Origin of the sequence: Kocuria sp. CCUG 69068 (assembly GCF_020833785.1) — a bacterium.
GTDB classification, from domain to species: domain Bacteria; phylum Actinomycetota; class Actinomycetes; order Actinomycetales; family Micrococcaceae; genus Kocuria; species Kocuria rosea.
Map to the genome: position 1 here is coordinate 1 of NZ_PDDL01000007.1, position 56,528 is coordinate 56,528.

54 protein-coding genes, 1 pseudogene and 1 riboswitch (1 of these 56 running past the window's edge) are annotated in these 56,528 nt (G+C 67.7%); of the genes and pseudogenes, 30 read left to right on the plus strand and 25 right to left on the minus strand.

Annotated elements, in window-relative coordinates; translation table 11 throughout:
• Positions 1-900: thermonuclease family protein (locus CRM73_RS02380; protein ID WP_229586693.1), on the minus strand; the 900-nt coding region annotated here is incomplete at its 3' end.
• A 309-nt stretch (positions 901-1,209) separates the two neighbouring features.
• Positions 1,210-1,692, minus strand: coding sequence for a hypothetical protein (locus tag CRM73_RS02385; protein ID WP_144835686.1), 483 nt, complete (start codon positions 1,690-1,692; stop codon positions 1,210-1,212).
• 586 nt (positions 1,693-2,278) lie between these two features.
• On the opposite strand from CRM73_RS02385, the gene CRM73_RS02390 reads away from it, so the two are divergent.
• Positions 2,279-3,034: a nuclease-related domain-containing protein gene (locus tag CRM73_RS02390; RefSeq protein WP_017834928.1), complete on the plus strand. Its 756-nt coding sequence runs from the start codon at positions 2,279-2,281 to the stop codon at positions 3,032-3,034.
• Between the two features lie 23 nt (positions 3,035-3,057).
• Here the strand turns inward: CRM73_RS02390 and CRM73_RS02395 are convergent, their stop codons facing one another.
• Positions 3,058-4,467: a plasmid pRiA4b ORF-3 family protein gene (locus tag CRM73_RS02395; protein ID WP_017834927.1), complete on the minus strand. Its 1,410-nt coding sequence runs from the start codon at positions 4,465-4,467 to the stop codon at positions 3,058-3,060.
• 161 nt (positions 4,468-4,628) lie between these two features.
• Here CRM73_RS02395 and CRM73_RS02400 point away from each other — a divergent pair, with 161 nt between their 5' ends.
• Positions 4,629-4,898: a hypothetical protein gene (locus CRM73_RS02400; RefSeq protein WP_144835689.1), complete on the plus strand. Its 270-nt coding sequence runs from the start codon at positions 4,629-4,631 to the stop codon at positions 4,896-4,898.
• Positions 4,899-4,924: 26 nt separating this feature from the next.
• Here the strand turns inward: CRM73_RS02400 and CRM73_RS02405 are convergent, their stop codons facing one another.
• The 6 genes from CRM73_RS02405 to CRM73_RS02430 form a co-directional block, all read right to left on the minus strand.
• Entirely contained in the window at positions 4,925-5,830 is a 906-nt protein-coding gene (locus CRM73_RS02405; protein WP_109221525.1) for an endonuclease/exonuclease/phosphatase family protein, read from the minus strand.
• A 485-nt stretch (positions 5,831-6,315) separates the two neighbouring features.
• Positions 6,316-7,260: an NAD(P)-dependent oxidoreductase gene (locus CRM73_RS02410; protein WP_229586695.1), complete on the minus strand. Its 945-nt coding sequence runs from the start codon at positions 7,258-7,260 to the stop codon at positions 6,316-6,318.
• Positions 7,261-7,353: 93 nt separating this feature from the next.
• Positions 7,354-8,319: a sugar kinase gene (locus CRM73_RS02415; protein WP_109221523.1), complete on the minus strand. Its 966-nt coding sequence runs from the start codon at positions 8,317-8,319 to the stop codon at positions 7,354-7,356.
• Complete coding sequence (locus tag CRM73_RS02420; RefSeq protein WP_109221522.1) at positions 8,316-8,990, minus strand: bifunctional 4-hydroxy-2-oxoglutarate aldolase/2-dehydro-3-deoxy-phosphogluconate aldolase; 675 nt, start codon at positions 8,988-8,990, stop codon at positions 8,316-8,318. The genes CRM73_RS02415 and CRM73_RS02420 overlap by 4 nt, the downstream gene beginning before the upstream one ends.
• 60 nt (positions 8,991-9,050) lie before the next feature.
• The gene (locus tag CRM73_RS02425) at positions 9,051-9,818 is read right to left on the minus strand and encodes an SDR family NAD(P)-dependent oxidoreductase (protein WP_109221521.1); all 768 of its coding nucleotides are present in this window, start codon (positions 9,816-9,818) and stop codon (positions 9,051-9,053) included.
• Positions 9,815-10,840 carry a zinc-binding dehydrogenase gene (locus CRM73_RS02430; RefSeq protein WP_109221653.1) on the minus strand — a complete coding sequence of 342 codons (1,026 nt, stop codon included), beginning with the start codon at positions 10,838-10,840 and terminating at the stop codon, positions 9,815-9,817. The genes CRM73_RS02425 and CRM73_RS02430 overlap by 4 nt, the downstream gene beginning before the upstream one ends.
• Positions 10,841-11,072: 232 nt before the next feature.
• Here CRM73_RS02430 and CRM73_RS02435 point away from each other — a divergent pair, with 232 nt between their 5' ends.
• Genes CRM73_RS02435 through CRM73_RS02480 form a run of 10 tightly spaced genes read left to right on the plus strand, consistent with a single transcriptional unit; the run spans position 11,073 to position 21,650 of the window.
• Positions 11,073-12,161 (plus strand): Ldh family oxidoreductase, encoded by a 1,089-nt coding sequence (locus tag CRM73_RS02435; protein WP_109221520.1) that lies wholly within the window; start codon positions 11,073-11,075, stop codon positions 12,159-12,161.
• Entirely contained in the window at positions 12,158-13,204 is a 1,047-nt protein-coding gene (locus tag CRM73_RS02440) for a DctP family TRAP transporter solute-binding subunit (RefSeq protein ID WP_109221519.1), read from the plus strand. Before CRM73_RS02435 ends, CRM73_RS02440 begins: the two co-directional genes overlap by 4 nt.
• On the plus strand, positions 13,201-13,815 hold the full coding sequence (locus CRM73_RS02445; RefSeq protein WP_109221518.1) for a TRAP transporter small permease: 615 nt from the start codon (positions 13,201-13,203) through the stop codon (positions 13,813-13,815). Before CRM73_RS02440 ends, CRM73_RS02445 begins: the two co-directional genes overlap by 4 nt.
• Before the next feature lie 5 nt (positions 13,816-13,820).
• Positions 13,821-15,101 carry a TRAP transporter large permease gene (locus tag CRM73_RS02450; protein WP_109221517.1) on the plus strand — a complete coding sequence of 427 codons (1,281 nt, stop codon included), beginning with the start codon at positions 13,821-13,823 and terminating at the stop codon, positions 15,099-15,101.
• Positions 15,102-15,139: 38 nt separating this feature from the next.
• Complete coding sequence (locus CRM73_RS02455; RefSeq protein ID WP_109221516.1) at positions 15,140-16,444, plus strand: enolase C-terminal domain-like protein; 1,305 nt, start codon at positions 15,140-15,142, stop codon at positions 16,442-16,444.
• Positions 16,445-16,450: 6 nt separating this feature from the next.
• A complete protein-coding gene (locus tag CRM73_RS02460) occupies positions 16,451-17,980 on the plus strand; it encodes an aldehyde dehydrogenase (NADP(+)) (protein WP_260987090.1) in 1,530 nt (509 codons plus the stop codon).
• The gene (locus tag CRM73_RS02465; RefSeq protein WP_109221514.1) at positions 17,977-19,236 is read left to right on the plus strand and encodes a fumarylacetoacetate hydrolase family protein; all 1,260 of its coding nucleotides are present in this window, start codon (positions 17,977-17,979) and stop codon (positions 19,234-19,236) included. The genes CRM73_RS02460 and CRM73_RS02465 overlap by 4 nt, the downstream gene beginning before the upstream one ends.
• Positions 19,233-19,937 carry a GntR family transcriptional regulator gene (locus tag CRM73_RS02470; RefSeq protein WP_229586697.1) on the plus strand — a complete coding sequence of 235 codons (705 nt, stop codon included), beginning with the start codon at positions 19,233-19,235 and terminating at the stop codon, positions 19,935-19,937. Before CRM73_RS02465 ends, CRM73_RS02470 begins: the two co-directional genes overlap by 4 nt.
• A gap of 29 nt (positions 19,938-19,966) precedes the next feature.
• Positions 19,967-20,719, plus strand: coding sequence for an SDR family NAD(P)-dependent oxidoreductase (locus tag CRM73_RS02475; RefSeq protein WP_109221512.1), 753 nt, complete (start codon positions 19,967-19,969; stop codon positions 20,717-20,719).
• A 52-nt stretch (positions 20,720-20,771) separates the two neighbouring features.
• Entirely contained in the window at positions 20,772-21,650 is an 879-nt protein-coding gene (locus CRM73_RS02480; protein ID WP_229586699.1) for a fumarylacetoacetate hydrolase family protein, read from the plus strand.
• Here CRM73_RS02480 and CRM73_RS02485 read toward each other — a convergent pair.
• Positions 21,636-21,911, minus strand: a complete 276-nt coding sequence (locus CRM73_RS02485; protein WP_229586700.1) for a hypothetical protein — start codon at positions 21,909-21,911, stop codon at positions 21,636-21,638. The two genes, CRM73_RS02480 and CRM73_RS02485, sit on opposite strands and share 15 nt — an antisense overlap.
• 99 nt (positions 21,912-22,010) lie before the next feature.
• Positions 22,011-22,961, minus strand: coding sequence for a helix-turn-helix domain-containing protein (locus tag CRM73_RS02490; RefSeq protein ID WP_229586701.1), 951 nt, complete (start codon positions 22,959-22,961; stop codon positions 22,011-22,013).
• Positions 22,962-23,095: 134 nt separating this feature from the next.
• On the opposite strand from CRM73_RS02490, the gene CRM73_RS02495 reads away from it, so the two are divergent.
• Entirely contained in the window at positions 23,096-23,878 is a 783-nt protein-coding gene (locus tag CRM73_RS02495; protein ID WP_229586702.1) for an NAD(P)H-binding protein, read from the plus strand.
• Between the two features lie 19 nt (positions 23,879-23,897).
• Here the strand turns inward: CRM73_RS02495 and CRM73_RS02500 are convergent, their stop codons facing one another.
• Positions 23,898-24,857, minus strand: coding sequence for a D-glycerate dehydrogenase (locus CRM73_RS02500; RefSeq protein ID WP_229586703.1), 960 nt, complete (start codon positions 24,855-24,857; stop codon positions 23,898-23,900).
• Positions 24,854-26,053 (minus strand): aminotransferase class I/II-fold pyridoxal phosphate-dependent enzyme, encoded by a 1,200-nt coding sequence (locus CRM73_RS02505; protein ID WP_229586704.1) that lies wholly within the window; start codon positions 26,051-26,053, stop codon positions 24,854-24,856. The genes CRM73_RS02500 and CRM73_RS02505 overlap by 4 nt, the downstream gene beginning before the upstream one ends.
• A gap of 228 nt (positions 26,054-26,281) precedes the next feature.
• On the opposite strand from CRM73_RS02505, the gene CRM73_RS19870 reads away from it, so the two are divergent.
• Positions 26,282-28,078, plus strand: a complete 1,797-nt coding sequence (locus CRM73_RS19870) for an ATP-binding protein (RefSeq protein WP_229586705.1) — start codon at positions 26,282-26,284, stop codon at positions 28,076-28,078.
• A 75-nt stretch (positions 28,079-28,153) separates the two neighbouring features.
• Here CRM73_RS19870 and CRM73_RS02515 read toward each other — a convergent pair whose 3' ends face one another.
• From CRM73_RS02515 to CRM73_RS02530, 5 genes and pseudogenes are all read right to left on the minus strand, one after another.
• Positions 28,154-28,654, minus strand: coding sequence for an NlpC/P60 family protein (locus CRM73_RS02515; protein WP_370658513.1), 501 nt, complete (start codon positions 28,652-28,654; stop codon positions 28,154-28,156).
• Positions 28,655-28,659: 5 nt separating this feature from the next.
• Positions 28,660-28,846: riboswitch (cyclic di-AMP (ydaO/yuaA leader) on the minus strand.
• 554 nt (positions 28,847-29,400) lie between these two features.
• A complete protein-coding gene (locus CRM73_RS02520) occupies positions 29,401-30,186 on the minus strand; it encodes a TIGR03084 family metal-binding protein (RefSeq protein ID WP_229586706.1) in 786 nt (261 codons plus the stop codon).
• A 73-nt stretch (positions 30,187-30,259) separates the two neighbouring features.
• Positions 30,260-30,382: pseudogene (locus tag CRM73_RS19650) on the minus strand (hypothetical protein); the annotation flags it as partial.
• 15 nt (positions 30,383-30,397) lie between these two features.
• A complete protein-coding gene (locus CRM73_RS02525) occupies positions 30,398-30,565 on the minus strand; it encodes a hypothetical protein (RefSeq protein ID WP_229586708.1) in 168 nt (55 codons plus the stop codon).
• A gap of 16 nt (positions 30,566-30,581) precedes the next feature.
• Complete coding sequence (locus tag CRM73_RS02530) at positions 30,582-31,367, minus strand: hypothetical protein (protein ID WP_229586710.1); 786 nt, start codon at positions 31,365-31,367, stop codon at positions 30,582-30,584.
• 517 nt (positions 31,368-31,884) lie between these two features.
• On the opposite strand from CRM73_RS02530, the gene CRM73_RS02535 reads away from it, so the two are divergent.
• Positions 31,885-33,132, plus strand: a complete 1,248-nt coding sequence (locus CRM73_RS02535; RefSeq protein WP_229586712.1) for a hypothetical protein — start codon at positions 31,885-31,887, stop codon at positions 33,130-33,132.
• Here CRM73_RS02535 and CRM73_RS02540 read toward each other — a convergent pair.
• Together CRM73_RS02540 and CRM73_RS02545 are read right to left on the minus strand one after the other, a co-directional pair.
• Positions 33,077-33,256 carry a Fic family protein gene (locus CRM73_RS02540; protein ID WP_229586714.1) on the minus strand — a complete coding sequence of 60 codons (180 nt, stop codon included), beginning with the start codon at positions 33,254-33,256 and terminating at the stop codon, positions 33,077-33,079. The two genes, CRM73_RS02535 and CRM73_RS02540, sit on opposite strands and share 56 nt — an antisense overlap.
• A gap of 49 nt (positions 33,257-33,305) precedes the next feature.
• Complete coding sequence (locus CRM73_RS02545; protein WP_229586716.1) at positions 33,306-34,898, minus strand: exonuclease domain-containing protein; 1,593 nt, start codon at positions 34,896-34,898, stop codon at positions 33,306-33,308.
• Between the two features lie 266 nt (positions 34,899-35,164).
• On the opposite strand from CRM73_RS02545, the gene CRM73_RS02550 reads away from it, so the two are divergent.
• The 9 genes from CRM73_RS02550 (at position 35,165) to CRM73_RS02590 (ending at position 42,337) form a co-directional block, all read left to right on the plus strand.
• Entirely contained in the window at positions 35,165-36,130 is a 966-nt protein-coding gene (locus tag CRM73_RS02550; RefSeq protein WP_229586718.1) for a restriction endonuclease, read from the plus strand.
• A complete protein-coding gene (locus CRM73_RS02555) occupies positions 36,127-36,582 on the plus strand; it encodes a hypothetical protein (protein ID WP_229586719.1) in 456 nt (151 codons plus the stop codon). The genes CRM73_RS02550 and CRM73_RS02555 overlap by 4 nt, the downstream gene beginning before the upstream one ends.
• Positions 36,492-37,424 (plus strand): AAA family ATPase, encoded by a 933-nt coding sequence (locus CRM73_RS19875; RefSeq protein WP_229586720.1) that lies wholly within the window; start codon positions 36,492-36,494, stop codon positions 37,422-37,424. The genes CRM73_RS02555 and CRM73_RS19875 overlap by 91 nt, the downstream gene beginning before the upstream one ends.
• Positions 37,421-37,891, plus strand: coding sequence for a hypothetical protein (locus CRM73_RS02565; protein ID WP_229586721.1), 471 nt, complete (start codon positions 37,421-37,423; stop codon positions 37,889-37,891). Before CRM73_RS19875 ends, CRM73_RS02565 begins: the two co-directional genes overlap by 4 nt.
• 2 nt (positions 37,892-37,893) lie before the next feature.
• On the plus strand, positions 37,894-38,115 hold the full coding sequence (locus tag CRM73_RS02570) for a hypothetical protein (protein WP_229586753.1): 222 nt from the start codon (positions 37,894-37,896) through the stop codon (positions 38,113-38,115).
• Positions 38,073-39,050 carry a hypothetical protein gene (locus tag CRM73_RS02575; protein WP_229586751.1) on the plus strand — a complete coding sequence of 326 codons (978 nt, stop codon included), beginning with the start codon at positions 38,073-38,075 and terminating at the stop codon, positions 39,048-39,050. The genes CRM73_RS02570 and CRM73_RS02575 overlap by 43 nt, the downstream gene beginning before the upstream one ends.
• Positions 39,051-39,410: 360 nt before the next feature.
• A complete protein-coding gene (locus CRM73_RS02580; RefSeq protein WP_229586722.1) occupies positions 39,411-40,655 on the plus strand; it encodes an exonuclease domain-containing protein in 1,245 nt (414 codons plus the stop codon).
• 50 nt (positions 40,656-40,705) lie between these two features.
• Entirely contained in the window at positions 40,706-41,398 is a 693-nt protein-coding gene (locus CRM73_RS02585) for a hypothetical protein (RefSeq protein ID WP_229586723.1), read from the plus strand.
• Positions 41,399-41,470: 72 nt separating this feature from the next.
• Positions 41,471-42,337 carry a nuclease-related domain-containing protein gene (locus CRM73_RS02590; protein WP_229586724.1) on the plus strand — a complete coding sequence of 289 codons (867 nt, stop codon included), beginning with the start codon at positions 41,471-41,473 and terminating at the stop codon, positions 42,335-42,337.
• Positions 42,338-42,414: 77 nt separating this feature from the next.
• Here the strand turns inward: CRM73_RS02590 and CRM73_RS02595 are convergent, their stop codons facing one another.
• Positions 42,415-42,795, minus strand: a complete 381-nt coding sequence (locus tag CRM73_RS02595) for a hypothetical protein (protein WP_229586725.1) — start codon at positions 42,793-42,795, stop codon at positions 42,415-42,417.
• 758 nt (positions 42,796-43,553) lie between these two features.
• Here CRM73_RS02595 and CRM73_RS02600 point away from each other — a divergent pair.
• Positions 43,554-45,647: an AAA family ATPase gene (locus tag CRM73_RS02600; protein WP_229586726.1), complete on the plus strand. Its 2,094-nt coding sequence runs from the start codon at positions 43,554-43,556 to the stop codon at positions 45,645-45,647.
• Complete coding sequence (locus CRM73_RS02605; RefSeq protein ID WP_229586727.1) at positions 45,644-47,557, plus strand: UvrD-helicase domain-containing protein; 1,914 nt, start codon at positions 45,644-45,646, stop codon at positions 47,555-47,557. Before CRM73_RS02600 ends, CRM73_RS02605 begins: the two co-directional genes overlap by 4 nt.
• A gap of 271 nt (positions 47,558-47,828) precedes the next feature.
• Here the strand turns inward: CRM73_RS02605 and CRM73_RS02610 are convergent, their stop codons facing one another.
• Both CRM73_RS02610 and CRM73_RS02615 read right to left on the minus strand, forming a co-directional pair.
• Entirely contained in the window at positions 47,829-48,158 is a 330-nt protein-coding gene (locus CRM73_RS02610) for an Lsr2 family protein (protein ID WP_229586728.1), read from the minus strand.
• Between the two features lie 39 nt (positions 48,159-48,197).
• On the minus strand, positions 48,198-48,620 hold the full coding sequence (locus tag CRM73_RS02615; RefSeq protein WP_229586729.1) for a hypothetical protein: 423 nt from the start codon (positions 48,618-48,620) through the stop codon (positions 48,198-48,200).
• Between the two features lie 524 nt (positions 48,621-49,144).
• Here CRM73_RS02615 and CRM73_RS02625 point away from each other — a divergent pair.
• From CRM73_RS02625 to CRM73_RS02635, 3 genes are all read left to right on the plus strand, one after another.
• A complete protein-coding gene (locus CRM73_RS02625; protein WP_229586730.1) occupies positions 49,145-49,816 on the plus strand; it encodes a DNA alkylation repair protein in 672 nt (223 codons plus the stop codon).
• Between the two features lie 236 nt (positions 49,817-50,052).
• Positions 50,053-51,342 carry a Glu/Leu/Phe/Val dehydrogenase gene (locus CRM73_RS02630; protein ID WP_229586731.1) on the plus strand — a complete coding sequence of 430 codons (1,290 nt, stop codon included), beginning with the start codon at positions 50,053-50,055 and terminating at the stop codon, positions 51,340-51,342.
• A gap of 147 nt (positions 51,343-51,489) precedes the next feature.
• Positions 51,490-52,707, plus strand: a complete 1,218-nt coding sequence (locus CRM73_RS02635) for an MFS transporter (RefSeq protein WP_229586732.1) — start codon at positions 51,490-51,492, stop codon at positions 52,705-52,707.
• Here the strand turns inward: CRM73_RS02635 and CRM73_RS02640 are convergent.
• Positions 52,702-53,250: a hypothetical protein gene (locus CRM73_RS02640; RefSeq protein ID WP_229586733.1), complete on the minus strand. Its 549-nt coding sequence runs from the start codon at positions 53,248-53,250 to the stop codon at positions 52,702-52,704. The two genes, CRM73_RS02635 and CRM73_RS02640, sit on opposite strands and share 6 nt — an antisense overlap.
• Positions 53,251-53,414: 164 nt before the next feature.
• Between CRM73_RS02640 and CRM73_RS02645 the strand changes: the two genes are divergently transcribed.
• Positions 53,415-53,984: a dihydrofolate reductase family protein gene (locus CRM73_RS02645; RefSeq protein WP_229586735.1), complete on the plus strand. Its 570-nt coding sequence runs from the start codon at positions 53,415-53,417 to the stop codon at positions 53,982-53,984.
• Between the two features lie 12 nt (positions 53,985-53,996).
• On the opposite strand, the gene CRM73_RS02650 is transcribed toward CRM73_RS02645, so the two are convergent.
• Positions 53,997-56,528 carry the 3' portion of an AAA family ATPase gene (locus tag CRM73_RS02650; RefSeq protein WP_229586736.1) on the minus strand. It continues 105 nt past the right edge of the window, so 2,532 of the gene's 2,637 nt are visible here — the last part of the coding sequence; its start codon lies off the right edge, out of view; the stop codon is at positions 53,997-53,999.

The window sequence follows — 56,528 nt, forward strand, 5'->3', positions numbered from 1 at the left end:
CTGGCGGTCGAGCTCGGCCTGCCGGGCGGACTCCGCCTGACGGGCCGCGTCCGCCTCCGCCTGTCGGCGCTGGTCCTCGGCCGCTCTGCGCTCCGCAGCCTTGGCCTCCGCCGCGCGGCGCTGCTCGGCGGCGCGCTCCTGGAGGGCCGCGACGTCCTGGCGGACGCCCGAGATCCCGCTCGTGAGCGATGGCAGCCCGGCCAGATGGCGGACGTGCGGGTGCGCGTCGCCGTCGACCGCGTCGAGCGCCGCCAGGAACGCGACGGCGGCCGCGATCTCCCCGGCCGCATCGGCCAGATCCGCCGGTGCGGCGTCGGCGAGCGCGCTCGTCGCCTGCTGCACCTGCGCCGGGATCGTGCAGCCGTGGGTGGGGTCGAGCAGGCCGGCCTGCTGCTGCTCCGCCTCGGCGAAGGCCTCCTCGACCGGCGGCAGGAACCGGCCGTTGGGCGCGATGTAGAGCGGCGTGCCCAGGCCCTGGCGGGCGATCTCGGCGTTGACCAGCGTGCCGTCCTCCAGGAAGACCCCGGCCAGGGTGCGGTCGTAGCGGTCGGTGCGCTCCTGGTCGTACTCCAGGCCCACCACGGTGCCCGGCGGCAGGAGCTCCTCCAGCAGCGCGGTCGCCTCCGGGCCGAGGCACTCGACGACCTCGTTCGGGTCCTTGGTCTCCGGGGTGTCGATGTTGAGCAGCCGCACGCGCACCACCTCACCGTCCCGCCGGACGTCGACGGTGTCGCCGTCGATCACCCGCTCCACCACGGCGCGCTCGCCGCGCAGTTCCGGGGCGGCGGAGGTCTCGGGGGAGGCGGCGTTCGACGACGACGTCGTGTCGCTGGAGGCCGCCGACCCGCCGCAGCCGGTCAGGAGCGCGAGGACGAGCGCGGAGGCGCCCAGTCGGAGCAAGGTGGGAGAGGAGGGGGCCACGGAAGTCCTGTCAGGAAAGCGTCAGTTCCCCTCCAGCCTATGGATGCATCTGCAATCACCCGGGAAGCTGGTGTCCCCAGTTCTGCGGCCGCGGGCTCAGGCGCGGCTCTCTGCATCTCGGATGGTCTCCGGCACGACCTGGCCGGTGGCGTGCTCCGACGCGAGTGTTTCGAGGGCTGCCAAGGTGCCGGTGAGCGCCGGGAGCGCCAGGCAGACCATGCCGCCAGGCCGCTGGACCCAGCAGTCACCGGCAGGGAGCAGAGCCGACACCGGCAACGAGGCCCGGTCTTAGCGCAGGGGTTCCGGTGCCGCGGCGAACGCGGCGGCGATGTCGACCGTCACCGCGGCCGGCGGCTCCCCGCTGTCCAGGGGCACTCCATGGGTGAACTGCCGAGTGCTGTTGGCGACCTGGATCCGCGCGGTTGCCCCGTCCCGGTGCACGGAGACCAGCCGCAGATCGGGGTCGGCGTGGGAAAGGTCAGGGAGGTAAGCACCCAGGTCGTCCAGGAGCTCGCTCCACAGCTGCTGGGGGTCCGGGGTGTCCGGGTAGGTGTCGGGATCCTGTGCGGCCGGCGGGGTGATGGGTCCGGCAACCTTGCTCAGCAGCTGTGCGATGCGCCTCCGCCCGGCTGTCAGCGGCACGGACACCGGCGGCCCCGTCACGCACTGCACGTCGGCGGTCTCCTGGGCCAGCGTGACGCCGGTGATGAGGCTGTGCGGTTGGGCGCGTTCGACCATGGACAGCTCGTGCAGGAAGGTTCCGCCGGTCACGGTCACGTCCATCAACCCCCCAGATGTTCAGAGCGTTCTTCACGAAGTCAGGGCACGCTCCTGCGTATCCCTGACAGTACGTCGTCGTCACTCCGAAGGGGCGGCCGTCACTGGTGTTGGTGCGAAAATCCACCCCCGCGATCACCGTGACCGTTCGCAACATGTTGGCCCGCGCCGAGGTGCTGTCCTGGACACTGCCCAGGCGGGGTCTGTGCCGGCGGGAATCACAGCTCGCACTGAACGGAGAGATCACCTGAACTCCACCAGGAAGCATCGCCGGCCGTTGACACGGGCCCGGTGTGAGGGCCGGGTGACCAGGCGCTGATGGCGTCACACAACGGAACGAAGGCGCTGCCACTTGATGTGTACTAATGCAAAGACGTGTGATGCAGGAAAACCTTCACGCCCTGTCCGAAAGCTGACGACCATGCCGCCCTCCGCCGACTCTGCATCCCCGCCACCCATCCGCTCCACGGGGTTCGCCGCCTTCCGGCTGCTCGGGCCGCCCGCGGGGAACAGTGCACCGGTACCGGTACCGGCACCGGTACCGGTACCGAGCCTGGCCGTTCGAGGCGCGGGTCAGGAGGTGATTGCCGCGACGCTGCGGCTGCAGGAGGGCCAGCCGCCCCGCACGTGGTGGGGCCGGCTCGCGGGCGCCAGTCCGCTGAGCGCCGAGAGCCGCTCCTGGTACCGGGGGGCGCTGGGAGAGATCGCCGTCGGGCAGATCTTGGGTCGTCTGGGCCCGGAATGGACGGTGCTGCACGCCGTGCCGGTCGGTGCCGGGGCCTCGGACATCGACCACGTGCTGATCGGTCCCGCCGGGGTGTTCACGCTGAACACCAAGAACCATGCAGGCAGGACAGTGTGGGTCGCGGACCGCGCCGTCATGATCGACGGGCACAAACAGCACTACCTCTCGCACTCACGCCACGAGGCGGCGCGGGCCGGCAGGCGGTTGAGCGCCGCGGTGGGCGAGCCGGTCCCGGTCACCCCGGTGCTGGTGCTGATCGAGCCGAAAAACCTGACGATCAGGCGCCGGCCCGCGGGGGTCGAGGTCGTCACGAACCGGCAGCTGCTGCGCTGGTTGCGGCGCCGGCGCCCCGTGCTGACGGACCAGGAGGTCGCCCGGATCTCGGCTGCCGCGGTGGTCCCCAGCACCTGGCACAACAGTCCTGCGCCGCCCGAGGACCCGGTTGCGCTGCAGGAGCGCTTCGCGGAGCTCCGGCATACCGTGCGGAGCGCGCGACGGCGGCGCGAGCTGTGGCGGTTCGGCGGTCCCGCCGCCGTACTGCTCTTTTTCTTCGTGGGTGAGCCGCTCCGGGCGGTGCTCAACGCACTCTGAGCCGCGCGGCGGAGGAGTCGCAGTCAGGAGCGCAGCACGGCGCGGGCGAAGGAGCGCCCTTCCGGAAGTACGGGTGCGTCCGGTGCGTCCAGCGCGGACAGTCTGCCGATCGCACCCAGCTGGGTGAACACGTCCCAGCCGCCCCGGACCTGGTCGCGCACCATGTCGGGGGTCAGTCCCCATCCGTCGGCGGCCTGCCACCCGAGGACCTCCAGGCCGAAGCCGATCCGCCGCAGCACCTCGTCTTGGGACTCGGCGCGACCTGTCGCGAGCTCGAGGGCCAGCAGAAGCGTGGCATCGCGCTTGACGTCGTGCCGGTGCCGGTGGGCCATGGACCGGGCCACGAAGAACCACAGACCCACGGGGTCGTCCCCGAGCCTCCGGACTGCCACGGGCAGGACCAATCGACCCTTGTGCTTGCGCACCAGACCGAGCCTGTGGGCCTGCTCCCGCAGCTGCCTGACCGGCTGGGTCCACTCCTCCCGATTGCCTTTCCCGATCCAGCGCTCATCCCAGCCGAACTCGTCCATGGCTTCGGCCACCACGGCCGGCGGCAACCACCCGGCAGCAGTCAGATCCAAGCCATCGGCACCGACCCTGCGGATCAGCCAGCGGTACGGGGCCACCATCCGCTCCGCTATGGCCGCGTCGACCAGCACGGAAGTCTCCGGCTCAGCCGACTGCAGATAGGTGCGAAATTCCGGGCGCAGACCGGGCGGAACCCGCTCCACCAGCTCGGCGACGAGGGGAGGTGTGTCCGGGGGCGGGGCGGAGCGTCCGTCGTCGTCGGGGGCGGGAAAGCGGAGGGCCAGCTCGTGGTTGACGGCGTCGACGTCGAACCGGTCAGGATCGAACGGCTGCCACGGACCGACGGTGTCGGCGAGCCACTCCGTCAGCTCTCGGTGACGCTCGTGGCGGGGATCGGCGAGGGCGTCCAGCAGCTCGGCGTAGCCGGGAGTGCTGCCGCAGTCCTCCGGGGGCGCTCGCCGTTCGCCGCGATCCACGTGCGCAGCCGGTTCCGTCGCGGGGACTGTGAGCTGCTCGACGAGCTCGAGGCGGTGGATCCAGCGGTCACCGAAGTCGTACTCGTAGTACAACGGACTGCTCTCTTCGGTCAGCACCTGGCCGAGGGTCCACTCGGTCTCGGGCAGGCCGTCCAGCTCCTCCAGGTCCTCGTGGGTCATCCAGCGCCGGGGGTCCCGGACCTCGCCCTCCACCGGGTGCAGGCGCTCGTCGGGGTCCGTGTCCTCGAACAGGTGCAGGTGGCTGTCCCGCCAGCCCATGGCGACCTGCAGGGCCTCGTGCACCCGGTCCAGCGTGAGATCTGCGTCCAGCTCGAGAAGCCGCCAGATCTCGGGGTCGGTGTCCATCAGAACGATCTTGAGGCGGATCAGATCCCGCGTCTGCCGGCCGGTTCCCGCGCGTGCTGCCATGGGGTCATCCTCTCAACCTGGATGCCCTCACGTCAGGTGTCCACGGCCCGGACGTCCGGGACCCTTGCGAGGACCGGCGACCAGGCGCGGCGGTCCTTGGACCGCCGCGGGCAGCCGGGTGGACCCTTGCGGGTTCCGCCATGTGAGCGCACAGTTCCTATATGAGAACGACGACGCTGTTGTTCGTGGTGGCCGTGGTGATCGCGGCCCTGGCCCAGCTGGTGGTCGGATTCTTCTACATGGCCAGCGGGCTGATGGCTCCGCTGTGGGCGATCGTGCTCCTGGGCGTGTGGTGGTTGCTCCTCACCTACATCGGGGTGCGGCTGGTGCAGCGCCGGTCCTACCTGGTGCTGCTGGTCCCCGTGGTGGCCGTCGCGACGTGGTTCGGCGTCATGACCTTCGGGGAAGCGGTCCTCGGCTGGACCCCCTGAGGCTCCGGGGATGTGGTGCGTTGCCGCTACTTGACCTTGCCGTTGGGGGTCTTCGTGATCGACAGCTCGGCCACGATGGGCAGGTGGTCGGACGCCGTGGTCTGGACGACCCTCGCCGAGGTGGCCGTGGCTCCGCGTGCGGTCAGGATGTAGTCGATGCGCAGGCTGGGGTTCTCCACGGAACCGCTGCCGGGGAGTCCTTCCAGGTCGGGGCCGAAGGTGTAGTCGTCGTCCTGCCCGAGGGCGGCGAAGGAGTCCGTGAACACCGAGAAGAGGGGCTGCAGCTCCGGGGCGTCCGGCTCGGCGTTGAGGTCTCCCACGATGACCGCGGGTCGCTCGCTGTTACCGGTGATGTCGAGGATCTCCTCGACCTGCAGTGCGCGCTGCTCCTCGCGCTGGAAGTCCAGGTGCGTGCTGTAGAAGGCGACGTGATTGCCGCGGACGTTCACCACGGCTTCGAGCAGGCCTCGCTGCTCGGTGGGCCGCTCCTCGTACTCGATGTTCGTCAGGAGGTGGTTCTCCGAGGAGATGATCGGGTACTCGCTGAGAACGGCGTTGCCGTACTGGCGGTTGTCCACGTCGCCGGGCAGCGGTGGTTCGTCCAGATTGGCGCCGTACACGACGTGCATGTCGAGCCGCTCGGCGAGCCACTCCGCCTCGTCCAGGAACTCACTGCGTGACCCCCAGCGGTTGTCCACCTCCTGCAGGCCGATGATCTCGGCGCCGGAGTCCTCGATCACCGAGGCTGTGCGCTCGAGGTCGAACTGGTTGTCGCCGTCCGCGCCGTAGTGGATGTTGAAGGACATCACGGTCACGTCGGTGCTCTTCCCGCCGGCCTTCGAGGGTGCGGCGAGGGCCGGTCCGGCCCCGAGCAGGGTGCCGCCGGCGATCAGGGCTGCAACAGAACCGGTGGTCAGCAGTTTCTTCAGCATGGTGCGTACTCCTCGTGGTGGGGCGGCACGATCTCGGGGTCGAAGGGCAGAGCTGCGGCATGCCGGGGCTTCCCGATGTGAGCATCACGAGGGTCCCCCTTGAACTCCAAGAGTGATCCATGCCACTGCCTCAGTTTGGACTAGACCAATTTACGAAGTCAATGGATTGGTCCAGACCAAAACAGTGCGGTAGCAGGGGCAGAAGAACGACCCGGTCTCGCCCGTGCCCTTCTGCTCGTGGGCAGGAGGGCATGGACCCCTGGTGCTTGAGCTGTCGGCCACCCGGAGCGAAGCGGTCGAGCTGATGGAGGTGCTCACGGTCGCAGAGCCGGTTGGCCCGCTCGTGCGGTGGCCTGGATGGGCAACCGCGGTATGTGCATGAGGAGGACGATGCCGTTGTTCGTGGTGGCCGTCGCGATGTGCTTCGACGTCATGTCCTTGGGGGAGGCGCTCCTCGGCTGGCCCCCTGAGGTCTCGGATTCAGCTCATGATCGATCGACCCGATTGGTGAACTCGCCACCCTGCGTCAGCGCCTCCAGGTTCTTGCGCAGCAGGTGGGCGGCCCCGATGGGCCGGCCGCCGGCCATGTGCGGGGTGATGACGAGGTGCGGCGCCGACCACAGCGGGGACTCTGCCGGAAGTGGCTCCTGAGCGGCGACGTCGATGGCCGCACCGGCGATGGACCCGGTGGCGAGGGCCTCTACGAGAGCGTCTTCGTCTACGGTCGACCCTCTCCCCACATTGACCACGTAGGCGCTCCGCGGAAGAGCGTCCAGCCTCTCGCGGTTCAGTGCGCGCTCCGTCGCCGGGGCGTGGGGCAGGACGAGCACGAGCACGTCCGTCCCGGGCAGGTGCTCCGGCAGCTGCTCCGGAGTGATGACCGGGTACCCGCCGCGCACACCGGCGCTCCGGGCAACGCCGATGACCTGACTGCCCAGGGCCGCACAGAGACTAGCCAGGTGCTGTCCGATGGCACCGAAGCCCCAGATGAGGACGCGGGCGTCCAGGAGCGTCGTGACCCGTTTCCCCGGGTGGAGCGGTTGCAGGCCGCCGAGCTCCGGGTCCCAGGAGAGTTCGGCCTGGCGGTTGGCGGCGGCCGGCAACCGACGCACCAGATCCAGGATGAGCGCCAGTGCGTGCTCGGTCACCGGCTTCGTGTGCAGGCCGACGCCGGAGCAGATGACCGCCTCCTCGCGGAATCCGGCGGCCAGCACACTGTCCGGTCCGGCGGCGAGCGCCTGGACGAGCTCCACGCGCGAGAGTCGGTGAGCCGTTTCCTGCAGGACGTCGAGAGAGGTGCCCCAGACGACGATGGCCTCCGCGTCGGTGTGCTCCGGCGGTACGGGGGCTTCGGCGTCGTAGCGAACCACCTCGTGACCGGTGAGGTCGTCCGGGTTGATGTCGGTGGTGTCGGGGATCAAGATCTTCATCGGTCGGGCTCTCCTGGTCGGGGTGGGTGTCGGGCGGACCTTCTCGCGGCGACATGCCCGGCAGGCGACGGGCGGCACGGTACGGGTTTCGGGTCAGCGGATGACGGTCTCCTGGATGTCGAGAATTCCCAGTTCGTGCCGGCGAGGGAATCCCTCCCAGTCGCCGGGGACGAGGCAGGCGAACGCTCCCGTCTTCGCGGCCGTCTCGAGCCTCTCGCCGGGGCTGTGGCCCAGGATCAGCTCGGCGAGGTATCCGGCCACGAAGGCATCGCCGGCGCCGACCGTGTCCAGGGCGTCGATGGGCACAGCTGTTCGGTGGTACTGCTCCCCGTCGATCAGTGCCACGGCGCCCTCGCCGCCCAGCTTGATGACGACCTGCCGGGGGCCGTAGGCGGCGATCTTGTGGGCGAGATCGGTCGGGTCGGATCCCGCTCCGACGGCGATGGCTGCTTCGTCGTCACCGGCGAAGACGAGGTCGGCCTGGGCGAGAATGTCCCGGTAGAACTCCCCGGCGGTGTCCCGGTCCCACAGGTTGCCCCGGTAGTTGAAGTCGAAGGAGACGAGCGTTCCGGCCCCGCGCGCCACAGCGACGGCGTGGCGAAGAGTGTCCTGGCACCCGGCGGACAGGGCGGCGGTGATGCCGCTGACGTGCAGGAGTCCTGCTCCCGTGATGAGTTCCTCGTCGATGTCCTGCGCCGTCAGCCGGGAACCGGCGCTGCCGCTGCGGTAGTAGGTGACGCGCTGGACCGAGGGTGTGCGGCTCTCCTTGATCATCAGGCCTGTGGGCGCGTCCGGGTCGACGATGACGCGGGCGTCCACCCCCTCGGCGCGGATCTCCCGCTCCACGAGGATCCCGAGGGAGTCGTCACCGACGCGTCCGCACCACGCGACGGGAACACCCAGGCGGCAGAGACCGATGGCCACGTTGGACTCGGACCCTCCGATGCTCAGGCTCAGACCAGAGGCATGCGCCAGGGGGCCGGGCCGGTCGGCGCGCATCAGGGCCATGGTCTCGCCGAAGGTGAGGACGTACGGCACGGTCGTCGCGGGGGCGCTCATCGCTCTTCCCCCACCTGGTCGACGAGAGCGCGCACCCGCCGGGCCCGAGCGGTCAGCTCCGACAGGTCCCCACCGGCGAAGGCGTCACCGAGCAGCGGACCGCCCAGGCTCACGGCCAGGGCGCCGGCGGCGATCCACGCGGGGGCGTCGTCGATGCTCACCCCGCCGGAGGGCACGATCTCCAAGTCGGGGAAGGGGCCGCGCAGCTGGGCGAGGTATCCGGGACCGACGACGGAGGCGGGGAAGACCTTCACGGCGGTCGCTCCGGCCTGCCAGCCGGTGTGCAGCTCGGTGGGGGTGAGTCCGCCGGGATAGACCGGCACCTTACGGCGGGTGCACGCCGTGACCACGGCCGGGTCGGTGGTGGGCGTGACGACGAACGCCGAGCCCCGGTCCAGGGCGGCTTCGGCCTCCCGGGCCGAGGTGACGGTGCCGACCCCGATCTCCACCGCGGACCCGAACCGCTCCAGCAGCACGGGCAGTTCCTCGAAGACCCCCGCGGTGCTGAGGGTGAGCTCGATGCTGCGCACGCCACCGCGTTCGAGGGCCTCGATGACCGGGGCGTACTCGCGGGCGTGGGCGGCGCGCAGCACGGCGACCACCCGGGTGGTCGCCAGAAGGGTGGAGGGTGCCGAGCGGGGCGTGCCTCCGTCGTCGTGCACGGGAATCATGGACTGTCCTTTCGCTGGTGCTTCGGGAGGGGAGGGGGCCAGGCGCGCCGCCCGGGCGGATCAGCGCCCCAGCCAGCCTCCGTCCACGGGCAGGACCACGCCGGAGACGTAGTCCGAGGCCGCGCTGGCGAGAAAGACCGTGGCCCCCGCGAGGTCTCCCGCAGCACCCCAACGCCCCGCAGGAATGCGGTCGAGGATGGCGCGAGACCGGTCCGGGTCGTCGCGCAGGGCCTGGGTGTTGTCCGTGGCGATGTAGCCCGGGGCGATGGCATTGACCGTGACTCCGTGGGCGGCCCACTCGTTGGACAGGGCCTGGGTCAGTCCGGCGATCCCTGACTTCGACGCGGTGTAGCCAGGGACGTTGATGCCGCCCTGGAAGCTCAGCAGGGAGGCCGTGAAGATCACCTTGCCGGCGCCCCGGGTGAGCATCGCCCTGCCCACCTCCCTGGTGAGCACGAACTGCGAGGAGAGGTTCACTTGCAGGACCTCGTCCCACAGCTCGTCAGGGTGCTCCGCGGCGGGAGCTCTTCTGATGGTCCCGGCGTTGTTCACCAGGATGTCGACGGGCCGGTCCGCCGCCGCCAGTTCCCGGCCCAGCGCCGTGACGGCCGCTCGGTCGGTGAAGTCCACGGTGCGGGCGGTGAAGGACCGGCCCAGGGCCTCCACGGCCCGGGAGACCTCGCTCCCCTCCCGCTCCAGGGTGGCGCTGACACCGAGGATGTCCGCCCCGGCGGCGGCCAGCGCCTCGGCCATGGCCCTGCCGATGCCGCGCTTGGCCCCGGTCACCACGGCGAGCTTTCCGGTCAGATCGAACAGGGCAGGACTCATGCCGCGCCCGCCTGGCAGTCGATGAGCACCTTCATGGCCTCGCCGGAGGCCAGCGTGTCGAAGGCGCCGGCGGTGTCCGCCAGCGGGACGATCGCGGTGATCAGCTGCTCCGCCGGGACCACGCCCTCGGTGAGCAGCTCCACGGCGGCCTCGAAGTCGGCCCGTTCGTAGACGCGGGCTCCCACCACCGACAGCTCACGCCAGAAGACCCGCTGGAGGTCCAGGAGGCGGGGCTGGGGGTGGATGGCGACGATCACCAGCCGCCCTCGGACCTTCGCCAGAGCGGTGGCGCCGAGCACGGCGGCGGCCGCGCCGGAGACCTCGAACACCACGTCGGCCCCGGCGCCCCCGGTCCACTCCTCGACCCAGGCGACCTGGTCCTGGACCGTGGGATCCAGCACCTCGAAGCCCAGGTCCTGGATCATCCGGCGCCGGCTCGGATCGAGCTCGATGACCACGACCTCCGCGCCCACGTGCCGGGCAGTGGTGGCGATGAGCACGCCGATGGGCCCGCCGCCGATGACCACCGCCTTCTCGCCCGGCTGCAGATCGGCGCGCCGCACATCGTGGACGGACACCGCCACCGGCTCCACCAGCGCGGCGTGGTCCAGGCGAAGGGACTCGGGCAGCCGGACCAGCACGTGGGCGGGGACGTTCCACCGCCCTTGCAGGGAGCCCGGGGAGTCGATGCCGATGAAGTCGAGGTTCTGGCAGATGTGCTGATGTCCCGCCCGGCAGGCGGGACACTGCCCGCACCAGTCCAGGGGCATGACGGTCACGGGATCGCCGACCGACCAGCCGTCGACCTCTGGGCCGATCGCCGCGATCCGCCCGGACATCTCGTGGCCGATGACCGCCGGCAGGGCGACCCGTGCGTCCATGCTGCCGTGCAGCACGTGGAGGTCGGTGCCGCAGATCCCGGTGTAGGCGACCTCGATCTGCACCTCTCCGGTTGCGGGGGCGTGGGGATCGCGGGTGCTGATCTCGATGGTGCTGTTGCCGATGTAGGTGGCTGCCTGCATGCTGCGTGCCTCTCGGGGATCGATGGGCTCGGGTATCTCGGTCACATGCTTGTGATCTGCGGCACATGTCCTGTAGGAATGTTCCGAATCCTATATAGGTGACGAACGGCGGTCAATGGGCCCTTTGCCCATGGCCGCCAGGATGCCGAGGCGGTCGTCCCGGATCAGCCATTGCTTATGAGCCAACTCACATATAGGATTCAAACATTCCATATATTCAAGGAGGGTGACGATGTCCGCATCTGCGGTGTTCGACGTTCACGAACTCACGCGCCTGGCGTCCCAGGTCCTCGTGGCGCACGACGTCCCGGAGGCCGATGCCCTGCTGACCGCACGCTCGCTCGTGCAAGCGGACCAGCGGGGGATCTACTCACATGGCCTGCTGCGGCTGCCGCTCTACGCGGAAGCTCTCCGGTTGGGCGGGATCAACGCGGCTCCGTCCATGCGGTGGGCCCGCGACACCGGGAGCGTCGCCGCTCTGGACGCGGACGCGGCACTGGGGCAGGTGGCGATGCAGGCGGCCGTGGACTACGTGCTGGAGCACGGTGCCGCGCACGGCATCGCAGCCGTGGCCGTCAGCAACAGCAGCCACTACGGCGCCGGCGCCTTCTGGAGCGACCAGCTCGCGGCGGCCGGCTTCCTGACGGTCCTCACCTCGACCACAGGTCCGGTCGTGGCCCCGCACGGCGGAACCGAGAAGGTCCTGGGCACGAACCCCCTGACCCTCGGAGCCCCGAGCGCGGGGGAGTGGCCGCTGACGGCCGACCTCGCCACCAGCAACGGCGCGTACGGGAAGGTGATCGCGGCCCGCAACGAAGGTACGCAGCTGCCCGAGGGGTGGGCCGTCGACACCCAGGGCCGGCCCACCACCGATCCCGTGGCCGCGGCCGAGGGATCCATGATCCCCTTCGGCGGGCACAAGGGGTCCGCCGTCTCCGTGCTGCTCGAGGCGTTCTCCGCGTCGCTGACGGACGCGACCTACGCCTTCGAGACCGTGGACATCTGGTCCAATCCCGCCTCGCGGATGAACAACGGGCACCTGCTGATCGGCCTCGACACCGCGGCCTTCGGCGGCCGGGAGCACACCCGGACGCGGGTGCACACCCTCCAGGAGCGCGTCCGGGGCTCCGGCCCCGACGGCCGCGCCGTCCTGTCCCCGGGAGATCCGGAACGCGTCCGCGAGCAGGAGCACGCCGCCACTGTCGCCCTTCCCGCGTCCACCGCGGACCAGCTGGCGGACCTCGCCGACCGGCTCCGTCTTGACCCGATCCAGCCCGTCCCCGCCTCGGCACCGACCGTCTCCGAAAGGACCCAGCCATGACCCCCACGACCTCGCACACCCGTTCCACGACTCCTCGCCGCGGGACGGCAGCCGCTCTCGGCGTCGCCGCCACCGCAGTTCTGCTCCTCACCGGCTGCGGGGTCGGAGAGCCTGTGGACCGCAGCACCGTGGAGGCGGCCGACCCCGACGCCACGACACTCCGCCTTGCGCACGTCTACGACGCCGGACACCCGGTCGAGGAGTGCGGTGTCAGCACGCTCAAGGAGGAGCTGCAGGGCAGCGGTCTGCAGATCGACAGCTTCCCGGCCGCGCAGCTGGGCAGCGAGGCCGAGTCCCTCGAGCAGGTCGAGAACGGCAGCCTCGACATGGCGATCGCGGGCCCGTCCTTCCTGGGGGTGTGGCACAAGCCGGCCGAGGTCCTGGACGCCGCCTACCTCATCGAGGACGTCGACCACTACGTGGAGGCGGTGGAGGGCGAGACGATGCAGACCGTCTTCGACGACCTCTACGAGTCCTCCGACATCAAGGCGCTCTCCAGCTGGTACTACGGCACCCGCCACGTCACCGCCGACAAGGAGATCTCGGGCCCCGAGGACTTCCGGGGACTCAAGATCCGCACCCCGAACGCCCCGCTGTACCTGGAGAACATCAAGGCCATGGGGGGCACCGCCACGCCGATGGCCCTGGACGAGGTGTACCTGGCCCTCCAGCAAGGCGTCATCGACGCCCAGGAGAACCCGATCCCGACGATCGCCACCGCCAAGTTCAACGAGGTCCAGGACTACATCAACCTCACCGGCCACATGGTCCAGGGCGTCCACGTCACGACCGGCCGTACCGTCTACGAGGGCCTCTCCGAGGAGCAGCGCACCGCGCTGGACTCGGCGATGGACGCCGCGGCGGACGCCACCCGGGAGTGCATCGAGGAGCAGGAGCAGTCCGTCCTGGAGGAGTGGAGGAACGGCGACGGGATCCAGGTCAACGAGAACGTCGACCGGGAGGCGTTCGCCGCCGCCGCCGAGGAGGCCCTGAGCGAGCAGCCCTGGGCCGATGTCTACCAGCAGATCAAGGACCGGCAGTGAGCGAGCGCGCCGAGGCAGACCTCACGCCGCCCCACGAGCACAACCTCGCCTCGGGCCTGCACGTGCCCCAGGAGCCGGACGAGCCTGACTACCTGGAGCAGCGCAGCGCCGTCTACCGCACCCTCGTGGTGGCCGAGCGCGTGGCCTCCTGCACCTTCCTGGTGGCCACGCTCGGCCTGATCATGCTGCAGGTGATCAGCCGCTACGTCTTCAGCACCCCGTTCACCTGGACCGAGGAGCTGGCCCGCTTCGCCCTGCTGTGGTTCGCGTTCGTGTCCGCCGGCTTCGTGATGGCCCGTCGCATCCACATCGCCGTGGACCTGGTGGCCAGCAAGCTCGGCCGGAAGGGAGCCATCGTGATGGACACTGTCGCACTGGTCACGGTGGTCGTCACCTCGGGGGTGATGGCGTGGGCCGGAGCGGGATTCGCCGCCGGCGCGTCCCGACTCGCGGCTCCGGCGACGTCGTTGCCCATGAGCCTGGTCTACGCCTCGGCGGCGTTGGGCTTCGGGCTGATCTGCCTGCACGCCGTCCTGCACGTCTATCTGAACATCCGCCACCCGGAACTGGTGCCGGACGCCATGGAAAACCTCGAGCGGGAAGCGGTGTAGGAACCATGACTCTCCTTCTGATGCTGATCGGGCTGCTGCTGCTGCTCGCCCTGCGCGTGCCCGTCTCCTTCGCGCTGCTGATCCCGTCACTGGTCTACGTCGTCTCGGAGCCGTCCCTGACCATGGGCACCGCCGTCCAGCAGACGGTCTCGGGCGTGGACAGCTTCGCCATTCTGGCCGTGCCGATGTTCATCCTGCTGGGCAACCTCGCGAACGTCTCCGGGGTCACCGACAAGCTCTACGACGCCGCGGTGGCGGCCATCGGCCACCTGCGCGGCAGCCTCGGCTACGTCAACGTGGCCACCAGCTTCGGCTTCTCCTGGATGAGCGGCGCGGCGATCGCGGACGCGGCGGCCATGGGCCGAGTGCAGGTCCCGGCCATGGTCCAGCGCGGCTACAAGCCGGAGTTCGCCCTCGGGGTCACCGGTGCCTCGAGCCTCATCGCGCCGATGATCCCGCCGAGCATCCCCGCGATCATCTACGCGGTGACCGCAGGAGTCTCGGTCGGCGCACTGTTCATGGCCGGTATCGTCCCAGCCCTGGTGCTGGTGACCGCCCTGTGCGTCACGGTCTGGGTTCTGACCCGCAAGCAGGAGGAGCTCCGGCTGCCGCGCTCCACCTGGAGCACCCGCGGGAGGACCGCGGTCGCCGCGCTGCCCGCCCTGGGCTCCGCGGTGGTGATCCTCGGTGGCATCCTCAGCGGGATCTTCACCCCCACGGAGGCCAGCGGCATCGGGGTCATCTACATCCTCGTGCTGGCCCTGGCGTACAAGGCCATGACCTGGCGCAAGATGTACCGCACCCTGCTCACCACCGTGGAGACCTCTGGTTCTGTGCTGCTGATCGTGGCCGCGGCCGCGCTCTTCGGCTGGGTCCTGGCCCGTGAGCAGGCCCCGCAGGTCGCCGCGAACCTCATCCTCGACCTGACCAACCAGCCCATCGTCTTCCTGATCCTGGTCAACGTGCTGCTGCTGATCGTCGGCTGCGTGCTCGAGCCCACCGCTGCGATCCTGATCCTCGTCCCGGTGCTCGCCCCGGTCGCCGAGACCTTCGGCATCGACCCGGTCCACCTGGGCATCATGGTGATCTTCAACCTGCTGATCGGACTGATCACCCCGCCCGTGGGCCTGGTGCTCTTCGTGCTCTCCAGCGTCACCAAGGCCTCGGTACCCACGGTGATCAAGGGCATCCTGCCCTTCTTCGCCCCGATGGTGGTCACCCTCCTGATCATCACCTTCCTGCCCGTCATGACTCTCGGCCTGCCGACCCTGCTCGGCTTCCTCTGAGCCACTTCTCCGCACCGAACGACCCTAGGAACTCACTCATGTCCAAGATCACCTCCGTCCGCACCACCGACGTCCGCTTCCCCACCTCCCTCGAGCTCGACGGCTCGGACGCCGTCAACGTCGACCCCGACTACTCCGCCGCCTATGTCGAAGTGAGCACCGACGACGGCGAAACCGGCTACGGGCTGGTCTTCGACTGCGGCCGCGGCAATGAACTGATCACCGCCGCCATGGACAGCTACGGGGAGCTGCTCGTCGGCCGGGACACCGACGAACTCGTCAACAACCTGGGTGATGCGTCCCGCCGGCTGGTCCACGACTCGCAGCTGCGCTGGCTCGGCCCCGAGAAGGGCGTCTCCCACATGGCCTGCGGTGGCCTGGTGAACGCCCTGTGGGACATCCGCGCCCGCCGTGAGCAGAAGCCGCTGTGGCTGCTGCTGAGCGAGATGTCCGCCGAGGAGCTGATCAGCGCGGTGGACTTCACCCACATCCGCAACGCCCTGACCCCGGAGGATGCCGCAGCGATCCTGGCGCGCGGTCAGGAGGGCAAGGCCGACCGCATCGCCGAGCTGAAGAAGGACGGCTACCCCGCATACACCACCACCCCCGGATGGCTGGGCTACAGCGACGAGAAGCTCGTGCGCCTGTCCCGGGAGGCGGTCGAGGCCGGCTTCGGGATGATCAAGCTCAAGGTGGCCGGCAGCATCGAGGACGACCGCCGCCGCCTGGGCCTGGCCCGCGAGGCCGTGGGCCCGGACGTACGCATCGCCATCGACGCCAACCAGCGCTGGGAGGAGCAGGAAGCGATCGACTGGGTCAACCAGCTGCAGGACTTCCAGCCCTACTGGATCGAGGAGCCGACCAGCACGGACGACATCCTCGCCCACGCCGCCATCCGCAAGGGCGTCCACCCGGTCAAGGTCGCCACCGGCGAGGCCGTGCACAACCGGATCATCTTCAAGCAGCTGCTCCAGGCCGGGGCGATCGACGTGATGCAGATCGACTCCACCCGGGTGGCCGGGGTGAACGAGAACATCGCCAATCTGTTGCTGGCGGCGCAGTTCGACGTCCCGGTCTGCCCTCACGCCGGGGGAGTGGGGCTGTGCGAGCTGGTCCAGCACTTCTCCTTCTTCGACTACGCCGCCGTCACCGGCACCATGGAGAACCGGGTGATCGAGTTCGTGGACCACCTGCACGAGCACTTTGTCGAGCCCGTGGTGGTCGCCGACGGCCGCTACCAGGCGCCCACTCTGCCGGGCAACGGCGCGGAGATGCTGCGGTCCTCGGTGGATCGCTGGACCTTCTCCTCCGGTGCCGGCTGGCAGGACGTGCTGGCCCGCTGAGGCCAACTGACCCCGGCTGATTCCGACCCCTCTCGAGGAGATTCCATGAACACCGTGATCCGTCCCGCCACGACCGCCGCCGAGGTGGACCGGGCCGCCCGCGCCGCCCACCAGGCGTACCTGGTGTCCGCCGCCCAGACGCCCGCCACCCGGGCGTCCTGGCTCACGGCCCTGGCCGAGGCCCTGCGCGCCCACGACGACGAGCTCGTCGGCCTGGCCGCGGAGGAGACCCACCTCGCCGAACCCCGGCTGCGCGGGGAGCTCAAGCGCAGCGCCTTCCAACTGGACCTGTTCGCGCAGGAGGTCCGCACCGGGGTGGCCCTGGACGCCGTCATCGACCACGCCGACCCGGACTGGGGGATGGGCCCGCGCCCGGACATCCGCCGCGTCAACGTGCCCCTGGGCGTGGTGGGCGTCTTCGGCGCCTCCAACTTCCCCTTCGCCTTCAGCGTCATGGGCGGGGACAGCGCCTCGGCCCTGGCCGCCGGGTGCGCCGTCCTGCACAAGATCCACGGCGGGCATCTGAGGCTCGGTCTGCGCACCGCCGAGATCGTCGTCGAGGCGCTGGAGAAGGTAGGCGCCCCACAGGGACTGTTCGCCGTGCTCGAGGGCCGGGAGGCGGCCACCGCGCTGGTCGACCACCCGTTGGTGAAGGCCATCGGGTTCACCGGTTCCACCGCCGGCGGCCGGGCGCTGTTCGATCGGGCGGCCGCCCGGCCCGAGCCCATCCCCTTCTACGGGGAGCTGGGCAGCATCAACCCCGTGTTCGTGCTCCCCGCAGCGTGGGAGCACCGCTGGCAGGAGATCCTCACCGGCTACGCCGGGTCCTTCACCATGGGCATGGGCCAGTTCTGCACCAAGCCCGGGGTGCTCTTCGTCCCGGACACGGGCGAGACGGAGCAGGTCCGGACCACCCTGACCTCGGCCCTGGCCGATGCCCCGCTGGCGAAGCTGCTCACCCCCGGGTTGCGTGAGTCCTTCGGCCAGGCCCGTGATGAGGTCGCCGCGCTCGAAGGCGTGCAGACGCTCGTGGCCGGCTCTGACGAGGAGGTGCCCGACCCGACCGTCCTGGCCGTCGACGCCGAGCAGGTCCGGCGGAACCCCGAGGTGCTGCACCGGGAGATGTTCGGCCCGGCCACAGTGCTCGTGCGATATCGGGAGGCCGCTGACCTGCCGGCCCTTGCCGAGCTGATGGAGGGACAGCTGACGGCCACCGTCCACGGCGACGAGGAGGACGACAGCGCTGCGCTGGTGGGCACCCTGACCGGCAAGGCCGGCCGGGTGCTGTTCAACGGCTGGCCCACCGGGGTGACCGTCTCCTACGCCCAGCACCACGGCGGTCCCTACCCGGCGACGACCACGAACACCACCTCGGTGGGCACGGCCTCGATCGGGCGGTTCATGCGCCCGGTGTCCTACCAGGACCTCCCCGACGCCGCGCTGCCGCCAGCCCTGCAGGAGGCCAATCCCTGGGGGATCGCCCGCCGCGTGGACGGCCGGTTCGAACCCGCCGAGTCGGAAGGAGCCGGCGCATGAGCGCGCAGCACAGCACCCCGGACACCGCTCCGGTGCCACAGCTCGACCCGGCGAGCGTCCTGCCTGCCGACCACGAGCGGGCACTGCTGGTGGGGCGGGTGTGGGACCCGGAGACCGGGGGCCCGCGCCCTGTGCTGGTGGCCGGGGACCGGCTGGTGGACCTGTTCCCCGTTGCCCGGACGGTCTCGGAGCTGTTCGACGCGCCCGACCCCGCGGCCGTGCTCGCGGCGGCGGACACGGGACCGGCCCGGACATGGGACCTGGCCGAGGTCCTGGCCGCCACGGCCGCCGGCTCGGAGACGGCGGCCACCCTGCTGGCTCCGGTGGACCTGCAGGCGGTCAAGGCGTGCGGGGTGACATTCGTGGACTCCATGATCGAGCGCGTCATCGAGGAGCGCTGCGGCGGCGACTTCGCCCAGGCCCAGCAGATCCGCGCCCACGTCCTCGACGCTCTGGGCGGGAACCTCGCCGGCCTGAGGCCCGGTTCGGCGGAGGCGGCCCGGGTCAAAGAGGTCCTGATCCGGGAAGGTTTCTGGTCCCAGTACCTGGAGGTGGGCATCGGCCCGGACCCGGAGGTCTTCACCAAAGCCCCGGTGCTCTCGGCCGTCGGCTGCGGAGCACGCGTGGGCATCCCGGCCTTCTCCTCCTGGAACAACCCCGAGCCCGAGCTGGTGCTCGTGGTGGACAGTGGGGGCACTGTGCGGGGGTGCACCCTGGGCAACGACGTGAACCTGCGCGATGTCGAGGGCCGCAGCGCCCTGTTGCTGGGCATGGCCAAGGACAACAACGCCTCGGCCGCTCTCGGCCCGTTCGTGCGGGTCTTCGACGAGTCCTACACCCTGGACGACGCACGCACCGAGACCATCGAGCTCACCGTGCGCGGGAGCGGCGGCTACGTGCTGCACGGCACCAACAACGTCTCCCGGCTCAGCCGCCCCTTCGAGGAACTGGTCGGGGCCGCCCACGGCACCCATCACCAGTACCCGGACGGGTTCGTGCTGTTCACGGGCACCCTCTTCGCCCCGGCGGAGGACCGTGACGAGCCCGGGAAGGGCTTCACGCACCAGCACGGCGACGTGGTCGAGATCAGCAGCCCCCGCCTGGGAACATTGATCAACACCGTGGCGCCGACCGAGGACCTGCAGCCGTGGACCTATGGGATCGGGCGTCTCGTCCACTACCTGACCAACGACGGAACTCTGCCGGACGGTGTGGTCAGTGACACGTCTCTGCCCGAAGGAACCCGCCGCTCATGACCGAAGCACCTGCTCCCTCCGGCCGGGCGCGCACGGACGTCTACGCCGTCCTGCGCGCCCGGATCCTGGATCTCCAGCTGCCCCCGGACAGCAAGGTCAACATCGACGCCATCGCCCGGGAGCTGGGCGTGTCCCAGACCCCCGTGCGCGAGGCACTGCACCAGCTGGAGGGCGACAACCTCATCCTCAAGACCCCGGGGAAGGGCTATCGCACCACCCCCCTGCTGGACATGGACCAGCTGCGGGAGATGTTCGAGCTGCGCCTGCTCATCGAACCGTGGGCGGCGCGGTCGGCCGCCGTCAACCGGTTGAACAACCCGCACCGCGCCCTGGCGGCGGGACTGCAGCACTTCATCTCCGGCGCCGAGACGGAGGCCAGCACGCGGCACCTCCTGGTGGCTCACGACATGCAGTTCCACGACGAGATCCTCGGCGCCAGCCACAACGAGTTCGCCCACCAGGCGATGCGCGCCACCCACTGCCACCTCCACCTCTTCCGCCTCTACCCGGCGGACTGGACCGGGGAGCAGACCATCCAGGAGCACGGGGCGATCGTGGAGGCCATCCGCGACTGCGACCCCGACGCGGCGGAGAACGCCATGCACGAGCACCTCATGGGCGCCTACCACCGATTCGCCGGGGCGTTCGCCTCGGAGGACGAGGCCGGCCCCCGCCCGGCGACGGTCGCCCGGCTCACCTGAGCGGGGCACGGAACAGGCAAGGAGCACGAATGAACACCTTCATCGATCTGCGCGTGGTCGTCACGGGCGGGGCCTCCGGCATCGGCGCCGCCGTCACGGCCCAGCTGCTGGCCCGCGGCGCCCGCGTGGCCGTCCTGGACCTCACCGTCGACGCCGTGGCGAAGGGGGCCGTGGGGCTGCGGTGCGACGTGGCCGATCGCTCCTCGGTCCAGCAGGCCGTCGACACCGCGGCCGAGACGCTGGGCGGCATCGACGTCGTGGTCAACAACGCCGGGGTGGGTGCGCTGGGCACGGTGGCCGACAACGACGACGCCGAGTGGTCCCGCGTGCTCGACGTCAATGTCACCGGCATCGCCCGCGTTTCCGCCGCCGCCCTGCCGCACCTGCGCCGCTCCCGGACGCCGGCGATCGTCAACACCTCCTCGATCGCCGCGACCCACGGACTGCCCGACCGGGCGCTGTACTCGGCGAGCAAGGGCGCGGTCGCGGGTCTGACCCGCGCCATGGCCGCGGACCACCTGCGGGAGGGCATCCGCGTGAACTGCGTCAGCCCCGGCACCGCGGACACCCCCTGGGTCGGCCGGTTGCTCGAGGCGGCCCCGGACCCCGCGGCCGAACGCAAGGCCCTCGAGGCCCGGCAGCCCCACGGTCGGCTCGTCACGGCGGAGGAGGTCGCCGCCTCCATCCTCTTCCTGGCCGATCCTGCCAACGGCTCGACCTCCGGCACCACGCTGCCCGTGGACAGCGGCATGCACGACCTCCTGCTGCGACCGGCCACCTGATCCCCGTCGCCCCACCCGGACGCCACCGTCCCCTCGACCCGAAGGACTGCTTGTGGAACTGATGAGACTGGGCCCCATGGGCCGCGAGAAGCCCGCCGTGCGCCACGAGGGGACGATCTACGACCTCTCCGGGGTCACCGCCGACATCGACGGCCGCTTCCTCGCCGACGGCGGCATCGACGCGGTGCGCCAAGCGCTCGCCGGGAGATCCCTGCCGCAGCTGCAGGACGCGGAGTCCCTGCGGATCGGGCCGCCGGTGGCCCGGCCGGGGGCCGTGGTGTGCGTGGGACAGAACTACGCCGCCCACGCCGCCGAGACCGGTGATCCGCCTCCCAGCACGCCGATCATCTTCTTCAAGCACCCCAACACGGTGGTAGGGCCCGACGACGAGGTGGTGATCCCTCCGGCCGCCGAGAAGGTGGACTGGGAGGTGGAGCTGGCCGTGGTGATCGGCCGCCGGGCGTCCTACCTGTCCAGTCACGAGGAGGCGCTGGCGTGCATCGCCGGTTACACCGTGAGCAACGACGTCTCCGAGCGGGACTTCCAGATCAGCCAGTCCGGGGGTCAGTGGTCCAAGGGCAAGTGCTGCCCCACGTTCAACCCGCTGGGCCCGGTGCTCGTGCCGGCCGAGGAGCTGGGGGACCCGCAGGGGCTGCGGCTGTACTCGACCGTCAACGGGGAAGTCCGGCAGGACTCCAGCACCGCGGACATGGTCTTCGGGGTCGCGGAGATCGTGCGGCACCTCTCCCAGTACATGGCCCTGGATCCCGGGGACGTCGTCAACACCGGTACCCCGCAGGGCGTGGCCCTGTCCGGGCGGTTCCCCTACCTGCGGGCCGGGGACACCATGACCATCGGCATCGAGGGACTGGGCGAGCAACGGCAGACCGTGGTCGAGCACGAGGCCTCCAGCACGTCAGCCCATGACTGACATCCGGGTGCCTTGTCCTCCCGGCACGGCGTCGACGACGGGGGCCCCGTCACCCAGGAAGGCCAGGCTGAGCCGCAGCGTGCGGACCCAGCCGTCCCACCCGAGGTCGCGCCACGGCACCCGCTCCTCCGGGGGAGCGGCCAGGCGGCCGATCAGTGTGTACACCGACAGCACGGCGGCTGCGGCCAGCACCAGGAACACGAACGAGATCATGATGAGCTCCTTGCCTGCGGTGTGCCGGTCGATCCGGCCCACCCTCACGCTGACAAGCCTCCTCGTCCGGGACCTGGAGCACGAGTGGCAGAAATGACTCCCTCCGGTCATTTTCTGCCAATACCGTCGGAGTTCAGATGGTGGTGTTCAGGAGGTCGTCGCGAAGCGGCGGCGGTACTGCTGCGGGCTGAGCCGGCGGATCCGGGTGAAGTGGTGGCGCAGCGTGGCCGCGTTGCCGAAGCCCACGTCCGCGGCGATGCGCTCGACGGGCAGATCGGTCTCCTCGAGGAGCTGCTCGGCCCGGTGCAGGCGCCGTGCGGTGATCCAGGCGTGCGGGGTGGTGCCCGTCTCGTCACGGAACCGGCGGGCGAAGGTGCGCGGTGACATGGCGGCGCGCCGGGCCAGGGCGTCGACGTCGAGCGGCTCGTCGAGGTGCCCCACGATCCAGGTGAGCAGCGGGTCCAGGGTCTCGGCCCGGCGCTCGGGGACCGGGTCCTTGATGAACTGGGCCTGCCCGCCCTGGCGCTGCGGCGGCACCACCATGCGCCGTGCCACGGTGTTGGCGGCCGCCGAGCCGAACTCCTGGCGCCACAGGTGGAGGCAGGCGTCGAGACCCGCGGCGGTACCGGCGCTGGTGAGGACGCTGCCGTCCTCGACGTAGAGGACCTCGGGCACCACCTGGGCGGCGGGGAACCGCTCGGCCAGCTCCGCGGTGTGCATCCAGTGGGTGGTGCAACGGCGGCCGTCGAGCAGGCCGGCGACACCCAGGACGAAGGCGCCCGAGCAGATGGACAGGAGCCGGGCGCCACGGTCGTGGGCCGCGCGCAGCGCGTGGATCACCTCCTCCGGGACCGGGATGTCCCGGGACATGGCCGGGAGGACCACGAGATCCGCCGCAGCCACCCGGTCGAGGCCGTGCTGGACCGCTATGTCGAAGCCGGCGATCGTGCGGACCGGCCGCCCGTCGGGGCTGCACACGGCGAAGTCCATGACCGGCAGGCCGTCGCCCGAGCGGTCGATCGCCCAGGCCTCGCAGGCCACCCCGAGCTCGAAGGGGGAGACCTCGTCGAACACGATGACGGCCACGTTGCTGATCATGGGTCCATGCTCCCAGCGGACCGGCAGGAAGTCGACGACAGTATGAAAAATGACAGTCGCGGCAGGACGGGCACGCGAGGAGAATCGGTGCTGGCAGGACCGAGGCGCGGGCGATGAAAACAGGGCGGTGGAGGATGGAGAGCACAGGCGAGGGCGAGCGTCGGAAGGTGGCGGTCCTGGGGGCGACCGGGCAGCTGGGCGCACGGGTGGTGACACATCTGCGCGAGCGCGGCGTCGACATCGTCGAGGTGTCTCGTGGGCAGGGCGTCGACGTCTACTCCGGTGACGGCCTGGACGCCGCGTTCGAGGGGGTCTCCACCGTGGTGGAATGCCTGCACCTGGCGACACTGTCCCGCAAGCGCGCCGTCGACTTCTTCACCACCACCGCACGCAACGTGGCGGCGGCGGCACAGCGAGCAGGGGTGTCCCGGATCGTGTGCGTCACGATCCTCAACGCGCGGGAACCCGAGGTGCACCGGTGGATGGGCTACTACGCGGGCAAGGCCGCGCAGGAGCAGACCTACCGTGCCGGGCCCGTCCCGGTCACGTTCGTGGCCTCGGCGCAGTGGTACGAACTGGCCGAGACCCTGCTGTCGCAGCTGCGTATCGGCCCGCTCACCGCGGTTCCCGGGATGCGCTCCCGGCCGCTGGCCGCCGACGAGGCCGCCGCATTCGTCGCCGACCGTGCCCTGGAGCCCGGCGGCTCCGCGACCTCCGACGACGCCGTCATCGCGGGGCCCGAGGTCCGCGACATGGCGGATCTGGCTCGTGCGATCGGCCAGCACCATGGAGGACGTCGGAAGGTGCTCCGGGTGCCGGTGCCGTTCACCGCTCTCGGCAACGGCGGCCTCCTGCCCCGAGGAGACTTCACGACCGCCCCGACCCGGTTCGAGGACTGGCTCCGCGGCACCTCGTGAGGCACGGCCGTCCCTGCTGCTACCCGATCGGTGTCGGCGGCCGTTGCCCGCCGAGCACGGCGAGCACGTTGTCGGCGGCGAGCACCGCCATGGCGGTGCGTGTCTCCACCGTGGCGGAGCCCAGATGCGGTACCAGCACCACGTTGTCGAGCTCCAGCAGCTCGGGATGCACCTGGGGCTCGTGCTCGTAGACATCCAGTCCGGCGCCCGCGATCCGGCCCTCGCGGAGGGCGGCCGCGAGCGCCGCTTCGTCGACGATCGGTCCGCGCGCGGTGTTGATGAGGTACGCCGAGTCCTTCATCGCCGCCAGTTGCTCGGCGCCGATCAGGTGGTGCGTGGCGGGCCCGTAGGGACAGTGCAGCGACACGACGTCGGAGACGGCCAGCAGCTCGTCGAGCTCGACCCGCCGGGCACCCAGCTCGGCGGCGATCCCGGGATCGATCTCGCTGCGCGACCGGTAGACGATCTCCATGCCGAAGGCCTTGGCCCGGCGCGCGGTCGCCTGCCCGATGCCGCCCATGCCGACGACGCCGAGGGTCTTGCCCTGCAGGCCGTTGCCGAGCAGGAAGAACATGCCCCACTTCCAGTCCTGACCGGAGCGGATGAGCCGTTCCCCCTCGCCGAGACGGCGGGTCGCCATGAGGATCAGACCGAAGGCGATGTCGGCGGTGGCGTCCGTGAGCACGCCGGGGGTGTTGGTGGCCACGACGTCGCGTTCGCTGCAGGCGGGCACGTCGATGTTGTCGTAGCCGACGGCGACGTTCGCGACCACCTTGAGCTGCGGGCCGGCGGCGTCGAGCAGCTCGGCGTCGACGCGCTCGGTCAGCAGGCTCACCACGGCGTCGGCGCCGGCCACCCGGTGCAGGAGCTCCTCGCGGCCGATCGGCTCCGACCCCGGCCAGGCATCGACCTCGTGGGCGGCGCGGAGCTTCTCGATCGCGGCGTCGGGCACCCGTCCCGTGACGACGACCCGGCTCATGCCGTCTCGATCCACTCGCGCAGGCGGCCGAGGCCGTCGCGGATGTCGGGGACGTCGATGCCCGAGTAGGCGAGCCGGATGTACTGCCGGTCCTCGTCGGGCTGGCGCCGGCCGAAGTGCTCCCGCGTGCAGAAGGAGACGCCGGTCTGGTGCAGCGCTGCCGTGGCGAAGTCACCGACTGCCGTGTAACCCATGCGCTCCATGGTCTGGGTGACGTCGGGGAACAGGTAGAACGTCGACTGCGGTACGGCCACGTGCATGCCGGGGACGGCGTTCACGAGCTCGCAGGCGGCATCCCGGCGCTCGCGCAGGATGTCGAGCGTCTGCTGCACGGGTTCCTGGGGGCCGCGGAGTGCTTCGATGCCGGCCCACTGCACGTAGTGCGTGGTGCAGGACTCGTCGTTGGTGTTGAGCATGCCGAGCACCGTGGCGATCTCGGACGGCGCGACGGCGCAGCCGAGGCGTGAGCCGGTCATGGCGAACTTCTTGCTGAACGTGTAGAGGATGACGGTGCGCTCGGCCATGCCGGGGAGCGACGCGATCGAGTTCGAGACCCCCTCGTAGCGCGTCTCGAAGTAGGCCTCGTCGGAGAGCACCCAGAGATCGTGCTCCTGGGCGAGCTGCGCGACGGTCTCGCGCTCGGCCGCCGTCGACTCGGCCGAGATGGGGTTCTGCAGGTCGTTGTAGATGATGGCGACCGTGTTCGGGGTGATCGAGGCGCGCACCCGGTCGAGGTCGATCGCGAAGCCGTCCTCCGTGGGGAGGTAGCGGTACGGCACCGATGTGCCCCCGAGGTACTCGATCTGCGACTCGTAGATCGGGAAGCCGGGATTCGGATAGAGCACCTCGTCGCCGGAGTTCATGACCGCCTGCAGGAACTTCGTGATGACGGGCTTGCCTCCCGTCATCACGACGACGTTCTCGGGGCTGAGGCCGATGCCACGGCGCGAGCCGATGTCCTCGGCGAGGGCCTCGCGCAGCTGCGGGATGCCGGGGCCGGGGCAGTAACCGGTGTGACCGTCGGTGATGGCCCGGTCCATCGCCTCGATGATGTGCGGGGCCGTCGGGATGTTGATGTCGCCGAGGTGGAAGGGGTACACGCGGTTCCCTCCCGCCGTCCAGGCGGCCGCGGCCTGGGCGACGCTGAAGGCGGTTTCGGTGCCCAGACGTTCGAGCCGGTGCGCGAGTTGGCGCATGCTGTCCCACTCCTCGTCGAGTTGGCGATCGATCCTCCGGCGGATCCGGGTCGAGCATACGACTCATATATCAGCCTGGGAAGAGCGGCTTCAGGATGATGTCCTACATGGAGGCAACGAGCGCCGAGCGACCTAAAGGTTCATTCAAGTGCTCACTCTGTCATTCACTCCTCATTCAGGCACAATGAGTGAGTGACAAGTGAATGAGAGAACGAGTGGGGGAGTTCCGTGAGCGAAACACACGAGGTCGTCGCCGATCTCCGTCGTCGCGGAACCGAGCCCACGCAAGTGGAGGTCAAAGCGGCGGCGGGAGGAATGCCGAAATCCCTTAAGGAGACCCTGAGTGCCTTCAGTAACGGGGAGGGAGGCATCGTTCTCCTCGGACTGAGTGAGGACGAGGACTTCACGCCGGTGGCGTCGTTCGACGCCGATGCCATCCGGGATGCTGCGGCAGGCATGGCGGCGGACTCCATGACACCCGCGGTGCGGTGCGAGATCGCCATCGAGCCGTTCGAAGGAGCCCGCATCGTCCGGATCGACGTCCCGGAGATGAACTCCGGCGAGAAGCCGTGCTACGTGACGGCCCGGGGTGTCTACGGAGGTTCTTACCTCCGCGTGGGCGACGGTGATCGGAAACTGACCCAGTACGAGGTCACTCAGCTTCTCGCCAACCAGGGCCAACCCACCGATGATCAGCAGCCGGTCAGGGAGGCCGCGCTCGCTGACCTCGACCCCCAAGCGGTCTCCGCGCTGCTCACCCGCGTGCGGGAGCGCTCCCCTCGGGCCTTCGCCGGAGTGTCCGACGACGTCGCTCTCACCCGCCTGGGCGTACTGGTGCGGGACGGTGAGAACCTCGTTCCGTCACTGGCGGGCCTGCTGTGCCTGGGCATCTACCCGCAGCAGTTCTTCCCGCAGCTCAACGTCACCTTCGTGGCGCTGCCGGGAACCACCATGGGCGAAACCACCCAGGACGGACGACGGTTTCTCGACAACCAGACCGTCGACGGTCCGCTGCCGGTCATGGTGCAGGACGCAGTGGCCGCGGTGGAGCGCAATATGCTGCGTGGCGCCGTCATCCAGGGGGCTGGACGGTCGGACCGATACGAGTACCCGCTCGAAGCCGTGCGCGAGCTCGTGGTCAACGCCCTGATGCACCGGGACTACGGGCCCTTGGCCAGGGGGACCCAAGTGCAGATCGAGCTCTATGCAGATCGGCTCGTCGTCAAGAACCCGGGTTCGCTTTACGGCGGCGTCGAGGTCGGGGGGCTCGGCGCGGATGAGATCACGTCCTCGCGCAACGGTCTGCTTGCTCGTCTGCTCTCCGACGTCGAACTCCCGGGCCGGCGCGAGGTGGTCTGCGAGAACAGGGGGTCGGGCATTCCCCGGATCATGGCGACGCTGCGCGCTGCAGGCATGACCCCGCCCGAGTTCGAGGCCACGCTGAGCCACGTCAAGGTCACCGTTCCCCGGCATGCCCTTCTCGACACCGACACCGTGGAATGGATCGCCTCCCTGGGCGTCACCGGCCTCACCGATGCCCAGCACATGGCCCTGGCGATGCTCCACCACGGCACCGAGGTGTCCAACGAGCGGTTGCGCAGTTGGGGACTCGACAGCCGGGAAGCCACCGCGGCACTCACCGACCTCGTGGACCGGGGGCTGGCCGAGCGTTCTGGCGGGAGACGTTATGCCCGGTATCAGCTCTCACCGGACGTCGCGCTGTCTTCCCGAGTGGCCGGGCCCGATGTCGACCCATCGAGCCCACCCGAAAGGTCGGCGCCTCGACCCGGCGGGACGATCGTCCTGGACGAAGACTTGGAGTCCGTGTTGCGTGCTGTGGGTGCGGAGGGCCTGGATGCCACGCGACCGGTGGCCGCCCACCTGGGATGGACCTACAGCCGGACGCTGAGCCGGATCAACGAGCTCATCGGCCGTGGCATGCTCGAGGCTACGGCTCCTCCCACCAGTCGCAAGCGCCGGTACAGGGTCACGGCTGAAGGTGTTCGACGCCTTTCGGTGTCCTGAGGCGCCCCGTAACGAGACTCGGGTGTGCGGTTCCCGTCGGGACGGGAACCGCACACCCGCATCCTGCGTGGAGTGTCAGCGCACTCGGATGTAGACGGGACCGGAGCCGACGTTGACGGTCTGGATGACCGTCTGGTTGCCGTTCCAGCCGCCATGGACGGCCTTGCCGCCGCCGATGTACACGGCGATGTGGGCGAAGCCCATGCCGCCGTTGGCGTAGTAGACCAGGTCGCCGGGCTGGGCCTGGGCGGCGGAGACCCGGGTGCCGAGCTTCAGATAGGAGGCCGGCCACCCGTGGTGGTTGATCCCGGCCGCGCGCAGGGACTTGGTGACCAGGGCGGTGCAGTCCTGGCCCACGCCGAGCTGGTTCTTGGCGGCGGCGGCGATGGTCGCGGCCTTGCCGGACTGGGACTGGATGCTGACGAGCTGCTGGGGGGCTGCGGCGGGGGCGGCCTGGGCGGGGGCCACGCTGCTGAGCGCCAGGGCGCCGCCGGCGACCGTCAGGATCGCGGTGCGTCCGAGGCGGAACGAGCTCTGGGCGCGGTGGCGGGGCATGCGGGACTGGAAAACGGGCATGAGTGATGTCCTCCCTCTTGCCTGCGAGGTGAGCTGTCGGATGCGGGTGGGAGACACCCGGTCGTCAGGATGGGGGCCCTGACGACTTAACCCCTAGGTCCCGGGGGAGGGACCGTTCATGGTTCCCCCGCTTCTGCCGAGCGATGTGTTCTGGGGGCCCCGGGCACCGGCAGAATTCGGCGATGTGCACGGGGATACCGATCGGTGAGGCGACCGGCACGGAGAGAACACTAATTGAAAGATAACGGAAAAGTCTCGCTTTGATCACGGGCGTGTCTCGGCTTCTGTGACGGCCGGGCAATGCGCCTCCGCACTCAGGCGAAGTGGTTCGGTGAGGGGCGCCGATGGAGATCTCCGGGGAGGCTCAGTTCGAGACGAAAGTAGTCTTGACCTGGGGCTCTGCCCGGGTCGTCTCGACGGGCGAGCATGCCCTGCCCTGGAGTCGAGGTCCGGGTGGCGCCACCCGTGTCATGGCGCGACCGTTTGCCGGGAAAGCTCGACGGGACCTTTGATCGTCGACGTAAGCGGTCCCTTTTCTACGGGGCGGAAAGAACGATTTCTTTAGTGCGTCTCAGGGTCCAGTCAAGAATTCACGAAAAGAAAGCGTTGCATTCGTGATGATGGTTCGCCGTGGGCCAACTTTCTTCACGGACGCGTCCGGGGTGCGTGCTCTGCATTCTGTGCCACGTTGGCATCGGGGCGGCGCTCGAAGAGCCTTCCCGCACGTGTGCCCAATCCTCACCTGCCTACGACAGCGGGGGTCGCCCCGGACCCGGCCGGCCGGCGAAGGCCTGGACGATGTCGAGCCAGGCGTCGGCGTCGGGGCCCTCCGCGACGAGGCTCCCGTCCTGGCGGTGCCGGCGCCGGGTGGCGAGCAGCGCGAAGTCCAGGGCCGGGCCGTGGACGCGCTGACCGGCCTCGGCCGATCCCCAGGTCCAGGTCTCGTCCTCGTGGGTGAGCTCGACGCGGAACGGCTCCGCGGGCGGGGCCAGCCGGCGCTGCCGGAAGGCGTAGTCGCGGGTGGCCACGCCCAGATGGGCGACGTGCCGCAGCCGGTGCGAGGCGACCGGGGGAACCCCGAGGGCGTCGCGGACGTCCTGGCCGTGGGCGAAGGTCTCCATGATGCGGGCGCTGGTCATCATGGGCGCTCGCATGGGCGGGCCGATCCACGGGATGCGCTCGCCCTCCGGCACGGCGGCGAGCCGCTCGAGCACGCGGCGCCGGCTGTCCTGCCAGGACGCCAGGATCTCGGCAGGGGGCCGTGCCGCGCTCTGCTCGGCTTCGCGGTCGACGACGTCGGCCTCCGCCGCGAACCGCTCCCGCAACCGGGCGAAGGCCTCGGGCTCCTCGAGCGCGGTCAGCACGGTCCGCTCCGTCCAGGTGAGGTGGGCGACCTGGTGGCGGATCGTCCACCCCTCTGCCGGGGTGGGAAGATCCCAATCCGCGGCAGAAAGCGGACGCAGCAACTCCTCGAGCAGGTCCCCCTCCTGGCGCAGGTCGGCCAGCAGCGCGATGGGGTCGGGGCGGGTCATCGGCTCATCACGGTGCGCGGCTCCTACTTGGGGATCATGCCAGTCAGGTTGCGTGGCGGTTTCTCGGGGAACTCTACGTCGGTGGGCATCTCGTGGGCAGCCAGGCGCTGTCCAGTTCGCCGTCAACATCGAAAGTCCCGGCGTTCTCGGACGACCACATGCTGATGGCCGAGTACGGCAGGAAGCAGACCTCGACCTTCCGCCCGGTCGGTCACTGGACATCACGGACGATCAGCCCTTTGGTAGCAAGGACCGCGCTGTCGCAGAAGGTTCTGGACGCGGCCATGGGCTGCCCGGCCGGGACGATGAGCTCGGCGATGTCGTTCGGGGTCGAACGCTCGGCCACGACCATCCATTGGGCGGCGGCCGTTGCTTCCACGAGGGAACACCTTCGATCAGTTCTGGCCGACCCCGATGCCGGTGCCCGGCTGTCCGTAGTCGTCATCGTCGAAGCTCGTCGGCGCGAAGACGATCATCTCCGCCTTCGCGCCATGGGGTGCGGCAAAGGCGTAGTTCATCTTCGATTCGAATCCCGGTTCGAGCTGGTAGTTGCACTCCGGGTTGCCCTGCATCTCGTACAGGTTCTCGATCGGCCCGAAGAACTTCCCTTCTTCGTCCAGCAACCGGATATCGACGGGGGAGCTGCAAGTCAGATCGAGTGCCGAATCGGTGTTGTTCTTGATCGTCGTCTCAGCGACGAAGAACTTCCCCTCCTTGTCGGGCGGCACATCGCGCCACTCGGCAAGCGGGGAGTCGGAGCGGTATCCGGAGTCGTTGATGGTGATGGTCGGAGTTTCCACGAACTTCTCCACCGTCATGACAAGGCCCTTGTTCTCGGCCGGTTGTCCGATGGCTTGAACATCACTTTCTGCGGGCATCGTCATGCCCCAACCGCCTGGAACCGCCCGCTCAGAACTGGGCTCATCGACCACCAGTTCTTCTGTCGATTCGGACTGTTCCATGTTCGTCTCATCGGTGATCTCCTGTCCGCCTGCTGAGGATTCCGATGTCGCCGAGCTGGACTGGGCCACCGGCTGTTCGGCTGATGTGGCGCCGACGCCCGCGCCAAACCCCACCACGAGGCCCACCGCACCGGCGGAGACGCCGGCAATGAGGGGGGCTAACCAGCTGCGTTTTTTCTTCTTCTGCACACCCGATGGAGTGTTGATGTCCTGTGCCACGGTGTTCCTCGCTTGTTGATCATCTGCCGAACCAAGTGCATGTTACGAGCAAGTAGCGGAATGCCATGGAATATGCCACAGCTGTTTCGAGGGCAGAGCGTCGTTGCTGGTCAGCGATGACCCGCGACCAGAAGGCCATGCTGCAAGCGCGCTCCTGCCTTTGGTAAGAAACCCGGAAAGGGAAATCCGTCCCTCGCCAAGAGGACATGTCGATGTGCCATTGTGTGCCGCCTCAAACCTCGTTCGAGCACATGAGCCCGGCAGAAACTGGACTCCGCGGGCAGACCTTTTCGTCTCCACGGCAGGGCATTGATCATTGCCTGGCCGGGTCAGTGCCGCTGACCGGTGGTGCGAAGACCGATTCCACCGAGGCGGCAGAATACCCTGGGCTCAGGCGCGCTGGGTGGTAATCACAGAAACCTCCATTCCGGAATTGCATGGAACCTGGTCCTCCCACGTACCTCACCCCCACCCTCAGCGGGGAGCCGCTCTCCCCGCCCACCGTCAGGAGTCGACAATGAATGACGAGATCCAACTGATCAGTGACGGCGATGGGCTGGCGATCATCGGGGATCCGGCGGTTGTCGAACGTTTTCTCACATCTGAGGGGCTGACGGGAAAGGACATGGGAATGGAACGGCTCGGCTCTGCCCTCGGCGCCGGGGCCGCCGCTGCACAGGCAGGTTCTGCGATTGCTGCTGGCTCGGGCCGATGGGTGAAGCTGACCGAGGAGTCCGCCAAAGCGCTCCGGAAGCACTCCCTGATGAAGGGCTCGCAGCCCGGCATCAGCCGCGCCGTGCTGACGGAGAACGGCAAGGTCAAGGGATTACTGGAGCTGGCAAGACCCGGTTCGGTCCTCACCAATCCGGCGGTTCTGGCCGGTGCCGCGGGGCTCATGGCGCAGCTCGCGATGCAGCAGACCATGGATGAAATCAGCGACTATCTCGCCACGATTGACGAGAAGGTCGATGACGTCCTCCGGGCCCAGAAGGACGCCGTGCTGGCGGACATGATCGGGCTGGACTTCGTGATCGAGGAGGCCATGCTGATTCGGGAGCAGGTGGGCCGGGTCTCCGAGGTCACGTGGTCCAAGGTGCAGGCCACGTCGGTGACGATCGCTCGAACCCAGGCGTACGCTCTGCGTCAGCTCGACGCACTCGCCGAGAAGATGGAGCGCAAGACCAAGCTCGGTGATCTCGCCAAGACGTCCAAGGACGCCGAGGCCAAGACCCGGGAGTGGCTCGCCGTTCTGGCCCGGTGCTTCCAGCTGCAGGACGCGCTCGCCGTGCTCGAACTCGACCGGGTGCTCGATGCATCCCCGGAGGAGCTGGACCAGCACCGGATCGCGCTGCGAGCCGCGCGGCAGAACCGGAGGGACCTCATCTCCCGGAGCACCGAGCGTCTGATGGCCCGTATGGATGTGGCCGCCGGCACGGCCAACACCAAGGTGCTGCTGCACCCGAGAGACTCCCGGGCCGTGGTGCAGGCGAGCAACGATGTCGCCGTCGTCGTCGTCGACTTCCACACGCGACTCGGGATCGGGCGTGGCCGGGAGGCGTTGGAGGCGAGACGATGGGTGGACGCGGCCGCAGACGTGAAGGACAAGGTGCTGGAGACGGGGGCAGAGGGCGTCGGCGCCGCGAAGAACCTCGGCACCGACACCTTCGACCGCGCCAGAGCCGCGACGGGCAATCTCTCCGGCAGGATCGTCAAGAGAACGGGCCGCCGGCGCGGGGATGACGAGGAAAACGCCGAGCAGAACTGATCGAGTGCCGGCCGTCAGCGGCGACGGCAACCTGGTCGAAGACGAAGCGCTGGGTGCGTCCGTTGCCTTCGCGGAACGGGTGAAGGTCATTGACCTGGTCGCAGTGATGGGCCAGGGGCCTCACTCAGGGCGCGGGGACTCTGGCGGGCCGCGGGGGAGAGGGTTGCCCGCGGCTACGCCGATCCATCGTCCCGCTGTCTGCGGGAGCGCACGACCCGGACGATGGTCATCACCAGCCAGACGAGGAAGACCACCGGAGCGATCAGCCAGGAGATCCCGATGACGGCAGCCCACGTAGTCTCCGGCACTCCCACCAGACTCATGACCATGCCGACGATGAGCATGCCCACGGTCAGGAAGAGGATGGCTGACCACATCACCACGTGGAAAACCCACCGGCGCTCCGACCTCGTCGTCGACGACGGCGTCTGCTGACCGGCGGTCGAGGGGACCGGCACGGACCGGGGCGGGGATCCGGCAGATTTCGGCTGGTACATGGAGTAGTCGGAGTGAGCCGGATACGACGATTCTTGAGGACAGGCGGGCTCCGCAGGCCCAGGGGCCAAGGGCCGTGCGACCGTCTGTTCCTCCGCCGCGGGTGCCGGAGCATCGATCGGTGCCTCGGCCGGAACGGCCGTCTCTCGGCTCTCTCCGGAGGGCAGTTCGACTTCCTCGGACTTCTCGACTGCTGGGAAGACCGGCTCCTCCACAGCCGAGCGGGTCGCTGCGCCGATGGCCGGCTCGTCTTCCTCGAGGACGGCCGGAGGAGCGGTGTCCGTCTCGGCGGACGATCCGACCTCCGCCTGCTCCAGCAGCTCCCGCAGCTCGGGCTCGCCGATCACGGCGATGCGCTGTCCCTCCCCGATGCGCTGGACAGCAAGCTTCTCCTTGCCGGTGGCGCCGGTCAGCGGCGGGTTCCGGACGTCGGCGCCCGCGGCGATGACCAGACAGGTCACCTTCTTGGTCGTGCTCTTCGCGACTCCGGCTCCTGCTTCGCGCAAGCGCTCCTCGACGGCTTCACGCTCGCCGAACGTGAGTTCCCCGGTGATCACCACGACCTCCCCGTCCAAGGATGTCGGCGCAGGGACCCCCGGATCGGCCAGCGACGGCCCGGTCGTGGGACGGTTTGTCTGCGAGCGGAACACCGAATCGGGGGCACGTCTCGTGCTCGCCGGTCGCGCCGCCGAGTACCCCGTCGCAGAGCGGCGCGGGGCCCGCTCCCATAGCTCGTCCACGGTGGAGGCACCGGTCCGGCGGGCCAGCTCCACGGTGATCTGTGCGGCGGCCATCGCGTCGGCCTCCGCGCGGTGGTGCGGGAAGTCGTCCAGGCCGAGATGGTGCGCCACGGTGGGCAGCTTGTGGTTCACCAGGTCCAGATGGCCTCGAGAGAGCTGGAGCGTGCAGTGGAACGCCGGCAGAGGTGCCTCCACGCCGGAGGCCCGGTTGGCCGCCGCCCACACGGCCTCGTCGAAGGACGCATTGTGCGCGACGACGGGCAGACCGGAGCACAGCTGTTCCAGACGCTGCGCGGTCTCGGGCCACGGGATGCCGCCAGCCATGCATTCTTCCTTGGTGATGCCGTGGATGGCCGTATTCCGCTGGTTGAACCAGGCGGCCGAAGACGGCGGTCTGATCAACCACGACTCGGAGTTCGTCACCTCTCCGCCGCGGACGACGGCGACGCCGACGGCGCACGCTGATTCTCGTTTGCCGTTGGCCGTCTCGAAGTCGACGGCGACGAAGTCCAGCCCGGACACGGTGCTCATGGCAATGCTCCCCTGGTTGTGAGGTACGCCGAGCCGGTCGCCGCCGTGGTGGTCGGGGGACGCGGCGGACTCGGGCCGACGCACGTGTTCCATACCAGTTTACGAAGGCACCCAAGCATACGCTGGCACCAGGCAAGCATTACCCGCAGCAGCCATTCGCTCCTGCGGGCCACCAGAACGAAGGGGAACGTATGTCGGCGACCGCGATATGGGGCATCCACAACGACGCACTGAGAACCGAGCTCGTTGACGAGGGATTCGTCAGTGTGGGATGGGACGAGATCGGTGACCTGAAAGTGATCGGCAACGACCGCACCCGGATGAAGGCGGCCGTGGAGCGCGCCTACCCGGAGGCCAAACCGGGGGCCATCCCCGTGTGGGCCGGCATCCTGCTGCGTTTCACCTTCGAGATGCAGATCGGCGACCTGGTCATCGCTCCGTACAAGCCGGACGGCACCCTGAACTTCGGCCGCGTGGTCGGCGAGTACGAGTTCCATCCCGAGGTGGAGGAGCACTACCACCGTCGTCGGGTGGAGTGGATCCGTACGGGCGTCCCCCGCGGGATCTTCCCGCAGAAGGCTCTGTACGAGATCGGGTCCGCGCTGACGCTCTTCCGTGTGAAGAACAACGTCGCCGCCTTCCTGACCTACCTCGACCAGCCATCCGGGACGGTCGAGGAGGCGCCGCGCCCCGTCGTCGTCGACGAGGAGGCGGAACACCTCGACGAGTGGGCCGCCGACGAGCCCAGCGCCGGGAAACTCCACCAGTACACCGAGGACTTCGTGCGCAAGACCTTGCTGGAGGAGCTGACCCACGAGGAGTTCGAGTACTTCACCGCCGATCTGCTGCGCGCCATCGGATACCAGGCACGAGTGACTCCCTATGTCGCGGACGGCGGGGTCGACGTCGTCGCGCACAAGGACCCACTGGGCCTCGAACCACCGCTGCTCAAGGTGCAGTGCAAGCACACGGCCGCCGTGCAGAGCCGCCCGGATGTCCAACGGCTCATCGGCACGCTCTCCGTCGGGGAACTGGGACTCTTCGTCACGATGGGCAGCTACAGCAAGGACGCCGTAGACCTGGAGCGCGTCCGCCAGGACCTCCGGCTGCTCACTGGCCAGGATGTCGTGGAGATGACTCTGCGGCACTACAAGGACCTGCCGCAGAAGTGGCGTTCCCGGATGCCGTTGCGGGAGGTCTACGTCGTGGACCGAGAGTCGGAGGGGCGATGACGAACGTGACCATGACGGAGGCCGCCGACCGTCCGGAGACGTCACCGGAAGATCCCTTCCACTGGACTCCCTTCTACGAAGCCGTTGCTACCCGGCTGCTTGAGTATCAGGACGACCGGCCCGCGCTTGCGACGATGTACCGAGCGATCTGGTCGGATGCCGGGTACAAGGTCCATCAGGACAAGTACTCGGACGGAACGGTGGGGCCTGTCCAAGACATGTGCCCGTTCACTTTCATGTGGATGTTCAACAGAGGCAATCGTCGCGCTCGCATCGCGACGAACGTCAGGGAACGCCTCGGAATCGACGTGCCTGCCCCGACGGGCTTCGCGGGCGCCTCCGTGACGCACTTCCACCAAGCGTGTGGTTCCAGTATGAGAGAGACCGGAAAGACCAGATCGAACTCTTCTGGCACGTCTTCAGTGCTGGTTGCGCATGGGCAAACGATCTGAACGACTCCACCAGGGAGAGGGATTTCCGCAGCGCTCTGGCATCAGTGCTTCGAGGGACCAACCTGGGGTGGAGGGTCGCCAGGGGACTTTTCCGCGCCCGCCCGGATGTCTTCTATCCCCTCGAACAGAGCCATGTGAATCTTGCGCGGGAGATATTCGGACTTGAAGTGCCCGGCCCCAAGACTGAGATCGCCGTGGACGCCTACGTGGATCTGCTTCGTCAGGTACAGGAGTACGTGTCCTCTCCTGACGCTGAGCATCGCAACATCGCGGCCATGTCCCATGACGCTGAGAAAAGGTGGCCGTCTGTGAACAAGGATGAGAAGTCCCAAGTGCCAGAAGCCGGGGTGACGCCTGTAAACGCGGAGGCGGAGGCGCATTCAATTCCCGGCGAGAACTCAAGCTATGGAATTGAGAACCTCATCGCCGACGGGTGCTTCCTGCCGCGTTCGGAGATCCAGTCCGTTCTCCACACGTTGCGGCACAAGAAGAACGTCATCCTCCAGGGAGCTCCCGGAACGGGCAAGACCTGGCTGGCTCAACGGCTCGGGTGGATCCTCGCGGACGAACGACGAGCGGACACCGTTCGGGTCGGGCAGTTCCACCCCAACACCTCCTACGAGGACTTCGTCCGGGGCTATCGGCCGGAAGTCACCGAAGCCGGGGCGGCTGAGCTGGCCCTGAAGGATGGTCCCTTCCTGCGCCTGGCCGACCGGGCGCAGGAGGCGCCTGAGATCAATCACGTCATGGTGATCGAGGAGATCAACCGTGGTAATCCGGCCCGCTCGGTGAGATGCTCACGCTCATCGAGGCCTCCAAGCGCTCCGCGGAGCACGCCATGAACCTCACCTACGTCCAGGAGGACGACGACGAAGGCGGTGTGTGGCTGCCGCCGAACCTGCATGTTGTAGGCACGATGAACATCGCCGACCGCTCGCTGGCGCTCGCCGACCTGGCACTGCGCCGCCGGTTCTCCTTCATCACGCTCGAGCCCCAGCTCAACGAGGCGTGGATGCAATGGACGGCGGCTCGCATCAGAACTCCGGGTGTGGCCGCGGGGAGATTCGTCCGGGCGGTGAAGGCCGGCATCGACGACTTGAAAGAGCACATCCGCACGGACGCTTCGCTGGGCCCGAACTTCGTGGTGGGGCACAGCTTCGTGACGCCGGTGGACGCCATCGACGACGCCGGGAGTTGGTTCCACGAGCAGGTGGAGACCTCCATCCGCCCGCTGCTCCGCGAGTATTGGCTCGACGATCCGGACCGCGCGGACGCGGCGGCAGACCGCCTGCTCGCTGTCCGGGCATAACGATGCAGGAGCCCGACGACGACAGCGTGGGCGTCCTCGTCTGTGAAGGCTCCACCCGGATCCCGATCCGGAACCTGTGGTTGCTCTACCTCTACGCCTCGGAGCTCTACCAGCACCTGTCGGCGTCCGAGCGCGTGCAGGCGGAGAGCATCCCACCGCGCTCGCGGACCTGGCAGCACGGATCCTCCTCGCCGAGGTCAGGAGTCGATTACGACGTGGGATGACGCCTGGGTATGTCGCCCGGCACGAGGTCCTCACGCACGTGCGGCACCGGGTGGACCAGATCACTACGGCACGCGGGATGCTGGTGGAACGCGGCCGGGTGGCCTGCGACTTCGAAGAACTGACGGTCGACACTTCGCGGAACCGCTACGTCTGCGCCGCGCTCTTGACGGCGGCACGGTGGCTAGCCGAGACAGGGCGGGCCCGCTCCGCCGGTCCCTCCCGCGCCTCGTCACTGGCACATGATTGCCGTGCAGCGGTGGCCGACATGCAACGGCTGGGCGTCACGGCCGGTCGTCCCGATCCGCTGACGCCGCGAACCCAGACCTACAGCCACTTTGACAGCGACGACCGCAGGATGGTCGGCGCCGCCCAGCTCCTGCTGGAGCTGGCCCTGCCCAACCACTCGACGGGCCGCGCGGTGCTCCGCGGGCTCGACTACTCTGAGCACAGCTTCCGCCGGTTGTTCGAGGAGGCCGTCCGGAGGTTCTACGCGGTCCATCTCCGGGCCGAGGGTTGGTCCGTTGGAAAGCAGCAGCTGCGATGGCCGGCCGAGCTGTCGAGCGACATGGCGGACCTGTTGCCGGTGATGGAGGCCGACGTCGTTCTGGAGCACCGACGGCAGCGGAGGCGGATCGTCCTGGACACCAATTTCACGACGCCTTTGTCGCATCGCTCCACCCACCGAGGCGGTGGCGTGCGCTCGGAACACCTGTCCCAGCTCTACACGTATGTCCGGAGCCAAGAGGGCGGGATCGCCGATGGGTCCAGGTCCGAGGGCGTCCTGCTGTATCCGGCGACGGAGCAGGTGCCGGAGCTCGACGTGACGACGGAGATGCAGGGACATCGGCTCCGCGTGCTGACGGTGGACCTGGCGGCGTCGCCGAGCGAGATCCATGGGGGACTGCTGTCCGTGGTCGGGTCTCCGGCGATGTAGCAGGATCTCGCTTGATGATGTTGCCCTGACCACACGAGCGAGGACTCGAAGTGGAAAAGCCGGGCAGACCGGCGAAGCCTGCACGCCCGAAGCGGCCATCCTCCGGCTCAATCCGTTCGGCGACCCCGAGAAATCCACGTGGGCGCATCGAGGCTCATACTGTGCGGACGCTCCTGGTCAGTGCGTGGAGGGGCGGCAATGGGGCGCCTTCGTGCCCTGTGATCGGCCCATTGTCCCGTGCGGGACAGGCCCGCATGGGCTGTAGCGACCTTGTCTTAAATTGCCTTTTCCGTCCAGTAACTACTTATCGGTAGTCAGCGTCTGCCAGCATGAATATGAGTAAACATAGAAAGGGTGGGTATGGCGCTGTCGTTCACTGCCATCGACTTCGAGACGGCCAATGCCCAGCGGTCCTCGGTGTGTGCGGTAGGGGCGGTGAAAGTCCGCGACGGGCGCATCATCGACAGGTTCACCACGCTGGTTCGGCCTCCGGCCGGGTGCGATGAGTTCGCGGCACGCAACGTCGCCGTGCATGGGATCACCCGTGAGCAGGTGGCGGATGCGCCTCAGTGGCCGACGACGTTCCAGCGTCTGATGGAGTTCATCGGCCGGGATGTGATTGTGGCCCACAACGCGGCATTCGACACCTCGGTGCTGCTCAACGCCTGCGGGGTGTGCGATCTGGACTGGCCGGTGCTGCAAAGCCTGTGCACTCTGCAACTAGCCAAGGCGACGCTGACGCTGCCCTCTTACTCCCTGCCGTGGGTGGTGGAGCACCTGGGGCTGGTGGGCTTCGAGCACCACGACGCGGTGGCCGATGCCCAGGCGGCCGCGCAGGTGCTGCTCGCCCTGGCGAACCGTCTGGACTGCTCCACCCTGGAGGAGCTCAGTACCCGGGCAGCGGTGACGGTGGTACGCACCTCCACCGAGGCCGAGGAGGCGACACTGAGCGCATTGGACTCGGCGCCAGAACCCCTCACCGGCACCGGCTTCGCCAACCAGGTGGTCTGCTTCACCGGGAAGCTCCAGAGCATGAAGCGCAAGGTGGCCGAGGAAATCGTCGTTGAGCAGGCCGGGGCCACCCAGGGGAGTGTGGGCAAGAAGACCACCATTCTCGTCACCGGGGACTTCGACGTGCACACCTTCAAGCCCGGCGCAGAGTTCACCACCAAGCTGCAGGATGCCTTCGCCCTGGTCGAGGCCGGCCAGGCGCTGGAGATCATCACCGAAGACGAGTTTCTCGCCCGGCTCTCCCTCCACGAGGAGGCCCTGCGCCAACGCCTGGCTCGCGCCGGGGCCACCCGCTCCCGCACCCCCGACTACGTCCTGGAGCAGGCCCGCCGCTTCAGTCTCGAGAACCTGGACTACTGGGCCTGGTTCCGTCAGAGCCTGGCTCACCCCACCGGCAGGGCCGCCGGCGGGGAACCGTGCGTGTGGTGCGGGCAGAAAGTCGGTCCCAAGATCCACTGGATCTACCGGGACCGCCACGTCTGCGGAGGCGATTGCAACGACCGGCTCAAACGCTCCGCCAAGCGCGTGTGGCGCCACCACGACCTGCCCCCGGAACACCTCATCCTCGACGCCCTGGATCTCTCCGGATACTGACGAGCCCACCAGCCCGCCCTCATCGCCCCCCTCTCCTCAGGAGCCCCGCTATGGCTGAGAAAGACCCAACACCGCACGGCATCACCGTCCTGGACATCCATGACGGGCGGTGGGCGTTGTGGCAGGTCTCGGCCACCACCATGAACGGTCCGCTACGGGCCACCAACACCAACGCGGTCGTCACCGACGGCTTCGACGAGAAGGCCTTCTTGTCCCTCACCTACCGTCGTCCGGTGCTGCTCACCGCACGGGCCCGCCAGGTGTGCACCAAACCGCTGGTCCTGGAGGCTGCGCAATTCGACCCGGAGGAGTTCATCGCCGACTGTGATGCCTGGATTGACCTGCTGCAGGGAATGTTCTGGGCCGAAAACGACCGCCGCGCCGCGCTCAACGCCGAGAACGCCCGGCGCCGCAAGGAAGCCAAAGCCGCCGGGTTGCCGGCTCCGGAGTCCAAGCGGCTGGCGCCGTTGAAGGACATCGACTGGCCCGGTGTCCCGCCGGCCAGCTCCTGGTCCACGGACACGGACTCCCCGGAGCCGGTCGAGATCGAGGCATTACGCGTGGCCAACGGGTGCGCCCGACTGCTGAACTTCTGGCTGGACATCGAGACAGACCGCACCCGCAAGACCCGCCAGACCTACCTCAACGCCATCGGCGGACCCATCGTGCGCCGATGGCCGGAACCACTCCCGACCACGGCAGACGAAGCGACCCAGACCGACCCCGTCCTCGTCTCGGCATGATCGCCCAGCAGGTGTTCCAGGGACCAGGCCGTGGCCGAGGTAAGTGATGGGAGGTCGCTGACTCCTCCGCTCGTGGACCAGCCAGTGCCTTTCGGGCATACCAGCGCGCAACCGCCCTCGAGATCACTGACGGACAGGATCCCGGGCCAGGCGGCCATCAGCCAGGTGTTGGCCCTGCAGGCAGGCGAACCTGCGCGTTCGTGGTGGGACCGCTTCATCGGCGCCAATCCCCTCAACGTCGACGCCCGGCCCTGGTACAAGGGGGCGGTGGGAGAGATCATCGTCGGCAAGATCTTGGCCCGGTTGGGTCCGGAATGGACGGTGCTGCACGCCGTCCCTGTCGGCGCTGGAGGGACGGACATCGACCATGTGCTGATCGGCCCGCCCGGGGTGTTCACCCTCAACACCAAGAACCACGCCGGACAGCCGGTATGGGTGGCAGGCCGCACCCTAATGGTGGCCGGACAGAAGCAGCTGCACATCCCCAAGGCTTTCCACGAAGCCACCCGGGCACAGAACCTGCTGTCCGCCGCGGTAGGGGAGTCGGTGCCCGTCACCGGCCTCATCATCCTGGTGGAACCGAAAAGTTTGAAGATCAAAGAGCCACCCGCCGGGGTCACGGTGGTGACCGGCCACAAGTTGCTGCGCTGGCTCCGCCGGCAACCGCCCGTGCTCAGCATTGAGCAAATCACCCGGATTGCCGCAGTCGCCGCGCTGCCGGACACCTGGCACGGCGACCCCCAAGAATCCGAGGATCCCGCAACGCTACAGAGCCGTTTCCGGGCTCTACGGGCAGGCGTGCTCGCGGCTCGACGCCGTCGCAGAGCGTGGGCGGCAGGACGACGAAGCGTGTACGTGGCCGTGCGACTGGCCTATGCAGGCCTGCTCATCGGCGGGGGACTGTTCCTGCTCGGCACGCTCCTCGGCAGTCTCTCCTGACGAAGCACCATTTGACCTGCCAAGGCTTCGGACTCGGGGCGACTACTCAACAGAACCAAGCAGCTCGGCAGGGGATGTCAGTCCTCCTGCGGTGCGGCCTCCACTTCGCGCTGAAGTTCAGCAGAGAGGTCTTCATCGAGCTTGATTTCGATGACCATCTCGATTGGGATGTCTTCTTCGCCAAAAGCCAACCGCTCTTCGACCGTGTCCATCCGTGCGGTAATCGAAAATCGTGCCCCGCCCGCGTGGGCGGCGGTGACCACGTCCCGGTTGTAGTACGCCCGCACGATGATCGTCCCGGTGGCCCCGGCCCGCCGGGCGGTGGCGATCGCTTCGCCGAAAAGCCGTGGCGCCCCCTGGGCCGAGGCCGCCGCGCCCCGGCGCAGCCTCATGCCGGCGATTACCGGGGCCGCCGACGGGGTCGAGAGCGTGGCCAGTTGCGCGTTCAGTCGCCGCACCCCGGAGTAGCCGTAGCCGGTGCCTTGCTTGGCGTAGCCATGGGTCCGCCGGATCGTGTCGTGGACATCGAGGTAGGCGACTTTCGCGGCACGGGCCAGCTACCACGGAACCTAGTCGGTGAGTCCGACCAGCAGACGGGAGACGAGCACGTCGAGCTGACGGACGTGACCAAGGGTGTAAGCCCACAGCTGCGTGCCCAGCGTTGTCGGGCTCGGGCTGCGGAAAATAGCCGTCCCAGACCACTGTGGCGCAGCAGCCGCATATCGGTGATGCTATCGGCCCCGGCGACCATCCCCGCCACCAGGGTAGGGACCTTCGCGGGAGCGTTGGACCCGGCCGTACCCGGCACCGTAAGGCGGTCGGCGACGAGTTCGTGGAGCCCGGCCATCTCGGCCAGGCCTATTACGGGAGAAGCCAGGCGGTGAACACGAGGTTGGGGCCATCGAAATCAGCCGAAAAGCTGTGAGAAACTCGCACTATCAGGTGCCTTCTGCTGGGTGACGAGAAAACTTGAAAAACTCCCATCGTCTCAAGCAAGAAGGGCATTCGTCTGTCAAGACTCACCCTCCGCGACCCTCGACATCGGCGCATCCAGGCTGAGTTCTGCTGTCATAATTAGGGCAGATGAAGAAAGATTGCTGTAGTAGGGCTTGGAGCCGAAGGAGTCATCACATAGTGGTTGATTCTGGCTGTATGCACGTGTTGTAGGAGCCCTTATGGTCGAACATGGCGAAGAAACCTTTGACAGGAGCGATTGATGAGAATTAGTTCAATTTATATCGACGGGTACCGCCGATTTAAAGCGCAACAAATCCATTTCGAGAACGGTGCGACTGTTCTCGCGGGAGCAAATAACTCAGGCAAGACCTCTCTCATCGATCTCCTAAGGGTGGTTCTCGGGGGAGAAGGAGTATTCCGCGCTGACGACTTCGGTGCCTCGGACCGATACGAATGGTTCTCGACCCTCATCGGGGCGGCAATTGAGGGAGAAGCTAGCTATAAGTCTCTGCTAGAAAGCGATGATTTCGGCAAGAGAGCCCCTTCAATCGAAGTTCGCATTGAAGTAAAATACGACCCGGATGTTGATGACATTCGGCAATTTGCTGACTACCTAATGGATCTTGACGGGGAGAAAAGTTCGTTCTACTTCCAGTATCGCTTCTGCTCTAAGCCCGACAAGTTGATCGCTGGCTGTACTGATTTATACGAAGCGATTTGCAAGGCAATTAAAAAAAGTGAATGGACTTCGCTCGAAAAGGTTGACGTGGGCTCGTCGGAATTTCTGGCCTTACAAACTAAAGTCGATGCCGCCTTAATTGCCTGTTCGAAATCTGAAGCATTCTTCGCTGATGAAACTTTCTCCAACACGCTTCCGATGGATAGTGTTCCGAGCTTTAGTCGCCTGTTCAACTTCAAAGCAGTGAAAGCGTCTCGTGCTCTCGACGACACGAATGAGGATAAGTCGGGCGGACTGAACCATCGCCTCATCGAAGTTGCGAAGGAGGATGAGGGCTGGTCGGAACTGCTCTCTCAACTGCCGGATCAGGTAATAGATGCAATTCAAGCGCTCAAGATCCGCGAGTTGACTACTGATGAAGCGCTCAAGAGCTTGAACACAGTCATAGATTCGATTTCCAGCACGAATGGTGCCAGGCAGAGTGATCTTTTCCTCGACTTCCATATCACAGAAGAGCATGCCGTTCAGATGATTTCCCGCGCTATGCAAACCCGGTATCTTGGGGGAGGTGTGCCCCTTGGGGAAGCTTCGCAAGGTCTTGGCTACAGTAATCTAATTTACTTGCATTTGGAAGCAGAATCCTTCATTCGATCGGTCTCTTCAGAGGAAAACGGTTTTCTTGTAAACATATTGGTTCTTGAAGAGCCGGAATCTCATATGCATCCGCAGATGCAGAATGCCTTTATCAAGCACCTCTTCTCCCGCGTTAAGGGAGTCAGTAAATTCCAAGCACTCGTAACAACGCACTCAAGCGAAATCATCCGCTCAAGCGCGATTGAGCAGCTTCGGGTACTTAAGACCGAGAAGGATGATTGTCGAGTTGTCGATCTGCGGAAGTTCCATACTGAGCACGTCGCAGGAAAGTCAGAAGAGACCCAACGGCTTTACAGCTTCTTATATGCGATCAACTTCTCCGATGTGCTCTTCGCCGACAAAGTCATCATGTATGAGGGTGATACGGAGCGAATGTATATTCAAGCGCTCATCAAAGAGCGCGAGGATCTTCTCGGACTTCGCACCCAGTACATTTCGTACGTCCAGGTTGGTGGAGCATACGCGCACGTCTATAAACCGCTCATTGTTGACACGCTGCATCTCAAGACCGTCATTATCACGGATCTCGATTATGAGAAGAATAGCGAAATCAATAATTTCATAGAACTTGCGCCGCTTACGGCGACCAACGCGACTCTCAATGACTTCTTTGGCAAAGAAGAGTCAGGGAAGAAGACGAAGCCAACTATTGGAGTGCTGTTAGAGGAGATTTCTAATGAGGCCGGGGTTGCGCTACTCCCAGACGCCGAACCTGCCGCCATTGCGTTCCAATCCTCGCGCGAGGGATATGCGCGTACCTTCGAGGAGGCAGTCTTTGCCATGCTATTAGAAACTGAGGTCTGGGAGTCGCGTACAAAGGAGGAGTGGGGAACCTTCCGCAAAGAATCTGGGCTAGTGTTCTCGATCCCGCGGAAGGAGTCGGCTCCAACGATCAGGCAAATAGTTTCATCTACTTCAAATCAAAAAACAGACTTTATGTACTCGTTGCTGTTGCGGCCAGAGCTGATGGAAAAAGTGCCCCCATATATCCTTTGCGCGTTGAAATGGCTCGACGCATGAGTAACCTTAAGCTTATAAACGCGCCAGCAGGCAGTGGAAAAAGTACGGAGATTAAGCGAGTCGTGCGAGAATGGTCGGCTGAGCATCCTTTTGACCGTCTTCTCTGTGTGACTTACACCAATAGAGCGGCAGATGAGCTGAAATTGGACATCTCTTCTCCGTACGTCGAAGTGTCCACCATTCACTCCTTTTTAAGTAGTTTTGCTCGTTCACTCTTTTCGGCACCCGAGATAATTGCGCACTACTTCGATGTTTATGGTGACGAAATCAAGACTCGAATAGAGAACGCGGACGGGAGTACGACGACAGAGGAAAGCAACGCAAGGTATCGGAAGAAACTCGGTGATCCGCTGACGTTCGAGTTGGTTGTGGGTTCGGTGCAGGCTCTCTATTACAACGAAAGACCGTTCAACACGCTGTACCGGGGAGGCCTGTCCCACGACGACCTTCTGTCATTCGTTGCCTCCTGTGCAGAGCGATATCCAAGCATTTACCGGCGTGTTAGTGAGAAGTATCGGCGAGTGATCATTGATGAGTATCAAGACACCGACGTCAACGTACTCGGCTTTTTTCTCAAAGCTGTAAAGGACTCTGAGGCCGGTCTTCATCTATACGGGGATCGGATGCAGCAGATCTACAAGTCTGACCCGGCAAGATTCCAGACCCTGATAAGTCAGTTCAACGTTGAGAAACGTGAGGTTGTGAACTATCGTTCAACGCCAGCGATAGTTTCAGTCCTTAACGCCATTTACAACGACGAGAGCCTGCAGCAGATCGCGGACTGTGATGCGGACGGTGCTACGCCGAGAGTGCACTTTACTGAGGCGCCGGATCAAACGGTTAAACGCATTGCAGATGCGGACACATTGACTCTGAGTGTTCACAACTCATCGATCTTCGATGCTATCGGTTCCCTGCCCCTCTTCAAAGTCTTGCAAGCGATGCCTGATCATGGTTACAACTCTCGCTATCCGGCCGCGAGCGTGCTCATGGAACCGGAGTGGGAAAAAACTCCGAACCCATTACTTCGCCTTTTGTATGGTCTGCTTGAGATTGAGGCGAGTTTTACGTGTGGCCACATTGGAACTGTGATTAAAATGCTGCGCACGCACTCGAAAGACTTCGGTGTCTTTGCTTTTCACGTGCACGGCGATAAGGCGCTTTTTTCTGCTCAGCTGAACGTATTATTTGTAGCTATGAGGAATGAAGGTTCTAGCATCAAGGACGTCCTTGAGGTGCTGTCCGATTTGGAGGTAGAACGGGCAACTGATATCAGCGGATACCTAGCAAACGAAGAGTATGACCAGCTCGTGCTTATCCCTTTCCAGCAGGTACGCGCGGTCTTCGAGTTCCGGTCGTCGCCTACACGATCTACCCAGCACGGAGTAAAGGGTGAGAGTCATGACAAGGTCGTTTTTGTTGCCGAAACGAGCAACTCGCCGACTGTTCAAATGAAGAAACTGTTTGATCTTTGGCCGTTTTTTGATCTAAACCTCGACATGCTTGAAAAGCTCCTGGCTCAGCTGTCTTGTGCATTCCGTTCAGCCAAGTCGCGAGTTGCTGTTGATTTTTCTCGGCTAAGAGCACCGACATTTCCCCTTGCAGAGGAATCCATTACTGTTGAAGCGCAGGGAATTCTGGACGCATTTGGTGGGTCGCCGCTCTTCTCCGAACTTTATGGATCCGTATTCAATGCGTATCTCAGTAAGCCTGGAGTGACTAACGCTAAAAAACTTTTTAGTTTGTCCGCTATAGAGGGTCTGCTTTCTGCCTATCGACTTTTCTATGTGGGCTGCTCGCGGGCTAGATCTGAGCTTGATGTTGTAATTTCACTCAGAGAGGTTAGCGACGTGCACGCCACTGCTGAAAAACTTCGAAAGCTGGGATTTGAAGTAGCCGAAATGCCCTAGTTGTTTCAGGTGATGGCTGCTTGCACTCAGTACAACAAGTAATTAGAAGGGCAGCGTGCAAAAACTTAGAACGTGGCGCGAGTCGGCACACCCGGTTTTTCTCTTCAACTGCTCTCGAACCTGGGTTCGGGTGTCAACGACAACGACGACATTGGATGCGAAGGCCTGTGATTCCCGCCTATGAGGGATCGGGTGAAAGTCCTCACCGATCACTAGCCGTCCACGGTTACCAACTGCGCCCCCGCCCATCCCGGGCGGGGGCGCTGTCGGCTCAGTGTGCGGCGTAGTAGGCGTCCTTCACGGACTGGTGGATCCGGCCGCGGTCGGAGACCTCGTGGCCGTTTTCCTTTGCCCAGGCGCGGATCTTGGCGGTGTCCGGGTTACTGCCCTTAGCACGTGGCCGTGTGCCGCGGGGGCCGGCACCACGGGTGGTCTTGCGGCCGGCCTCCGCGAAGGGGCGCAGCGCCTCGCGCAGTTTCTCAGCGTTGGTGGAGGATAGGTCGATCTCGTAGTCCTTGCCGTCCAGGGTGAAGGTGATGGTGTCTTCGGCAGGGCCTCCGTCGAGGTCGTCCTCGAGGTGTACTTCGACCTTCTGGGCCATGGGTGGGGTTCCTTTCGATATCCGGGTGAGGGAGTGGGGTCAGGGGTTGTCGGGGTCGTCGTCGGAAGGCGCTTGAGGAGCCGCATCGACGACTGGTGCTTCGGTTGGTTCCACAGCGTCTGCCGGTGGCGTGCTTTTGGTGCGGTTGCCGGTGATCACGGTGCCCTCCTCGCTGAGGTCCACGCAGAGCATGTCCTCCTCCATGAACGGCTTCCATCGCCGGGTGGCGGTGGTGTCGATGCCGTAGTAGGCAGTGAAAGCTGTGGCCGATATGACCGCCTGCCCAGGGCCACGCTTGGACGCGCTGCGCACCGCGTAGGCATGCGGTGAGGAATCATCGGTGGCGCGCACCGCCATGACCTGACGGTCACGGTCGTAGAGCAACTCCACCGTCATCGCGCTATTGATCAGGCCGTGTGCGGCCTTGTTCAACGAGATGACTCCGCGCTTCTGGATGGTCACGCTCGGCGCCTTGGCCAATGGAGTCATTCTTTTGTCGAACACCTCAAACGGCATCGTTCCTCCTACGGCCTCTGACGATCACTAGTCAGGTTCATCGTAACCATTGCACGCATTTACCCCATACGCAGACGCGGCTTCACTGGTGTGTCTTTGAAGGCATGGGATGCGAGACGTCTCGTCCGGATGCTTTGCACCCACAAGTTTCGGCGGTTTGGTTTGTCTCGCATCCTCGTGCTTTATCCATGCCCCTAGGATTTGTACTCAATGTCAGTTGCGAGACTGCTGAGGTGGGCGTGGGGAAGCTGATCGGGTACGTCAGAGTGTCGACGCGGCAACAGGATGCCGACGGTTAGTTTTCTGACCTCCTGCGGCCTGGCGTTCGGCGCGATGACGTCTACACCGACCACGGAGTGTCTGGAGGTGGGTCTGCCGCAAGACAAGATGACATTTGATCCCGCGTGCTCCCGGCCGGGCACCGCTTTTCTCGTAGTCTGGCTCTCATTTGCAACGGACAGGAGGCCGGAATGGCCGAGACAACGGTGGGCGAGGTGCTGGCAGAGTTGGCCGCGCTCGAGGACCTTAGGGTGCGTGCCGTTAACGAGCGGCACGGCGACGACCACGGGGTGAACCTCACCCAGCTGCGGGCGGTCGCGAAGCGGCTGAAGGCGCAGCAGGACCTCGCCCTCGAGCTCTGGGGAACGGGGGACACCGCGGCGAGACTGCTGGCTCTCCTGATCTGCCGCCCGAAGGCGTTCGAACGCAACGAGCTGGGCGCCATGGTGCGCGAGACGCGCGTCCCCAAGGTGCACGACTGGTTCGTGAACTACGTGGTGAAGAAGAGCCCGCACGCCGAGGACCTCCGCGTGGCGTGGTTCGCCGATCCGGATCCCGCGGTCGCGAGCGCCGGGTGGACGCTGACCGCCGACCGCGTGGTGAAGAAGCCCGAGGGCCTCGACCTCGCCGGCCTGCTCGACGTCATCGAGGCGCAGATGAAGGCCGCCCCGGAGCGCCTGCAGTGGGCGATGAACACCTGCCTGGCGCAGATCGGGATCGAGCACCCCGAGCACCGAACCCGGGCTCTCGAGATCGGTGAGCGCCTGGGGGTGCTCAAGGACTATCCGACCCCGCCGAACTGCACGTCTCCGTACGCCCCCGTGTGGATCGCCGAGATGGTGCGCCGACGGGACGATCGGTAGGAGACGCCGGCGCTCGTTGCCGTTGCTCTCCGGGACCGCGGCACGGTCCCGAGCGTCCTGGAGTCGCAGGTAATGACCGGGGTTCGGTAAGCGATCCTGATGATTCATGCGCAGAATTCATCGCTGTTCCTGACGGTTCTGGAGGCTCACACTGATGTTGTGCACATCACACTCCGCAGGCCGGAGTCATTCGTGCCGCGACCTCCCTTTCACTGCCTTCAGGAGAACCTGCCGCCATGACCACCGACGTGTCGTCCCTGCCCGGGATCGGTACCACCCCCCACACCGTGGGCCCACTGGTCGATGCCCAGGCGCAGCTGGCCTCCGCCGTGGCCACCCTGGACTACGAGCCCGGTCTGCACGCCCTGCTGGCGAGCCCGCGGCGGGAGATGACCGTGAGCATCCCGCTGCGCCGTGACGACGGGTCGGTGGAGGTGCTGACCGGTCACCGGGTCCAGCACAACGTCTCCCGGGGCCCGGCCAAGGGCGGGGTGCGCTACAGCCCGCAGGTCGACCTCGACGAGGTCCGTGCCCTGGCGATGTGGATGACCTGGAAGTGCGCCCTGATCGACGTCCCCTACGGCGGGGCCAAGGGCGGCATCACCGTGGACCCCCGCCGCTACTCCCGTCCCGAGATCGAACGGCTGACCCGCCGCTACACCTCCGAGATTCTGCCGATCATCGGTCCGGACAAGGACATCCCCGCCCCGGACATCGGCACGGACGAACAGACCATGGCCTGGATGATGGACACCTTCTCGGTCTCCTCCGGCTACACCGTGCCCGGGGTGGTCACCGGCAAGCCGGTGAGCCTCGGCGGATCCCTGGGGCGCGCCTCGGCGACCTCGGCCGGGGTGGTGCACATCGCGCTGGCCGCCCTCGAGCACGTCGGCATCACCGCCGCGCGGGCCACCGCGGCGGTGCAGGGCTTCGGGAAGGTGGGCGCCGACGCCGCCCTGTTCCTCACCGAGGCCGGGGTGAAGGTGGTGTCCGTCTCCGACCAGTACGGAGCGGTCCACCGGGCCGACGGCCTGGACATCCGCGCCCTGCAGGACCACGTGGCCGTCATCGGCTCCGTCGTCGGCTTCCCCGGGGCCGAGACGATCCCCGGCGAACAGCTGCTGGTTCTCGAGGTGGACCTCCTGGTGCCCGCGGCGGTGGAAGGGGTGCTCACGGGGGCGAACGCCCACGAGGTCCGGGCCCGGGTCGTCGTCGAGGGCGCCAACGGCCCCACCACGGCCGAGGCCGACCGGGTCCTCACCGAGGCCGGGGTGCTGGTGGTGCCGGACATCCTGGCCAACGCCGGGGGCGTGGTCGTCTCCTACTTCGAGTGGGTGCAGTCCAACCAGGCCTACTGGTGGTCCCGCCAGGAGGTCGACCACCGTCTCGAGCACCGCATGCTCTCCGCCTGGCACCACCTGCTCGACGTCGCCTCGGCCCGGGGCCTCACCCTGCGCGAGGCCGCCACCGTCACCGCCGTGGAGCGCGTGGCCGACGCCCACCGCACGCGGGGCCTCTACCCCTGATCGGCCGGGGGCGGGCCTCCTGAGGAGTCGGGGCGGGGCGAGGGCATCCCGCCGGGGCGGAGTGAGTCCCCAGGGGTCCACCGGCGGGGCTACCGTGAGGTTGACGCGACGACATCGCGTTCCCCGGTCCGTCCCGAAAGGCCCTGCATGTTCCTCCGCTCCGGCGCCGCGCCCCGTCGTCGTCCCGTGCTGTCCGCGAAGGCGGCGTTCTGGATGCAGGCGTCCGTGCTGGTGGTGGTCATGGCCGCCTCCAGCGCGCCCAGCCCGCTGTACCCGCTGTACCAGGACCTGTGGGGCTTCCCGCCGGTCGTGCTGACCGTCATCTTCGCCGCGTACGTGGTGTCCCTGCTCGCCGCGCTGCTCACGGTGGGGTCGCTGTCCGACCACCTGGGGCGCCGCCCGGTGCTGCTGGCCGCCCTGGCCCTGGAGATCGCCGCGATGGCCGTGTTCGTGCTGGCGGACAGCGAGGCGACCCTGGTGTTGGCACGGCTGGTCCAGGGCGTGGCGACGGGCACCGCGACCGGCGCGCTGGGCGCCTACGTCATCGAACTCGAACCGGAGGGCCGCCGGGGGCTGGGGACCGTGATCACCGGGGCGGGACCGGTTCTCGGTCTGGCCGGGGGAGCGGTGGCCTCGAGCCTCATCGTCGCGGCCGCCCCGCAGATGATCGACCTCATCTTCCTCGTGCTGCTGGTGCTGCTGGTGCTGCAGGCCGTGGGCACGGCCCTCGGCCCCGAGACCGTGGAACGTGCCCCCGGGGCGCTGGCCTCGCTGCGTCCGCGCGTCTCCTTCCCGCCGCAGGTGCGCCGCTCGGCGGTGTGGGTGCTGCCCGCCACGGCTGCGTGCTGGTCCCTGGGCGGTCTGATCATCTCCCTGGGGCCCAACCTGGTCCGCTCGCTGACCGGGGCGGACTCCGTGGTCCTCACCGGTCTCGTGGTCGCGGCGCTGACGGGCACCGGCGGGATCGCGATCCTGCTGTTCGGCAGGACCTCGCCGGAGCGGGTGCTCGCCGTGGGCATGGGCGTCCTGGTGGTGGGCATGGCTGCCACGATCGCGGCGCTCGTCGTCGGGTCCGTGGGCCTGTACTTCGCCGCGACGGTGGTGGCCGGCGTCGGCTTCGGCGCCGGCTTCCTCGGGGTGCTGCGCACGCTGCTGCCTCAGGCGGCGCCGCACGAGCGGGCGGGGCTGCTCTCGGCGATCTACGTGGTCAGCTATCTCTCCCACAGCATCCCGGCCGTGGCGGCCGGTGCCGTCGCGGGCGAGGTCGGTCTGGTGCCCACAGCGATCGGCTACGCGGGCATGGTCCTGTTGCTGGCCGTGGTCGTGCTCCTCGGCCTCCTGCGGAACGGCACGCGCCGCTCATGACCTCCGGCGGTGGTGGAGGACGAGCAGCCGCGCGTAGCCGTCCGTGAGGTGGTCGATGAGGTCGACCTTCAGGTACTCGTGCTCCGAGAGCCGGCGCACGGTGTGCAGGGAGGTCCCGTCGTACTGCACGGGGTGGGGCAGCTCGCCCCGCCCGCCGGGAGGCTCCACGTCCAGCCGCCACGCGTCCAGGTCTTTCTGCGGCGTGGGGTCGTGCAGCGGCGTGCGCGTCCACAGCCGGCCGTCCGTGCCGACGACGAGGCCGCGGATGACGTGCCACCCGTAGCCGCACGCGACCCGGGAGAATGCGTGGCCGACCAGGGGGTAGGACCTGGCGCCGCGGGGGACGTGCACGAGCTTGGCCGGTTTCAGGCCTTCTCTGCGCAGCAGATCGCTCGCCTCGACCCCGACCTTGCGCACCTCGTCCAGGGCCCGCTCCAGACCGGCCTCGCGTGCACCGCGGCCGTGCGGGGTGCGGCGGCGCGGCTGCGGCTCGTGCGGTGCCCGGGCGGCAGCGCGAATACGCCGTTCGTCCTCGATGCTCATGCCGCCTCCTCGCGTCGGTGACCACGATTCTATGTGGTCCACCTCACGTGAGCGGCCAGTGGGTCTCCGTGCCTTCCGGCCCGACTGGTGCTGCGCCATGCTGGAGTCACCCCCGGTTCCGGGAATCCGATCGACGGGTTGCAGCGACGCCCAGGAGGCCTCCGATGACCCGCACCGTCTTCTACACCGCCACCACCCTGGACGGCTACCTCGCCGACGAGCAGGACTCCCTGGAGTGGCTGTTCCGGCAGGACACCGATCCTGAGGGGCCGTTCCGCTACGACGAGTTCATCGCCGGGGTCGGGGCGGTCGTGATGGGCCGCACCACCTACGAGTGGGTCCGCGCGCACCTGCAGGCCTCCGGCGAGGACTGGCCCTACGACATGCCCACCTGGGTGGTCACCCACACCGAGCTGCCGGGGATCGCCGGGGCCGACCTCCGCTTCGCCCAGGGGGAGGTGGCACCGATCCACGCCGCTCTCGCGGAGGCCGCCGGCGGGAAGGACATCTGGGTGGTCGGCGGCGGCGACCTGGCCGCCCAGTTCGCCGAGGCGGGACTGCTGGACCAGTTGATGGTCTCCATCGCGCCGGTCACGCTCGGGGCGGGCCGCCCCCTGTTCCCCCGCCGGTTCGACCTGGAGCTGACGGACGTGGCCCGCAACCGCGCGTTCGTCTGCGCGACCTACCGCGTGGTGGGCCCGATGGCGCCCTCGGGCGGTGGGCCGGCCTCCTGAACCCGCAGGGGCTCAGATCTCGATGCGGTGGGCCTCCCGCAGGTTCACGAAGCGCTCGGGGTTGGAGGTCAGCACGATCACCTGGGTCCGCTCCCCGGCGGTGGTGATGGCCGAGGCCAGCCGTCGGAGCCGCTGCGGGTCGGAATGGCCCAGGGCGTCGTCGAGCAGCACCGGCACCCCGTCTTCCGGATCCACGAGCAGAGCGGTGGCGAGCCGGATGAGGATCACCAGCTGCTCCTTGGCCCCGGTGGAGAGGGCGGAGAAGGGCAGCCAGTCGCCGTCGAGCTTGCGCTGTTCCACCTCCAGGGACCCGCTCACCTGGACTTCGAAGTCCGGGCCGTAGACCGACCTGCCGAGGTGCTCCACCTCGGTGCGGAACGGCTGGACGTACTGGGCGTGGGCGCGCTCGCGGTGCTCCAGCAGCGTCCGCTCCAGAAGCAGGGCGGCCTCGGCGCGCCGCTCGATCCCGGCGAGGTGGCGACGAGCCGCCTCGAGCCGTGTCTCGGCCTGGTCGTGGGCCAGCTGCACCCGGTCCCGGCCCATGCCCTCGAGCCGCCCTGCCAGGGACTGGTGGCGGCCCCGCCGCTCGCCGAGCAGCGTCTCGAGCCCCGTGATCTCGTCCGCGACGTGCTGCTGGTCGGCGAGCACCCGGTCCGCGTCGAGGCCGGCAAGGGCCGCCTCGTGCCCGTCGATCTCCTCCTGGACGGCGGCCAGTGCCTCGGCCTCCGCGGTGGCGGCACGGTCGAGGTCCTCGTCCGGGGCCTCGCGGCGGGCGTCCTCGAGCCGGGTCCGGGAGCCGGCCAGGGCGCGCTCCTGCTCGAGCGCGGCGCCCTGGAGGGAGTGCAGCGTCGTCTGGGCGGACTGCAGGGCGGACCGGGCCGCCTCGGCAGCGGCCTCGGCATGGAGCGCGGCGTCCTCGGCGTCATTGAGGGCGGCCTCGGCGGCCTCGACCGTCTCCTGGGCGGCGCCGGCGGTCTCCGGCAGCGGAGCGTCGTCGTCCCGCCGGTCGCCGTACTGCTCGATCGCGGCGGTGAGGCGGTCCCGGTCGTCGCGCAGGCGGCTCTCGTCCTCGCCGTCGAGCAGGCGGTCGCGCTGGGCCACGGCCTCGCGCACCTGCTGCGCCAACTCCTGGGCGGCGCGCCACTGGGTGCGGGCCTCGGCGACCGAGTCGACCCCGTGCCGCGCCAGCAGCGCGGTGAACCTCTCGCGGGCCGTGCGGGCGGCGTCCCGGCGGGTCGCGATGCCCTGCTCCGGGAAGACCCGCAGCCGCCACTCGCCGGGGATCTCGATCTCGACCTCGTCCGTCACCGGGACGGACCACGGCTCCTCGGGGGCGATCTCCTCGGTGCTGTCGCCGTGGGTGATCGGGCGGGCGCGGCCCAGGGCGGTCAGCTCCACCCGGGCGCTGCCGGCCGCCAGCTCCGCCTCGGCCTTCTCCGCCGCCCGCTCGGCCCGCTCCAGCTCGTCCAGGACGCCCTCGTCGATCTCCGTGCCGGGACGGGCCCGCAGCTCGGCCAGCTGCGCCCGGACCGCCTCGAGGGAGTCCAGGATCTCGAGCACGCGGCGGTGGCGCTCGACGTCGTCGAGGTGCTTCCGGTCCTCCCGGGCGGAGCGGTGGGCCGCCCGGGCCTCCTGCACGGCGGTCTGGGCCGCGGTCCGGCGCTCCTCGGCCTCTTCGGCGTGCTCGTGCACCGGGGCGAGCTCCTGCTCGCAGGACCGCATCTCCTCGGCCAGCGCCGCGCTGCGCTCCTCATCGGCGGTGAGTGCGGCCACGAGCTCCGCACGGCGGGCCGAGTGCTCCCGGGCGCGGTCGAGCCCGCCCTGGGCGGCGTCCTTCCGGCGCTGGGCCTCCTGCCGCTGCCGCTGGACGGCCTCGATCTCCGCGGCGGCACGGTCCAGTTCCGCCTTCTCCGCCCGGGCCGTCCCGAGCTTCCGGCCGGTGGCGGCGATCTCCTCCGTGAGCTCGGCGAGCTCCTCCTCGACCACCGCGATGCCCCGCAGCTCCTCGGCGGCCTCCGCGGCCGCGGTCCCGGCCGCACGGCAGTCGGTCTCGGCCTGGAGGTACTTGGCGTTCTTCTTCCGCGTCGAGGTCCAGTACCTGTCGCACTCCGCGCTCACGCGCTCCAGGAGGGAGGCGACCTCGCGGTCGTCGCCCTGGGCCTGGCCGGCGTGGCACTCCAGGGCCCGGCGCAGCGCCGCGCTGTCGGTGAGGGCGTTCTGGGTCAGTCCGCCGGCCTGCATGAAGCGCAGGGCCTTCCACAGCGCGGTGTCGGCCCCGCCCCACAGCTGCTCGGCGGCGTCGTGGGCCTCGCGGCCGGTGAGCGTGCGGCCGTCCCCGGCCCCGCCCACGTAGCGGAGGGTCGTGGACGGCCGCTTCAGCCACTGCTTGGTGTAGACCACGCGGGTGGTCCCGATCGAGAACTCCGCCTCCACCAGGACGGGCACGTCCCGGCCGGCGGGCTTGGCCTCGGCGATCTTCTTGTGCCGGCTGCTGTCCGGGAGCTCGATCAGCGCGTCCAGGGCGTCGATCATCGAGGTCTTGCC

Coding starts and splice junctions, on each gene's coding strand:
- CRM73_RS02395 (WP_017834927.1), bottom strand. CDS start 4,467: ATGGCAGCACGCGCGGGAACCGGCCGGCAGACGCGGGATCTGATCCGC.
- CRM73_RS02400 (WP_144835689.1), top strand. CDS start 4,629: ATGAGAACGACGACGCTGTTGTTCGTGGTGGCCGTGGTGATCGCGGCC.
- CRM73_RS02405 (WP_109221525.1), bottom strand. CDS start 5,830: ATGCTGAAGAAACTGCTGACCACCGGTTCTGTTGCAGCCCTGATCGCC.
- CRM73_RS02410 (WP_229586695.1), bottom strand. CDS start 7,260: ATGAAGATCTTGATCCCCGACACCACCGACATCAACCCGGACGACCTC.
- CRM73_RS02415 (WP_109221523.1), bottom strand. CDS start 8,319: ATGAGCGCCCCCGCGACGACCGTGCCGTACGTCCTCACCTTCGGCGAG.
- CRM73_RS02420 (WP_109221522.1), bottom strand. CDS start 8,990: ATGATTCCCGTGCACGACGACGGAGGCACGCCCCGCTCGGCACCCTCC.
- CRM73_RS02425 (WP_109221521.1), bottom strand. CDS start 9,818: ATGAGTCCTGCCCTGTTCGATCTGACCGGAAAGCTCGCCGTGGTGACC.
- CRM73_RS02430 (WP_109221653.1), bottom strand. CDS start 10,840: ATGCAGGCAGCCACCTACATCGGCAACAGCACCATCGAGATCAGCACC.
- CRM73_RS02435 (WP_109221520.1), top strand. CDS start 11,073: ATGTCCGCATCTGCGGTGTTCGACGTTCACGAACTCACGCGCCTGGCG.
- CRM73_RS02440 (WP_109221519.1), top strand. CDS start 12,158: ATGACCCCCACGACCTCGCACACCCGTTCCACGACTCCTCGCCGCGGG.
- CRM73_RS02450 (WP_109221517.1), top strand. CDS start 13,821: ATGACTCTCCTTCTGATGCTGATCGGGCTGCTGCTGCTGCTCGCCCTG.
- CRM73_RS02455 (WP_109221516.1), top strand. CDS start 15,140: ATGTCCAAGATCACCTCCGTCCGCACCACCGACGTCCGCTTCCCCACC.
- CRM73_RS02465 (WP_109221514.1), top strand. CDS start 17,977: ATGAGCGCGCAGCACAGCACCCCGGACACCGCTCCGGTGCCACAGCTC.
- CRM73_RS02470 (WP_229586697.1), top strand. CDS start 19,233: ATGACCGAAGCACCTGCTCCCTCCGGCCGGGCGCGCACGGACGTCTAC.
- CRM73_RS02475 (WP_109221512.1), top strand. CDS start 19,967: ATGAACACCTTCATCGATCTGCGCGTGGTCGTCACGGGCGGGGCCTCC.
- CRM73_RS02490 (WP_229586701.1), bottom strand. CDS start 22,961: ATGATCAGCAACGTGGCCGTCATCGTGTTCGACGAGGTCTCCCCCTTC.
- CRM73_RS02495 (WP_229586702.1), top strand. CDS start 23,096: ATGGAGAGCACAGGCGAGGGCGAGCGTCGGAAGGTGGCGGTCCTGGGG.
- CRM73_RS02500 (WP_229586703.1), bottom strand. CDS start 24,857: ATGAGCCGGGTCGTCGTCACGGGACGGGTGCCCGACGCCGCGATCGAG.
- CRM73_RS02505 (WP_229586704.1), bottom strand. CDS start 26,053: ATGCGCCAACTCGCGCACCGGCTCGAACGTCTGGGCACCGAAACCGCC.
- CRM73_RS02515 (WP_370658513.1), bottom strand. CDS start 28,654: ATGCCCGTTTTCCAGTCCCGCATGCCCCGCCACCGCGCCCAGAGCTCG.
- CRM73_RS02520 (WP_229586706.1), bottom strand. CDS start 30,186: ATGACCCGCCCCGACCCCATCGCGCTGCTGGCCGACCTGCGCCAGGAG.
- CRM73_RS02535 (WP_229586712.1), top strand. CDS start 31,885: ATGAATGACGAGATCCAACTGATCAGTGACGGCGATGGGCTGGCGATC.
- CRM73_RS02545 (WP_229586716.1), bottom strand. CDS start 34,898: ATGAGCACCGTGTCCGGGCTGGACTTCGTCGCCGTCGACTTCGAGACG.
- CRM73_RS02555 (WP_229586719.1), top strand. CDS start 36,127: ATGACGAACGTGACCATGACGGAGGCCGCCGACCGTCCGGAGACGTCA.
- CRM73_RS02565 (WP_229586721.1), top strand. CDS start 37,421: ATGAACCTCACCTACGTCCAGGAGGACGACGACGAAGGCGGTGTGTGG.
- CRM73_RS02570 (WP_229586753.1), top strand. CDS start 37,894: ATGCAGGAGCCCGACGACGACAGCGTGGGCGTCCTCGTCTGTGAAGGC.
- CRM73_RS02580 (WP_229586722.1), top strand. CDS start 39,411: ATGGCGCTGTCGTTCACTGCCATCGACTTCGAGACGGCCAATGCCCAG.
- CRM73_RS02585 (WP_229586723.1), top strand. CDS start 40,706: ATGGCTGAGAAAGACCCAACACCGCACGGCATCACCGTCCTGGACATC.
- CRM73_RS02600 (WP_229586726.1), top strand. CDS start 43,554: ATGAGAATTAGTTCAATTTATATCGACGGGTACCGCCGATTTAAAGCG.
- CRM73_RS02605 (WP_229586727.1), top strand. CDS start 45,644: ATGAGTAACCTTAAGCTTATAAACGCGCCAGCAGGCAGTGGAAAAAGT.
- CRM73_RS02610 (WP_229586728.1), bottom strand. CDS start 48,158: ATGGCCCAGAAGGTCGAAGTACACCTCGAGGACGACCTCGACGGAGGC.
- CRM73_RS02625 (WP_229586730.1), top strand. CDS start 49,145: ATGGCCGAGACAACGGTGGGCGAGGTGCTGGCAGAGTTGGCCGCGCTC.
- CRM73_RS02630 (WP_229586731.1), top strand. CDS start 50,053: ATGACCACCGACGTGTCGTCCCTGCCCGGGATCGGTACCACCCCCCAC.
- CRM73_RS02635 (WP_229586732.1), top strand. CDS start 51,490: ATGTTCCTCCGCTCCGGCGCCGCGCCCCGTCGTCGTCCCGTGCTGTCC.
- CRM73_RS02640 (WP_229586733.1), bottom strand. CDS start 53,250: ATGAGCATCGAGGACGAACGGCGTATTCGCGCTGCCGCCCGGGCACCG.
- CRM73_RS02645 (WP_229586735.1), top strand. CDS start 53,415: ATGACCCGCACCGTCTTCTACACCGCCACCACCCTGGACGGCTACCTC.